At 30.8% G+C, this 42,777-nt stretch carries 36 protein-coding genes and 4 pseudogenes; 15 read left to right on the top strand and 25 right to left on the bottom strand.

Annotation, left to right across the window (positions count from 1 at the left end; all coding sequences use genetic code 11):
• Positions 1-227 precede the first annotated feature (227 nt).
• From J5E45_RS14040 to hxlA, 7 genes and pseudogenes are all read right to left on the bottom strand, one after another.
• The gene (locus J5E45_RS14040) at positions 228-830 is read right to left on the bottom strand and encodes a recombinase family protein (RefSeq protein WP_107548799.1); all 603 of its coding nucleotides are present in this window, start codon (positions 828-830) and stop codon (positions 228-230) included.
• A gap of 183 nt (positions 831-1,013) precedes the next feature.
• Positions 1,014-1,523, bottom strand: coding sequence for a GNAT family N-acetyltransferase (locus J5E45_RS14035; protein WP_069792838.1), 510 nt, complete (start codon positions 1,521-1,523; stop codon positions 1,014-1,016).
• Positions 1,524-2,008: 485 nt separating this feature from the next.
• Positions 2,009-2,533 (bottom strand): hypothetical protein, encoded by a 525-nt coding sequence (locus tag J5E45_RS14030; protein ID WP_031867996.1) that lies wholly within the window; start codon positions 2,531-2,533, stop codon positions 2,009-2,011.
• Between the two features lie 129 nt (positions 2,534-2,662).
• Positions 2,663-3,086 (bottom strand): annotated as a pseudogene (locus J5E45_RS14025) (Rossmann-fold NAD(P)-binding domain-containing protein); the annotation flags it as partial.
• 378 nt (positions 3,087-3,464) lie between these two features.
• Positions 3,465-3,580: pseudogene (locus tag J5E45_RS14020) on the bottom strand (DUF536 domain-containing protein); the annotation flags it as partial.
• A gap of 438 nt (positions 3,581-4,018) precedes the next feature.
• The gene (gene hxlB / locus J5E45_RS14015; RefSeq protein WP_069792839.1) at positions 4,019-4,567 is read right to left on the bottom strand and encodes a 6-phospho-3-hexuloisomerase; all 549 of its coding nucleotides are present in this window, start codon (positions 4,565-4,567) and stop codon (positions 4,019-4,021) included.
• A 2-nt stretch (positions 4,568-4,569) separates the two neighbouring features.
• Entirely contained in the window at positions 4,570-5,202 is a 633-nt protein-coding gene (hxlA, locus tag J5E45_RS14010) for a 3-hexulose-6-phosphate synthase (protein ID WP_002508648.1), read from the bottom strand.
• A 90-nt stretch (positions 5,203-5,292) separates the two neighbouring features.
• Here hxlA and J5E45_RS14005 point away from each other — a divergent pair, with 90 nt between their 5' ends.
• Positions 5,293-5,637 (top strand): winged helix-turn-helix transcriptional regulator, encoded by a 345-nt coding sequence (locus J5E45_RS14005; RefSeq protein WP_002508649.1) that lies wholly within the window; start codon positions 5,293-5,295, stop codon positions 5,635-5,637.
• A gap of 406 nt (positions 5,638-6,043) precedes the next feature.
• Here the strand turns inward: J5E45_RS14005 and pdxR are convergent, their stop codons facing one another.
• On the bottom strand, positions 6,044-7,456 hold the full coding sequence (pdxR, locus tag J5E45_RS14000) for a MocR-like pyridoxine biosynthesis transcription factor PdxR (RefSeq protein WP_153672681.1): 1,413 nt from the start codon (positions 7,454-7,456) through the stop codon (positions 6,044-6,046).
• Between the two features lie 124 nt (positions 7,457-7,580).
• Here pdxR and J5E45_RS13995 point away from each other — a divergent pair, with 124 nt between their 5' ends.
• Together J5E45_RS13995 and J5E45_RS13990 are read left to right on the top strand one after the other, a co-directional pair.
• The gene (locus J5E45_RS13995) at positions 7,581-8,492 is read left to right on the top strand and encodes a DMT family transporter (protein WP_153672680.1); all 912 of its coding nucleotides are present in this window, start codon (positions 7,581-7,583) and stop codon (positions 8,490-8,492) included.
• Between the two features lie 577 nt (positions 8,493-9,069).
• Positions 9,070-10,218, top strand: a complete 1,149-nt coding sequence (locus J5E45_RS13990) for an alcohol dehydrogenase catalytic domain-containing protein (RefSeq protein ID WP_011303359.1) — start codon at positions 9,070-9,072, stop codon at positions 10,216-10,218.
• Positions 10,219-10,359: 141 nt separating this feature from the next.
• Here J5E45_RS13990 and J5E45_RS13985 read toward each other — a convergent pair whose 3' ends face one another.
• From J5E45_RS13985 to J5E45_RS13975, 3 genes and pseudogenes are all read right to left on the bottom strand, one after another.
• Positions 10,360-12,621 (bottom strand): ATP-binding cassette domain-containing protein, encoded by a 2,262-nt coding sequence (locus J5E45_RS13985; protein WP_172972990.1) that lies wholly within the window; start codon positions 12,619-12,621, stop codon positions 10,360-10,362.
• 258 nt (positions 12,622-12,879) lie between these two features.
• A complete protein-coding gene (locus J5E45_RS13980) occupies positions 12,880-13,398 on the bottom strand; it encodes a type 1 glutamine amidotransferase domain-containing protein (RefSeq protein ID WP_107510966.1) in 519 nt (172 codons plus the stop codon).
• A 155-nt stretch (positions 13,399-13,553) separates the two neighbouring features.
• Positions 13,554-13,877, bottom strand: a pseudogene (locus tag J5E45_RS13975) (orotidine 5'-phosphate decarboxylase / HUMPS family protein); the annotation flags it as partial.
• A gap of 11 nt (positions 13,878-13,888) precedes the next feature.
• Between J5E45_RS13975 and J5E45_RS13970 the strand changes: the two are divergent.
• Positions 13,889-14,086 (top strand): annotated as a pseudogene (locus J5E45_RS13970) (winged helix-turn-helix transcriptional regulator); the annotation flags it as partial.
• A gap of 219 nt (positions 14,087-14,305) precedes the next feature.
• Here the strand turns inward: J5E45_RS13970 and J5E45_RS13965 are convergent.
• Entirely contained in the window at positions 14,306-14,746 is a 441-nt protein-coding gene (locus J5E45_RS13965; protein ID WP_208182372.1) for a MarR family winged helix-turn-helix transcriptional regulator, read from the bottom strand.
• Between the two features lie 26 nt (positions 14,747-14,772).
• Positions 14,773-17,622 (bottom strand): YhgE/Pip domain-containing protein, encoded by a 2,850-nt coding sequence (locus tag J5E45_RS13960; RefSeq protein WP_069792841.1) that lies wholly within the window; start codon positions 17,620-17,622, stop codon positions 14,773-14,775.
• Positions 17,623-17,838: 216 nt separating this feature from the next.
• Here J5E45_RS13960 and J5E45_RS13955 point away from each other — a divergent pair, with 216 nt between their 5' ends.
• Entirely contained in the window at positions 17,839-19,935 is a 2,097-nt protein-coding gene (locus J5E45_RS13955; protein WP_069792842.1) for an amidase domain-containing protein, read from the top strand.
• A 159-nt stretch (positions 19,936-20,094) separates the two neighbouring features.
• Here the strand turns inward: J5E45_RS13955 and J5E45_RS13950 are convergent, their stop codons facing one another.
• The 6 genes from J5E45_RS13950 to J5E45_RS13925 all read right to left on the bottom strand — a co-directional run bounded on the left by J5E45_RS13950 (position 20,095) and on the right by J5E45_RS13925 (position 24,419).
• Complete coding sequence (locus J5E45_RS13950; RefSeq protein WP_225518617.1) at positions 20,095-21,951, bottom strand: GA module-containing protein; 1,857 nt, start codon at positions 21,949-21,951, stop codon at positions 20,095-20,097.
• A 347-nt stretch (positions 21,952-22,298) separates the two neighbouring features.
• Positions 22,299-22,526: a hypothetical protein gene (locus J5E45_RS13945; protein WP_069792844.1), complete on the bottom strand. Its 228-nt coding sequence runs from the start codon at positions 22,524-22,526 to the stop codon at positions 22,299-22,301.
• Between the two features lie 45 nt (positions 22,527-22,571).
• The gene (locus J5E45_RS13940; RefSeq protein ID WP_001105987.1) at positions 22,572-23,246 is read right to left on the bottom strand and encodes an IS6-like element IS257 family transposase; all 675 of its coding nucleotides are present in this window, start codon (positions 23,244-23,246) and stop codon (positions 22,572-22,574) included.
• A 197-nt stretch (positions 23,247-23,443) separates the two neighbouring features.
• A complete protein-coding gene (locus J5E45_RS13935; protein ID WP_002510758.1) occupies positions 23,444-23,539 on the bottom strand; it encodes a type I toxin-antitoxin system Fst family toxin in 96 nt (31 codons plus the stop codon).
• A gap of 229 nt (positions 23,540-23,768) precedes the next feature.
• Entirely contained in the window at positions 23,769-23,927 is a 159-nt protein-coding gene (locus tag J5E45_RS13930; protein WP_153672652.1) for a hypothetical protein, read from the bottom strand.
• A 60-nt stretch (positions 23,928-23,987) separates the two neighbouring features.
• The gene (locus tag J5E45_RS13925; RefSeq protein WP_107600786.1) at positions 23,988-24,419 is read right to left on the bottom strand and encodes a plasmid mobilization protein; all 432 of its coding nucleotides are present in this window, start codon (positions 24,417-24,419) and stop codon (positions 23,988-23,990) included.
• 391 nt (positions 24,420-24,810) lie between these two features.
• Here J5E45_RS13925 and J5E45_RS13920 point away from each other — a divergent pair, with 391 nt between their 5' ends.
• From J5E45_RS13920 to J5E45_RS14420, 5 genes are all read left to right on the top strand, one after another.
• Positions 24,811-25,191 (top strand): plasmid mobilization protein, encoded by a 381-nt coding sequence (locus J5E45_RS13920; RefSeq protein WP_153672651.1) that lies wholly within the window; start codon positions 24,811-24,813, stop codon positions 25,189-25,191.
• Entirely contained in the window at positions 25,173-26,162 is a 990-nt protein-coding gene (locus J5E45_RS13915; protein WP_208182369.1) for a relaxase/mobilization nuclease domain-containing protein, read from the top strand. The genes J5E45_RS13920 and J5E45_RS13915 overlap by 19 nt, the downstream gene beginning before the upstream one ends.
• 28 nt (positions 26,163-26,190) lie before the next feature.
• Positions 26,191-26,643, top strand: a complete 453-nt coding sequence (locus J5E45_RS13910; protein WP_208182367.1) for a DUF334 domain-containing protein — start codon at positions 26,191-26,193, stop codon at positions 26,641-26,643.
• Between the two features lie 248 nt (positions 26,644-26,891).
• The gene (locus tag J5E45_RS14425; protein ID WP_237282934.1) at positions 26,892-26,996 is read left to right on the top strand and encodes a helix-turn-helix domain-containing protein; all 105 of its coding nucleotides are present in this window, start codon (positions 26,892-26,894) and stop codon (positions 26,994-26,996) included.
• A gap of 96 nt (positions 26,997-27,092) precedes the next feature.
• Complete coding sequence (locus tag J5E45_RS14420) at positions 27,093-27,338, top strand: hypothetical protein (protein WP_237282932.1); 246 nt, start codon at positions 27,093-27,095, stop codon at positions 27,336-27,338.
• 433 nt (positions 27,339-27,771) lie between these two features.
• Here the strand turns inward: J5E45_RS14420 and J5E45_RS13900 are convergent, their stop codons facing one another.
• Complete coding sequence (locus J5E45_RS13900; RefSeq protein ID WP_208182365.1) at positions 27,772-28,710, bottom strand: replication initiator protein A; 939 nt, start codon at positions 28,708-28,710, stop codon at positions 27,772-27,774.
• Positions 28,711-29,154: 444 nt separating this feature from the next.
• Here J5E45_RS13900 and J5E45_RS13895 point away from each other — a divergent pair, with 444 nt between their 5' ends.
• The 3 genes from J5E45_RS13895 (at position 29,155) to J5E45_RS13885 (ending at position 33,711) form a co-directional block, all read left to right on the top strand.
• A complete protein-coding gene (locus J5E45_RS13895; protein WP_208182363.1) occupies positions 29,155-29,925 on the top strand; it encodes a DUF536 domain-containing protein in 771 nt (256 codons plus the stop codon).
• A gap of 908 nt (positions 29,926-30,833) precedes the next feature.
• Positions 30,834-32,273 (top strand): sodium/glutamate symporter, encoded by a 1,440-nt coding sequence (locus J5E45_RS13890; RefSeq protein ID WP_208182361.1) that lies wholly within the window; start codon positions 30,834-30,836, stop codon positions 32,271-32,273.
• Positions 32,263-33,711: a M20 family metallopeptidase gene (locus tag J5E45_RS13885; RefSeq protein WP_208182360.1), complete on the top strand. Its 1,449-nt coding sequence runs from the start codon at positions 32,263-32,265 to the stop codon at positions 33,709-33,711. The genes J5E45_RS13890 and J5E45_RS13885 overlap by 11 nt, the downstream gene beginning before the upstream one ends.
• A 346-nt stretch (positions 33,712-34,057) precedes the next feature.
• Here the strand turns inward: J5E45_RS13885 and J5E45_RS13880 are convergent, their stop codons facing one another.
• Positions 34,058-34,711, bottom strand: a complete 654-nt coding sequence (locus J5E45_RS13880) for a ribulose-phosphate 3-epimerase (protein ID WP_259339161.1) — start codon at positions 34,709-34,711, stop codon at positions 34,058-34,060.
• Between the two features lie 26 nt (positions 34,712-34,737).
• Positions 34,738-36,114, bottom strand: coding sequence for a PTS transporter subunit IIC (locus J5E45_RS13875; protein WP_208182358.1), 1,377 nt, complete (start codon positions 36,112-36,114; stop codon positions 34,738-34,740).
• Between the two features lie 142 nt (positions 36,115-36,256).
• Between J5E45_RS13875 and J5E45_RS13870 the strand changes: the two genes are divergently transcribed.
• Positions 36,257-37,234, top strand: a complete 978-nt coding sequence (locus tag J5E45_RS13870; RefSeq protein WP_107386011.1) for a LacI family DNA-binding transcriptional regulator — start codon at positions 36,257-36,259, stop codon at positions 37,232-37,234.
• A gap of 24 nt (positions 37,235-37,258) precedes the next feature.
• Positions 37,259-38,179, top strand: a complete 921-nt coding sequence (locus tag J5E45_RS13865; RefSeq protein ID WP_107643728.1) for a ribokinase — start codon at positions 37,259-37,261, stop codon at positions 38,177-38,179.
• 360 nt (positions 38,180-38,539) lie between these two features.
• Here the strand turns inward: J5E45_RS13865 and J5E45_RS13860 are convergent, their stop codons facing one another.
• The 3 genes from J5E45_RS13860 to copB are packed head-to-tail and all read right to left on the bottom strand — an operon-like array spanning position 38,540 to position 42,598.
• A complete protein-coding gene (locus J5E45_RS13860) occupies positions 38,540-39,085 on the bottom strand; it encodes a YdhK family protein (RefSeq protein WP_002510756.1) in 546 nt (181 codons plus the stop codon).
• Between the two features lie 19 nt (positions 39,086-39,104).
• Positions 39,105-40,538, bottom strand: a complete 1,434-nt coding sequence (mco, locus tag J5E45_RS13855; protein WP_000277153.1) for a multi-copper oxidase Mco — start codon at positions 40,536-40,538, stop codon at positions 39,105-39,107.
• A gap of 14 nt (positions 40,539-40,552) precedes the next feature.
• Positions 40,553-42,598, bottom strand: coding sequence for a copper-translocating P-type ATPase CopB (copB, locus tag J5E45_RS13850; RefSeq protein WP_208182356.1), 2,046 nt, complete (start codon positions 42,596-42,598; stop codon positions 40,553-40,555).
• Positions 42,599-42,777 lie beyond the last annotated feature (179 nt).

Here is a 42,777-nt window from a genome sequence, read left to right as displayed (position 1 = left end):
CAATGTACTTTAATATAGGACATTGCTTTTCTCATTTACTAGGTAAAATCATTCTCATATATCAAGTAAAGTAACACGTGGGTTCTGGAGGAAAATTATTAAGTGATCAAGAATAGTGTTTACGTTCTATCATTTAATATTAAAAAATAAATAAATAATACATTTCATAGATTTATCATTTCAAATATCTTATATAGAGTTAAAAAGGAACAAGCATAATTACACTATTATGCTTGTTCCTTTTTAATTCTATAAACAGTCTGTCTTGTAATATCTACTTCTTTCGCAATCTTACTAATAGAAATTCCTTGATCTAACATTTCTATAACTCGGTAATAGACCAAACGTTTTTGAGGATCTTTTGCATTTGGTGCATAAAGTACAGGTCTACCTTTATAGATGCCTTTTTCTTTCGCCACTTTAATACCCTGTGCTTGCCTACGCTTACTTTCATTTCTTTCTTGTTCTGAAATCATTGCTAAAATTTGAATAATTAAATCTTTCATGAACTTATCTAACAATGGATTTCCAATTGCTTCATTCATCATAGGCAAGCTTGTAATCATCAATTGGACTTCTTTTTCTTTTAAATAGTTAACAGTTTGAATAATCTCATCATAATTCCGGCCTAGACGATCAATAGACTCTACAATTAAACGATCTCCTATACGTACAAAACTTAGCGTTTCTTGAAAAGTAGGCCTATTTTCTATAGATTTACCTGATTGTTTTTCAGTAAATATTTTTTCAGCACCAAAGGACTGAAGATTTTCAATTTGTCTGTCTAAATTTTGATCAATAGTTGAAACTCTTGCATAACCAACAATCATTTTTACCCTCCTATTTTCATACACCCTAATCATACAAATAGAAACAGCATTTTACAAGCACTTTTCATTGTTCGGTTAGGGTAGACCTTAAACATACATAATTACACTTTCTTAATCAATTGAGAAAGTGTAATTTATAAACTAACGTTTTAAAATTTGGTATGAGTTATTGTATTTTAGTTATTAAGTTAGATTTTTAAAAAAGAAGACGTCTCCTTCATCTGTAAAATTATCAAAATTAACATCTCTTTTAAACTCTAATCTGTGAGCTAAATTTATAGAAGCTGAGTTATCTTTATCAGTTCTTATTACAAAAGGTAAAGTATTGTCTATTTCATAATGTAACCAATTTATAATTTTCATAATAGCTTCAATTGCATAGCCCTTTCCTGTTGCTTTGGGGTCCAATCTATAATACAAATTAAAGTATTCTTTATTCGCAAACTCCATTTTTTCTGCCCCGCCACTACCTATTACAGCATCACTTTCTTTTTCAATAAATATGAAATATCCATGATTATTATTGTCCCAATAATTTGCCCATGCATTCAACATTTTTTTAGTATCCTCTATTGTTTTATGCTTTCTCTTAGGAGTATATTGAGTTGCTAATTTATTAGAGTGAATCCTATATAATTCTTCAGAAAACGATAATTTCGGCTTACTCATAATTAATCTTTTACTTTCAAGCATTTCTCTGCACACACCCTTTATATCTACATTAATTAATAGCTATAAGTATAACAAAAAACACATACATATTATGTATGTGCTTTAATCGTTTCAAAATCAAAATGGATATCAATAACGAACGATTTTTCTAACTAGAATTTTAATTATAGACATAAATTTACACTCTTTGTAATTCTAGGCTAGTTATTTTTTATGAAAAACTTTAATGTACTTTTGTATATTTCGTTTTAGTTATTTTATGAATTAATCATGAAAATGTAGATTAGTATTCTTATAAAATAATTAACTCATAATCAATATTTAAAACAAGCTGAACTCTATTTTTTCTTTGTTAGTGTTAACTGAACAAGCAAGGTATCAACTAATGAGATGATATAAAAAATACGATTATTATAAGAAGCATTATCATATTTTATGATTAAAAAGCATTTTGTTAAAGAAAGGCCTTACTATTAACTATCTTATTTTTCATTCATTTTATTACTTTAAATAAACTGTAATTCATAAATGTTCTTATCTTCGTAGTTATTGAATGCATCTATATGCCCTTTTAAAAATATTTCTTGTTTTTTTCTACTCACATTATGATAATAGGATAACTTAATATTCATATTGGATTCGTAACCGTTATTTTTTATAGTATCTTCTAATTCATCAAATACTGTCTTATTTATAGGTAACATATAACCTTCTTTACTAGGTAACATATTAACATACTTTTTTTGAATAACTTTATCTTCACCTAATAAAACTTCAATGGTGATTTTTTTTGCTGCACCGCCTCCTAAATTATATAATTTCAAATAATCTTCATTTTCTTCCACATTGGAAGTGGTGTTTTTTAAAATTAATTTTTGGTCTTTATCTCTAATTAATAAAATCTGATTAAATCCTAATGCAGGAATAAAACTTATTTTCATTTGGTAAAGTTGAACTGATACTGATACAAAATAAAATAACGCCATAATAAATGTTCCAAGCGATCCTATCGCTGATATAATATTAATCATATTTAGCTCCTTTTCTTTTTTAGGAAATAGTAGTAGGAAATTAAACATAGCATAAAACAATTTATATTCAACAATCTATGAATATAAATTTCATATTAACTATATAAAAACGAGCATTGGATACCAATTTTTTAGTATTGGATAAGAACTTCCCTTAGCACTTATAATTAGTCCAGCTCTCAACGTAGTTACGGGCACACCATATGTTCCTAAAATGTCTTTACACTCTAAGCGACTTCTTAAACATGGTGGTAATTCATTCGTATTTGGAATTAGGTCACTCATAAACATGATATGTTTAACTTTATTAAAACCTTGATGCTTTAGCAAAATTATCTGCTAATATTTCATCCATATCTTCAAAACTTGCTTGTGTTAACTTAGCTGAAGGTATGATCGAATGAACAAGATATATAGCGATATCTACGTTTTTCATTACTTCTGTTATCTCATTTAAATCAAATAAATCTGAAGATTTCCATGTAACATTTTGCTCATTAGGCTTATTTTCTATATATCCTGAAGCACCTGTTAATAGAATTTTTTCGTAAATTTAGCCTCCAATTTTAAAATGAGCAGGCACATGCTTGCGTCAGCTCATCTTTTTCATAATAAGCTAAATTGCTCATTACAATTAAATTAATTTGATATAAGTGTGGCAAGAGTTCTACGTCTCTTAATAAATAATACCCAATTTTATTGATAAACGAACTTAAATTTAAAATTAAATTGATGAGTATCAGAAGTACGATTCACATAAAAAGGTACGACAAATTTATGAGCTTGTCGCACCTTTTTAATTACAATTAGTTACTAACAAACAAATCCAAAAGCCTTTTTCAGTTGTGTTTATTCACCTTTTTTCTTCCTGATGTTGATTAATATTTACAGCGTCTGTAGTATATGATGCTTCTTACACATCCACTTTTTATCTATCATTAGTAGGTGTATCAAAGGTATAATTAAGCAGCCTCTCTTCCTCTAATTGATTTTTGAATCTTTTTTATTACTCTCTAACGCCAAAACTTGCTGATTCTTAAGCAATCTTTGATCTTTCCTGCAACTCTTTTCTATTCTGGCTCATATATGCGTTTTAAGAAACAAATGTAATTGAATAGGTTAAAAATTATATATTTTTAAAGTTTCCTTTAAACCAACTGTTAAAATGTATAATAAGGATATGGGATTACCATATGTAAATTTGTTTTTAGCACGACGTTTTTTAGGTGTGTAAGTGTGCCTTTAGATATAAAAATAAAAGTCAAACTAGAAAAAGTAGATTGACTTTTTCTTTTGATGCAGTATCGTCAATGTAAATCTAAAAATTCTGGCTATAAATCTACATCACTTTTCAAAAATGTAGTAGTGATATTCAATACTAATTAGTTTTTATAACTACTAGGAAATATCTCAAGGCGTTTCTTTAAATTAAAAATACCCCACAAATAAATGTGGAGTATTAAAGTGAATCATCTTTTGTAGGTTTTATTCCAGATTAGCATGATTTTGCTGCATTGTTTCTTCATCAACGTTTATCTCAGTCATTAAATCTAAAACAATACTATCTAAAAACACTTGTGATGCTTGTTCAAATAAGCTACCTAGAGGTTGTGCTGAACCTTCAGCATCATATTTCGTTCCCGCCGGTAATTCAATCACTGCATTTGCAAGTTCACCAATCTTTGACGTTGAATTTGTTGACAATAATACAACTTCTGCACCTACAGCTTTAGCTTTATCTGCTAATAATCTTAAATGCTCTGTCGAACCTGAGCCAGAAAGGATAACAAACAAATCTTTTTCGGTAATGGAAGGTGTAGTGGACTCACCAACTACATGTGCACCCTTCCCAAGCTGATTCAATCTCATCGCAAAACTATTTGCTACAAAACCCGAACGTCCTTTTCCAGATACAAAAACTTGCTCTGCTTTAATAATTTGCTTTAAAAACGTTTCGGCTTCACTGTCTTTCACATGTGATAATGTGTTGTCTATTTCATCTAGTATTAAACGATAATTTGTGATTTCTGTCATCATTATTTTCCTTCAATCGCAGCTCTACATTGTTTAGCAGCTTCTACAGGGTCATCAGCATTTGCAATGCCGCCACCAACAATAATTAAATCAGGATTTTCTGAAACAATATCTTTAATTGTATCTGGTTTAATACCACCTGCAACTGCTACTTTAGAATTACTAATTACAGATTTAACTTTACGTAAACTTTCTAAAGGAGATTGACCTTCAGCTTGTAAGTCATAACCAGTATGCACAGCGATATAGTCTGCGCCTAAATCGTCTAATTCTTTAGCACGTTTTTCTAAATCTTGGACTGCAATCATATCTACTAACAGTTCTTTACCACTTTTATGTGCTTCTTCAACTGCTGCTTTAATTGATGCATCTTCAGCAACACCTAAAATTGTTATTACGTCTGCACCAAATTTAACTGCTTGGCTTACTTCATAGTCTGCAGCATCCATAATTTTTAAGTCTGCAAGTACTTTTACGCCTTCTATATTATCATTTAAATGTTGAACCGCTGGTAAACCTTCATTAATAACGATTGGTGTACCAATTTCTACGATATCTACATAATCTTTAACTTTATTCGCAAGTTTTGTCGCTTCCTCTTTATTCAATAAATCAATTGCTAGTTGTAATTCCATATGTTATTACCTCCTATATATTATGTATTCATTATGGTATAATAAATTCGAAAATACAATACTGACAAATATGTCACTGAGGAGAAGAAATTGTTAATAGAATACAATAATAAATTATTTTACACTTCTAAAGATTTAGCTTTATCAGTAATTGGTGGTAGGTGGAAAATCCCTATTATTTACCATTTATTACAATCAGAAGTACTTAGGTTGAGTGAATTAGAAAAAAAATTACCAGATATTAATCAAAGAATGTTAATTAGACAATTAAGAGAGCTTGAAAAGGATATGATAATAAAAAGAACTATATATCCAGTAGTCCCTCCAAAAGTTGAATATCGATTAACTAGTGTTGGTTTGTCTCTCGACAATGTGGTCTATGGTATTTGTGAATGGGGAGATGAATATTTGAAATTAATTAACAATGAAAATTAGTTAATTTTTTTAAAAGAAGAAAAATTGAACCGAACTTTATATAATCTCTTTCAGGAATATTGATATGTTTTTATATGGACTAGTAGATCGATATAAATAGAGAACGACTCAAAGACATAGAAATACGCTCTAAACATACAAAATATTTTTTCTGATATTAATAGTGTATATAGGGTCATTAGATTATATATTTAAAAAGGCGAAGTATAATTATACTTCGCTTTAAGTTAATCTTTATAATAAAATTAATATTAAAAATAATGGAATATTAGTATAAATACTAACCTTGCTATCGAAACTATTGTTGATATCACAGTATGAGTAACAAAAGTCTCTTTTAGCATCATTCTTATATACAATACTTTGTATATACTTACCTTTAGAGTCATTAATGAAAAAGAAAATCTTAATAATAATTACTTGTATCTTTTTCAAACCATGCTTTTTCAAGCAGTTTAACTGCTGCTTTTATTTGTTCTATGGATAGTACTGCAAAGCCAAGTAGGACGGTTTGGCCATCATTTTCCCCGTATTCAGAAACAGAATTTACTTTTACACCAAATTTTGCTGCTTGATTAATAGCCTCTTGTTCTGTCATACCATTATTTAAACGTAGGGTTAAATGCAAACCAGAGTCTTCGCCTATAACTTCAACACTTTCTGGGAAATGTTTTGAAATAGCTGTAATTAAAACATCTCTTTTTTTTCGATAAACTACTTTCATTTTTTGAATATGTTTTTCCCAATATCCTCTATTTAAAAATTCTTTTAAGATATTTTGGTCTATGCGAGAGACTGTTTGAGCATAAAAGAAAAAGTCTTCTTGGTAGATATTGATTAGAGAAATTGGTAAAACCATATAACTAATACGCAGAGAAGGTAATAGTAATTTGGAGAAAGTACCCATATAAATTACATTTTCTCCGGTATCTAACCCTTGAAGCGCAGGTACTGGTTTACCACTATATCGAAATTCACTATCATAATCATCTTCAATAATATAACGGTCTTTTTGTTCTTTTGCCCATTTCAATATTTGTAAGCGTTTTGAAACCGGCATAATCATACCACTAGGAAACTGATGGGACGGCGTCACAATCGCTACATTTGCATCAGATTTAATTAAATGAGAAACAAGCATACCTTCTGAATCGATTGGAATGAATTCTACTTGATTTGCTTCTTTTTCAAATAACATCATTTTCCTATGATATCCAGGGTCTTCAACAGCAAATTTGCTCTTTGGTAATAATAGAAAAAGTATCTTCATTAAAGTTTGTGTGCCAGATCCGATAACAATTTGACTTGGATAACATTTTACTCCTCTTGCTTCGTATATATAATCCGCAATCGCTCTTCGTAAATATACCTCTCCTTGAGGATGGCCTAACTGTAATATTTGTTTGTTATCATTTTGAAATATTTCATTTACCAACTTTCTATAAAGGTTAAAAGGAAAAGATTCTGGATCAACACCAGTGTATGCAAAATCATAGGTATAACCATCGTTGTTATCTAATTTTTCCTCTACATACTGGGGATTTTGATAATTTATATTAAAATCCTCTTCTTCAATATCGCAAACATAATATCCTTTTCTAGGAAGCGTTTTTAAGTAGCCTTCAGCAACTAATTGCCCATAGGCAGATTCAACAGTATTTTGACTAACGCAAAGATGCTGAGAAAGTTTTCGTTTTGAAGGCAACTTCATTTCAGGTAATAATCTTTTTTTCTTTATCTCTTGTTTAATATACGAATATAACTGGATATAAATCGGATCTTTGCCTTGAATATCAAAATTCGGTGTTAACTGTAACATTAAATCTGGTCCCCTCTACTAATAAAATACTGGCACTTATAAAAGAGTCAGATATTCACTATAATACCTTAAGAGTACAATTTTTACATCATAGCAATAAAAATACTAACAATGGAGGGTTAAAATGAATCAGCAAAATCAACATATAGGATATATTATGATTATTAGTGGAGCAACTCTTTGGGGCCTATCGGGTCCGATGATACAGTGGCTTTTCCAACATTCCAGCATTTCATCCATAGATTTTCTTGTTTTTCGCTTACTATTAGCTGGAATTTTTCTTCTCTTGTATCTTTCTTTTTCAAAAAAACAAATCTTTGAAATTTGGAAGTACCCAGGTCACAGATTTCAACTCATATTATTTGGCGCTATTGGTATGCTCGGTGCTCAATACTTTTTTATCGAGACAATCAATGTAAGCAATGCTGTCACGGCTATGTTGTTTCAGTTTTTTGCTCCAATCCTTATTACAATTTATGTATCCATACAAATCAAGCAGCTACCAACTGCCAGACAATTTATCTCTATAGTTATAGCTTTAATTGGTCTCTATTTTTTAATCACAAATGGTTCGTATCAAAACATTCTTCTAACCAAACAGGGTATTATTTTTGGACTTCTTACAATGCTAGGTTTTACATTTTACACTATACAACCGGTTTCTTTAATCAAAAAATGGGGCGTCATTCTTGTAGTTGGGTGGGGGATGTTAATCGCAGGTGTATTTTCCTTTTTATTAAATTTAAATTTAAGTATTCAAAGTTTTATTGAAAGCTTAACAATCACAACAACTGTTATGTTATTAGGTGTGATTATAAGTGGAACTCTTTCATTTCTTCTTTATATCGGAAGTTTAAAGTATTTATCCCCATCTGAAACAAGCATTTTATCCAGTATAGAACCTCTTGTTGCAATCATCATTTCAATTACTTGGTTAAATGAATCCTTTGGATACTATCAACTAGTAGGCGGACTATTTATTATTATAGCTGTCGTAGCTTTAACTACACCGAAAAAAAGTAAGTATGAAAATTAAACAAATTTTTCAAAATTTTTAAGCTATAAAGTAGTATAAAAAAGATACTTCTTTATAAAGAGTGTCTTAACCATTTCAAAACATGCTCGTTAACGAATATATCTTGATCTATACATTTTTTATCTCTCTTTTCTTAAGAGGTACTTTATATTTTCGAGAATCTTGCCATAGTTTGTAAGTAACTTAATTTCCCAAAAAGTAGCAATAACATAATGTGCATTTAAATTATCAGCTTTTAAAAGCAATAAACATTAAAATCCTTCGCTTTTCAGATTTTTATTTCGGTTTAAGAAAACACACAAATTCTTCTTTAAAATCAGCAATTACTTATAAATGGTTCAAAACTGTATAGTTACTTTTAGGTAAATCTTTAATTTTATTCTAGTATAGTATATTGCTTACGTGTATTAAACTTATCTATAATTACTTTTTAATTAATTTTGGCTAAATAAATACGATGTTTGGCATTTTGCTACATATGAACTAACAATTTTCTGAAAAGAGTAATAAATCAATTTATTCCTCTGAGTTTACATTATAATACCAAGGGTAAAATCTTTAGAGGAGGATGGTACAAATGAAAGCAGTTACTTATCAAGGTCATAAAAATATGGAAGTGCGTGAAGTACATGATCCAATAATAGAAGAATCAACGGATGCAATTATAAAAATAACAGCTTCAGGTATATGTGGTTCTGATTTACATCTTTACCATCAAGGTGATTTATTTATGGATCCTGATTTTGTTATTGGACATGAGCCAATGGGAATTGTAGAAGAAGTAGGAAAAGAGGTTAAAACCTTAAAAAAGGGAGATAGAGTAGTTATACCTTTTAACATAGGTTGTGGCGATTGTTTCTATTGTAATAATGAAATGGAGTCTCAGTGTGATAATTCTAATCCATCACCGGCAAGTTGGAAAATGAATAATGGTGGACTCTTCGGTTTTGGTGGCATGCACGGAAACCACTGGGGAGGTCAAGCAGAGTATTTGAGAGTCCCATTTGCCGATTTCTCCTCTTTCAAAGTTCCAGATAGTGATTTGAAAGACGAACAAGTATTATTTTTATCTGATGTGGTCCCAACAGCTTATTGGAGTGTTGAACATGCAGGCGTAAAATCTGGAGATACCGTTATTGTTCTCGGTTGTGGCCCAATCGGTTTAATGGCACAAAAATTTGCTAAATTAAAAGGCGCTGAACGTGTTATTGCCATTGACAATGTAGAACATAGATTAAACCATGCCAAAAAATCCAATGGCGCTGAAGTATATAATTTTTCTAAAGAAGATAATATAGGAAAATTACTTCATGAAAGCACACGCGGTGGTGCAGATGTCGTTATAGATTGTGTTGGAATGGATGGCCAAGTTGCTCAAGATGATTTAGAGATAAGTTCAAATTCAGCGCAACGAGGTAACATTAGTCCCATTATTACAGCAGCTGAATCAGTAAGAAAATTTGGAACGATTCAATTAACTGGTATTTACGGTACACCTGCAGACAATTTTCCAATAGATTTAATTTTCAATAGAGATGTCCAAGTAAAAAGTGGACAAGCGCCAGTTATTCATCAAATGCCAAAATTATATGAAATGATTAAAAATGAGGTTTTTGATCCAACAGAAATTATAACTCATACCATGCCTTTAGAAGATGCAAAACAAGCGTATGATATTTTCGATCAGAAAAAAGATAATAATATTAAAGTAATTCTAAAACCATAATAATAAATATATAAAGAAGTCTATATACTGGTTATAATCTGTATATAGACTTCTTTATTAATTTCATGTGATAATTTTCAGAACCGCTAAGTTTCAAAATTTCTAAATCTAACCAATGCTCTATGAAAATATGAAACAATTTTAATCATTTGCTATATAAAGTTTCAAATGCTTAGATGTTAATGTTTTATTCTCTTTAACAAAGTTTATAGGATAGCCACTAAATTGTACTTTACCTCCATCTAGACCAGGACCTGGTCCTACATCTATAATCCAATCAGCATCACACATAATTGATAAATTGTGTTCAATTAAAATAACAGTGTTATTTTGTTCAATAAGATCATTAAAACAGTTTATCAATATAGGAATATCAGCTTCATGTAAACCTGTCGTAGGTTCATCAAATATAAAAATACTATCTGTAACAGCATCATTTAAATATTGGCCTAATTTAACGCGTTGAATTTCACCACCTGATAATGTAGATAGAGGTTGGCCAAGGGTTACGTAATTTAATCCAGTTTTACTTATAGCTTGTAACTTAGACTGAATTTCATTTTCTTTATCAAAAAATCTTATACCTTCGTCAACAGTCAATTCAAGGAAATCAGCAATGGAATAGCCATCTATAGTTGCATTCAACACTTCTGGCTTATAACGTTTACCGTGACACACTTCACATGTTTGTGAAAATTCACCCATAAATGCAAGTTCTGTTTCAATATAACCTTTACCACCACAATTGGGACAAGCTCCTTTCGAATTATAACTAAACATAGATTTATTTAATCCAGTTTCTTTGCTGAAAAAATTTCTGACTCTATCAAAAACACCTAAATAAGTTAGTAAATTAGACCGATCGGAACCTTGTATCGCTTTTTGATCCATAAATACTGCATTATCATTTTTTGCAAAACCTGCCTTAACAAGTGAACTTTTCCCAGAACCTGCTACTCCAGTTAATACTGTCAAAACATGCTTGGGTATATCAACTGTCACATTATTCAAATTGTTTTGGGTCACTGGTCCAAGATGATAAAAACTCTTTGCTTCACGTATCTCATTTTTTAAGTGATGTTTGATACGTAGTGCTTCCCCAGTAGATGTATCTGAAGACAATAATTCTTTGTATGTTCCCTTAAACGTTATCTCTCCACCTTGCGCCCCTGAACTTGGCCCCATATCAATAATATAATCTGCTTCTTTAATTACATCAGGATCATGTTCTACAATTAATACTGTATTACCTTTATGTTTTAAAGATTTCAAAATTTCATTTATTTTTGCAATATCCTCTGGATGTAAACCAACACTTGGTTCATCAATGATATAAACCAAATCAGATAGCGAACTATTTAAATGTCGTATTAATTTAAGCCGTTGTGCTTCTCCACCTGATAAAGAAGTGGTTACACGGTCAAGAGTTAAATAACTTAATCCTATATAATCAAGTGCTTCTAATTGTTTTCGGAGTGGTTCAATAATAAACTGGGCTGTTGAATTATTTAATTTATTAAGAAATGCTAAATTTTCTTTTACAGTCATTTGTGTGAAATCTGAAATATTTTTCCCCATAATTTTACAACTCAAAATTTTCGAATTTAAACGTTGACCGTTACAAGTTGGACAAATTTTATTTTCCACAACATTTTTAAGATGTTTAGCATAACGTTTTTTGTTAAATTCTTTATCTCCCAAGAATATTCTTCTAAACCTAGGTATAAGTCCCACATATTTTGCTGATTTCCGCCATTCTTCAGGTGGTTTTTTTAATTTTATTGGCTCCTGATACAAAAACAAATCTAATTCTTCTTTTGTATATGCTTTTAATTTTTTATCATTATCAAACAGACCACTATCACGATAAGCTTTCCCTCTTTCTTTATCAGGTCCAAAAGATGGAAAATTAATAGCACCTTCATTTAAAGATTTGTTCCAATCTAAGAGCTCATTTAAATTAATGTCTTCAATGTAACCTAATCCTTCACATGTTTCACACATACCATTGGGACTGTTAAATGAAAAGGCATCTGAATAACCGACAAAAGGTTCACCTATCCTTGACCATAATAATCTAACAGAGGCGTATATATCAGATACTGTACCTACAGTAGATCGAGAATTACCATTAAATCTTTTTTGACTAATCGTCATTGCTACAGGAAGATTTTTAATTGCTTTTACTTTTGGTTTAGGTTGCTTATTTAAATGAAATTGAATGTAGCTAGAATAACTTTCATTTAAAAGTTGTTCAGATTCAGCAGCTATTGTTCTGAAAACCAGTGATGATTTACCTGAACCAGAACGACCTGTAAATACTGTAACTAAATGTTTAGGTATAGTTATATTTATATTTTTCAAATTATTTTGTGAAGCTCCTATAATGGTAATATCATTCATAAATTAAATTGCCCTCCATTGTAATTTTTAACAATTAATAGTATAGATGAAGTTAAAAGATTAGTAGAATTTCGAAATAGGTTACATTACAAAAACAGTATGTAGAATATCTAATATTTTATCGTAGATTATAAGTTATCTTAATGAAGTTAAGTTCATTTTATTTTTATAAAAACCTAACAATAAGAGACTAACAGCAAAGTTTATAAACTTTGCTGTTAGTCTCTTAGATAATAAATACTGATTGATATTATAAAATTATGCTTTTAATTTTTTAATAATTTCTCTATTGAAATCATCTAAGTCATCTGGGACACGACTCGTTACAATATTGTCATCTATTACAACTGATTCATCAACAACGTGTGCACCAGCATTAGATAAATCTTTACGTACATTGATAACGCCAGTTATTGTGCGGCCCTTTAAATCATCAGTATCAACTAGTAGAAGTGGACCATGACAAATCGCAAATGTAGGCACATCATTTTGAGTAAAATACTTAGTAAATGTACCATAGCGACCTTCTTCATCACCACGTAAATGATCGGGTGAGAATCCGCCAGGAATTAATAATGCATCATAATTTTCTGGTTTCGCATCTGCAATGCTAACATCTACAGTTACTTTCTCCCCATGTTTGCCAACAAGTTCATGTTTTGCTGTATCTCCAATAACTTCAGTCTCAAATCCAGCATTTTCTAATGCTTCTTTTGGACTAGTCAATTCTATATCTTCAAATTCATCTGCTAAAATGATTGCTACTTTTTTAGTCATAATACAACCTACCTTTCAATTATATTTTAAAACCTAAGTACTATATACACTAGAAAAAGGAAGTTTAAACATAAAATGTTTTCTAATTTTTTCACCAACTACATGTGCATTTTTATCTATTTAGTTTAATCTTATTTAATATTAATTGTAACTGATTATGCATTTGTATGGGCATCTACAATATCACGACATTGTTTAGCAGCTTCTACAGGGTCATCAGCATTTGCAATGCCGCCACCAACAATAATTAAATCAGGATTTTCTGCAATAATATCTTTAATTGTATCTGGTTTAATACCACCTGCAACTGCTACTTTAGAATTACTAATTACAGATTTAACTTTACGTAAACTTTCTAAAGGAGATTGACCTTCAGCTTGTAAGTCATAACCAGTATGAACAGCGATATAATGTGCGTCTAAATCAACTAAATCTTTCGCACGTTTTTCTAAATCTTGTACTGCAATCATAGCTACTAATTTAGAAAAGTAATCGTTTAAGATTAAGTAAATTACAAAATACACTACCTTATATCAATCAACGTATGTTAATAAGAAAACTTCGAGAATTAGAGCAAGACAAAATCATTGAAAGAACTGTCTAACCAGTAGTTCCCCCTAAAGTAGGTGGTAAATTGAATGAAATAGAATTAAATCTTGATAAACTAGTTTCTTCAATTTGTAGTTAGAGCATTGACTTTCTAGATACAATTAAAAGTAATAATCATAGGTATTAACATAAGTAATCGTTATTAGAAATTATTATGCCTTTTTATTAAATTTAGTTACTAAAGAAGCGACTTCAAATATTAAGTGAAATCATACTCATATACCAAGTAAAGTGACAAATAAACATTGAAATTTCATTTTTCAAATATCTAAATTAATTTACTCTAGTAGTACTTTTTTTAAAATGTGTTTTCAAAATTCATGAGCTGATACATAAATTTTTCAAAATCTTCTCTAACAAAACAGCTTAATAAAAGTAATTTTATTTCTTTTGTTAAGTTGTTTTTTATTTCTTTTAATAAGCGTTCTCCATTATGCGTCAAACTAACTAATTTAATACGTTTATCATTAGAATAAACTCGTTGCACATAACCTTTGTATTCTAACTTCTTAACACGTTTTGATATAGCTGTCTTATAAATACATTGCTTATTTGCTAAGTCGTTAATCGATATTTTTTCATTATGGTGAATAAAATGCATTGTTTCTATTTGTTCATAAGATAAGTAGCGACCTGGTTCCAATTCTTTAACCATGTTAGTAATTGATTTATTAATATTCGCTGTAGCATCATAGAATTGGTTAATCATTATTTCTAAGTTTCCCTCTTTATGCTCCATATTAACCTTCCTTACTAAACTATCATTTATTCCATTACATCACTTTCTTCAGCTTTTTCAGTTGCTTTTCTCATCAGTGGATCAGTAATTGGTTTAAAGATAACACCAATTAATAAAAATCCTATACCAAATAATGAAAGGATCACTAATTTTTTAGTTAAAATTTCAGGTACAGGTCCTCCAACTGCTTCTCTTAAAGCATCTATTGAATAAGAGAAAGGTAAATAAGGGTGAATGACTTGGAAGAACTCTGGTGTAACTTGGATAGGGAAGGTTCCTCCACCACCTGCTATTTGTAGTACAAGGAAGATGATTGCAATTGCTTTCCCTGGATTTCCTAACAATGACACTAAAGTATATACAATTGAAATAAATACAAGTGATGAGAATACTGCTATAGCAATAAACCATACAACAGATTCAACTTGCGCTTTCAGTATCACTATATCTCCAATCGATACGATGAGTGCTTGGATAATACCCAACGTGTAAAACAACCCACTCTTTCCTAGATAAATTTCTCTTGTCGTTAGATGTGGCTCTAATGATTTATGTTTATTATCTGTCGTTAATAAACTTACTAGTAATAAAGCTCCTACCCATATTGCTAATGCTGTGTAAAATGGTGTGCTTGCTGAACCGTAGTCTTTAACAGGAAATATGTCTTTTTGATCTATATTAATTGGATTTGCGATTACATTAGCTTGTTTTTTCAAATCATTTTTCAATAAGTCTACCATTTTATCCACTGCATCGTCGTCTTCAATCTCGTCAAATAGTTTGTTCGCTTTAGCCAGATCTTTTTCAACATCTGGTAATTGATTACGTGCAAAATCTGCCAAATTGTGCAAGCTTTCTTTTGCACGTGGTTGATTTGTATCTAAAATATCTACCAAATTATCATACCGATTAAACAGTGTAGGTATTGTATTGTTCACAGTTGCTGTTGTATCAGATAACTGTTGTTCTAAACCTGGCAAGTCATTTTCAATAAATGATGCTGCGTTAGACACACTTTGTTTAAATTGTGGATAATAATTTTGAGCAATGGACATTGCATCCATATATCTTTGCTCAATGACTGGTAGTGCACTTTGAATCGTCTCAATTCTATCCTTACCAGTAGTTAAAATACTTTCTCCTGAATTTATAACTTGATCAATTGTGTTTAATTTCGATTGAACAGTTGATAGTTTTATATCGCCGTCATCTAATAATGACATCACATCATTAGATACATCTAATAATTTTTGGTTTAGTTCTGACTTAATATAGTTTCTTAAATCATCTAAGCTACTATTCACGCGTGGAATTTCTTTAAGTAATTCTACTGCTTCTTCTTTACCAGAACTTCCATTAGAAAGTGCTTCACTAAGTTGATTTTGTGTCTTAATTAAATTATTAATTCTATTATTTGCTGATTCTAATTCCTTAATCTCATCAGAAAGATCTACCTTTTCTCTATCTTCAAGCTCTGATAATATATCTATAAACTTTTGATTGGACTTACTTGTTACTTCAAGTCTAGATTTAATATTATCTAAAGTTTCTTTGAAATCTTTTGGCTTATCTGTAGATATAATACCGTAAGTGACATTTTTTAGCGCATTAATATCTTCTTGACTACTTTCCGCTTGTTTGTCGGTATAATTGGATAAAGATAATAATGATTTTGATAGTGAAGATTCCATTGCGCTTACATCTTCACTACTTATTGCTGTTCCATTTTGATTATTCCCAGCATTGTCGCTATTACCATTACTTATTTGCGAAGTTTTAATATTTGAATAACTATCTGACCCTTTAGAACTTTGCTGCTCAGTTTCAACATTTTCTTGTAATCGATTATTAGCATTTTGATTTGCTTCTTGTGCATTATCAACGACTTCTTGATAGCCTTCGACACGCTGTTGCACTGCAGGTAAATATCCTTGCGCTTCATTCAGGCCTTGTAACCCTGCGTCAACCCCTGCACTTGCAAGGTCTACACCACGATTAATTTTTGGAAAAGCTTCTGGTACATCATTAGATGCAACATTCAAGGCATTTTCAATATTTGGCATGTAGTCATTTAATGCCAATATCAATTTAGCTCGCTCATTTAATGTCGGAATGGCCGCATTAACTTGGTTTAATTTATCTGCAGCATCTATAACTTCACTTTTATGATTTCCTAACCCTCTAAATTCATCAGCATAATTGTCAATTTCATCCTGATTTTCATCTAAATATATTATTTTATCAGCAAAATCATTAATTTTGGGTATAGAATCATTAGCTTTAGATACTGCATCTTCAATTTTATTTATGGTTGGAATTTCTTCCTCAAGTTTCACGCCAAGTCGATTTGCTTCATCTAATAATGCTTTTGTTACTGTCTCATTAAATTGTTCATTTGCTTTTTGAACAATGGCACTAGTCCCTGCATTTGTCATTTTAGGCGCAATCGCATTAAGTTTTTGATTCACTTTGTATTCTACGTCTGCTTGCTGTGGTTTTTTTCGAAGTGTGCCGGTAATTTGGTGCGTAAACTTCTCTGGTATGTAAATGGCCGCGTAATAATCGCCCATCTTCAAATCATGATTGGCTTTTTTTCGACTTACAAATTGCCAATCAAAGTTATCATCTTTCTTTAGTTTATTGGTAATTTTATTGCCCACGTTCACATTTTTATCTTTAACTTTATCTCCCTTATCCTCATTTACAACAGCTACTTTAATATTTTTAGTATTACCGTATGGATCCCATGTCGCTTCTAAGTTAAACCAAGCATAAAAAGAAGGAAGAAGTGCTAAACCTCCTAAAATCACTAAAACAGCAGGCGTCTTAACAATCTTTTTCAAATCCATTATAAATAATTTTATTGCGTTCTTCATTTATACACCTCTAAAACTGTATCTATTGATTTTTTCACATAATTTAAAATTACTATTTGTTAATTTCATATAAGTTGATATACTGAAACCATTAGCAAAGACTATCCGTTTTATGGTTGATAAGTATCAACTAAGTCCAAGTCTGTCTATAGTGTACCAAGACAAACCATAGTTTGTACATAGCAAAGTAATCTATTTTAGAAAAGAGGTATTTTCATGAAGCAACAAAAATTATTAGTCTTTTTACTTTCAACATCTTTACTTATTCCATCATTTTCTATCAACGATGTTAGTGCCGAATCTTTAGAAAAAAGTGCCACAAATTCTGAATCAAATGACGTGTATAAGGAAAAAGATGAGGAGCAAGCTAAGCAATCACATTCATCAAAAAATGGAAATGATGAAAAGGAAAATAGTGACCGTAAGAGTAAGTTAAATAGTACAAAAGATGAAAGGACTACAGAAGATATTAATAATAAAAGACACAAAACTTCTGATAATGAATCATCCAACGAAAAAATACCGAGTTCATTTGAAAATTCATTTAATGATTCATCGTCTTATGATAGTTTGAATGTTTTCAAGCCAGAACCTTTTAAGAGTGACAAGGATGGGCTATCTGAATTATTAAATCAACTGTTTTCTAATAATAAAGTGAAACAAACTTCTACTATAGAGAATAACAATGTACAAAACGAGAAGAATGAGAGTAAAAATGATGATACATCTATAGATCAAATAAATCCAAAAACGACAAATTCGGATGATAGTGACGAATCAAATACTAACAATTTAGAAAAAAATAGTGATAAGGGTTCACTCCAAGATGACATTGATGATGTACAGTCATCTGAGAAGTCAGAGAACGATGATATAGATAATAAATCTGAATCAAACAAACTTCCAGTTGATAAAAATCAAAAAAAAGATGATGGTGAGTCAAAACAATCCTCCCAACAAGATCAATCTTATGAAGAAGCAAATAATGATGCTGATGATTTAGACAACAAAGATAATGACACACTTGCTACTGAAAACGATAATGCCAACAGTGATAACGAAAATGCTGATAAATCAGATACAAAATCTGACGATAAAGTATTAGATGCAATTTTAGACGAGTATAGTGAAGATGCTAAAAATAACAAAAAACAATATGATGCTAAAAAAGATGATTTATCAAATGGAAATAGTAAAAGTAAGGAAAATAATTCTGAGAAACAGGCATCGAATACAAATGCTAACCCTCAATTACCTTCTGAATCACAATTAGCTAAAAAAGAAAAGCCCGCTCAATCATTTGAAAACGACATAAACCAATCAAACATCAGATCTACTGCAACTTTCCAACAATTGCCAAATTTATCGGATGATAATAACAATTCTAACGATATAACAATTACTGAAAGTAAAAATACACGAGATTTTATTAAAACAGTTGCACAAGACGCTCACGACATAGGTCAAGATGAAGATATTTATGCATCTGTTATGATTGCCCAAGCCATATTAGAATCTGACTCAGGCACTAGCGATCTTGCTAGTTCACCACATTTCAATTTATTTGGAATAAAAGGAGCTTATGAAGGTCAGTCGGCTACATTTAATACACTCGAAGATAATGGCAATCATACGTTCCAAATTCCAGCAAACTTCCGTAGCTATCCAAGCAAAAAAGAATCATTGGAAGATTATGCCAATTTAATCAAACAGGGCATCGATGGTAATCAGGACATTTATAAACCAACATGGAAAAGTGAAGCTTATAGTTACCGTTCAGCAACAATGCATTTGGCTACCACATACGCGACTGATTCACAATACGCGGACAAATTAAATAGTATTATCAACCACTATGACTTAACACAGTTTGATAATAAAAAAATGCCTGATTTAGATAACTACAAAGCGAACAACGATGATTATGATTCAGCTTTCAAACCATTTTCAGAAACAACAAATGACTCTCCTTATCCTCATGGGCAATGTACATGGTATGTTTATAATCGCATGGCACAGTTCGACAAATATGTGAGTGGTGATTTAGGCGACGCACGAAACTGGAATAATCGAGCAGAAAGAAAAGATTATGCTGTTTCTTCAACACCAAAATCTCACACTGCCGTTGTATTTGAGGCAGGTCAACAAGGAGCAGACCAGATCTACGGTCATGTAGCTTTTGTAGAAAAAGTTAACGATGATGGTTCTATCGTTATATCAGAATCAAACATTAAAGGACTTGGTATCGTTTCTTATAGAACAATTGATGCAGATGCTGCAACTGAATTGAGTTACATTACAGGTAATAACTAGTAAATTTAAATATTCCCTTTATTTATTAAAGTGTTTAATTTAACTTTTAATCATTCAAAATACAAATGCTCCATTCAAAGTGAACACTAGTAAGTGGAACTTTGAATGGAGCATTTTAAATATACTATATGAATTAACTCGTACTAAATACGTTATAATTTAATATTTACAATTTTTCGATTTATTTCGTTTGGTGAACCATATTAATCCACCACCTATAATGAAAAGTAGAATCCCTAATGGAATCGTTGATTTTTTTACTACTGTTCCTGTATCAGGTAAAGAAAAATCACCATTATTGTCAAATAAACCACTTAAAAAGCTACCCGAGGAATCACCTAGAGATAAAGCACGCCCAGGCGAAGGATTAGATATATCCTTAATTCCATCTAATATACTATTTCTATTGAATAAATCGTCAAATAGACTTGGTGTACCAAGTAATTTTGAATTTCCACTTAATTTTCGCATCTGTTCATCTCTGTCTAACAAACTCCCATCAAATTTATTTGATAAACTTGGCGTATATTTTAATGGTTCAAACAAACCATGCATATCATCTTTAAATTTACTTATATCTTTATCAGCCTTTAATAAATCATTCAACTCATTATTAATTCCCGATTTCATTAGATTTAATAAGTTATGCTTAGAATCTTCTTTTTTGGCAATAACGTCAGCAAGCGCTTTAGCTTTAGCATCATTTAATTTCGTAGCTAGCATTGTTTCTAAAGCTTTACGTTTATCATGAGATTGGTCCAATATATTTTCTAAAATATCATCGCTTGTAACATTGTCCCCAAAATGATGTTTGATTAAAGCTACAATTTGTTCGTTACTCGGATTTTTACGCATTATTTCACCAACGATTTTTGATGTATCTATATGATCAAATTTAGTTAATAGTATCGTTTTAATAAGTTCTTGCTTATCAGATGTTTTATCAAACATAGATTTTAAAATATCATCACTCGTAGTAGTAGATAAGTTATCTAACTCACTAACAACTTGACTCGCGATTTGTTGATCTGTTTTACCTTTTGTATCTATACGTTCTAAAATAGATTGTGCACTCTTTTCATCAAAAGTACCACTAACAATATCTTTTACAGCTTGTTCTTTATTATTTACAGATTGTAAATGATTTAATACAACGTCATTTTGTTTCTTTAGACTTTGTTGCGTTTTTTCTATTTCTTTTTTCAATTTTTCTTTGTTTTTAGCAGATATTGAGTCTCGTTCAGAAAGCTTTGAATCCAATATCTTTAAATTATTTTCTTTATTTTCGACATAATAATCTAAATTATCTTTTACTTTTGAATGGTTTGTCGTAACTTTATCGATGTCTTTTTTAATTTCGTCTGATTGTTGCATTTGATTACTCTCAGTATTAGATGTATCTTTAAATGCTAAACCGTCTTGGTTGTTTTCTTTAACAGCGCTTTTGTCATTTTCTGAAGTTGTATTTTTATTTTCTTCACTATCATTCATATCTGCTATATCTTTACTTTCTTCATTTAGTTTGCCCATATCAACTAAATGAGATATATCTTGCTTTGTATCTCTTTGATTTAAATTAGCATCAAACGTATTATCTTGCAGGCCTTCTTGATCGAACAAGTCAATACTATCTTGTTCTTTAATATGGTTAGACTTTTCTTTAACAGAAGAAGCTATATATTTTTTACTATCTAACTCACTTTTCACACTTTTCTTATCTTCAGATACTTCCTTTTTGTCATTTTCAATTAAACGACTCTGCACTTTATTCTGTTCAATGGTTTTATTATCAACTTTTTTTGCTTTCTTCAATATTGCTTCAACTTCTTCTATGCTTTTAGCTTTTGTAATTTCTTTAATAGAAGCATCTTTCTGACTACCTTTGATGTTTTTTAATTTATCAATTTTCTCTTTACCTTCTTGAATGCGTTTTTCTAGCGTATTTTCACTATTCGAATGTGTCTCAATATTTAAATCAGCCTTATCTTTTGCTTCTACTGATGGTATCGAAGTCATACTATACCCCATCAAAGAAGTGATAATAATGAGGGCCATAGTAGAAAATTTAAATTGATGATTTAATCTGGTTTTATTACTTAAATTATTATACCTTAACTTTTTCATTAAATTCACCTTTCTTCTAATTATTCATCCTCATTATATAGGTTATATAACTTTATTCAAATAGCAATATTGCTATACTATATCATTAAAAAATAAATTTTATGTCCAAATTTATTGATAAATTAACTTACATTTAAAAATGAAAATGATTATCAGAAGTTCCGATGATACAAATATAAATGCTACAAGTTATTCAACTTGTAGCATTTATTTAATGAATATGATCTTTTAAACTATTATTAGCCACCAAAAAAACGGCTCCAGAAGCCTTTTTTAGATTTCGTTTCTTCACCCTTTTCGTCTATATCAGTATCGTTGTCATTTGGATTAGATGGAACATCTTTTTTTTGTGCTTCTTCTTGCATAATTTTATCGCTTTTACTTTCAGATATATCCTTGTGTGGAACCTCTGTTTCTTTTTCCTGATATTGATTAATATTTACAGAATCATTAGGGTTCTGTTGCAAAGTAAAAAATATAGCTAACCACTAATTTATCATGTCAGTGTTCGCTTAACTTGCTAGCATGATGCTAATTTCGTGGCATGGCGAAAATCCGTAGATCTGAAGAGACCTGCGGTTCTTTTTATATAGAGCGTAAATACATTCAATACCTTTTAAAGTATTCTTTGCTGTATTGATACTTTGATACCTTGTCTTTCTTACTTTAATATGACGGTGATCTTGCTCAATGAGGTTATTCAGATATTTCGATGTACAATGACAGTCAGGTTTAAGTTTAAAAGCTTTAATTACTTTAGCCATTGCTACCTTCGTTGAAGGTGCCTGATCTGTAATTACCTTTTGAGGTTTACCAAATTGTTTAATGAGACGTTTGATAAACGCATATGCTGAATGATTATCTCGTTGCTTACGCAACCAAATATCTAATGTATGTCCCTCTGCATCAATGGCACGATATAAATAACTCCATTTTCCTTTTATTTTGATGTACGTCTCATCAATACGCCATTTGTAATAAGCTTTTTTATGCTTTTTCTTCCAAATTTGATATAAAATTGGGGCATATTCTTGAACCCAACGGTAGACCGTTGAATGATGAACGTTTACACCACGTTCCCTTAATATTTCAGATATATCACGATAACTCAATGCATATCTTAGATAGTAGCCAACGGCTACAGTGATAACATCCTTGTTAAATTGTTTATATCTGAAATAGTTCATACAGAAGACTCCTTTTTGTTAAAATTATACTATAAATTCAACTTTGCAACAGAACCTTTAATAGTATATCAATTTAATGATTTTGCATTCCTAACCACTATGATGTTATAATGCAATTAACAAAGATGTCGTGCATGTATGCACCAAATCCCCTAACTATGCCAGTAGTTAGGGGATTTTTTGGTGTGACTAGTCGCCTATTTATCATTGCGTTTGCGTAGCCAGTTCGCAAATAAAGCAACGATGCAACCACTTGCTGCTGTGGTCATGATGTTTACAAAGATGTCGGTCATTGCGTATGCACCTCCTCTCTACGTCAAATTGACGCCAGAGATAGGCGACTCCACTATTATACCATCTGTTAATCTACAAGCATATGCACTTCCGATAAGTTGAAATATGTTAAATAGAAATTAAGATACTTAATACCAGTACCTATTACAGTATACTATCGTTAATTTGGTGTTTACAGAAATACCATGTTACTATCACCATCTTCAACACCTATATATTTCATAATATTTATTCAATACATTCTAAAATATGAATATAATTTTTGATAGCTTTTTCAGCTATATTTTGCATTGATTTGCCACTTGAGACAGACTCAATTTTAAGTAATTTATGTAATTCTTTGTTCACTTTAATCATTTTATATTCTGTTTTAATTTCTTTTTCCATTTTGAATAAACTCCTTAAAGTCAATTATATTAATCAATTGCATTGTTAATAATACCTTATTTAACTGTTAAATTCTTTAATAGCATCCCTAATCTCTTCTTTTAATTTTTCATCATTCTTATAACCATTTAAATTGATATATTCCGCATCGTTTTGCACGTACTGTAAAAAGTCTTTAAATGTATTTACATAACCCGCATATCGATAATATTGTTCTTCTAAGTTCTCAAAATCTTCTTTTGAAACTTCATATTGACCATAACCTGCCATAAGTTTCATTTTAAGATCTTCGTTTTCTTTTTCAAGTGCATCAATGCGCTCATCGGCAGGATATACAACCGTCGGTTTAATCCGATTACCTAACGCAGTAAGTCGTGTATATGCCGTTGGATTTAAATTTCTTATTTCTGCAAGTTGCTTTACTTTTTCATACTCGTCTTCAGTTAAATTGATATTGATTGTTTTAGCTTTTTTATGATTTTGATCTGTCATTGGTATCCCCCCATAACTAAGTAAACACTCAAAAAATAGATGCTATTTTAATTGAGTGATTGCTTAGTTATTATTTTAACATATGAGGGGATATTTGATGAATAATTACTAAATATAAATACCGTTTATATAATTAGTAATTACTCATATTTAATGCGCACATTTTTGCGCATTGGACTAAGCAAATACTCATGAGTATTTGCTATTTTTTCACAGAAAAAATCACAGGGGGCTTGGGGGATTCATCCACCAACAAGCAGGGTATCTAGGCACAAAGTGGCTAGCATTCCCATTGCTTGCCAAACCTCTGAAACGATGTGAGAAAGATTGTATTATGTTATAATACAATCAACGGAACAACGTGTCTTTCGTTAGAAAGCGAGGTGGGATTATGAGCGAACGTAAAACAATGATTGAAGGTAACGAAGCTGTCGGGAAAAACCCAATCCCCGACCGCAAGGCACCGAAACAAATTAGTTTTCGTGTGAGCGAATCCGAATATTCAAAGTTACAGACTTCGGCTGAAACTTTGAATATGAGTGTGCCTTTGTTTGTTAAAAACAAAGCACAAGGGGCTCGATTAGTGGCGCCCAAATTAGACAAAGTCACGCGCCAATCGATGGCCAAAGATATGGGTAAGTTGGGTAGCAACTTAAACCAAATCGCGAAAGCTTTAAATACGTATGGCGAACGCGCAAATATGGAACAAATGCAACAAGATATCGCCATCATGCGTGAGGAGTTGAATCATATATGGCAACAACTAAAATAAGTCCTACGAAATCGACATCACGGGCCATTAACTATGCAGAAAAACGCGCTGAAGAAAAAAGTGGTTTAAATTGCGACATCGATTATGCGAAAAGTGCGTTTAAAGCTTCTCGCGAAGTTTACGGTAAAACAGACGGCAACCAAGGTCATGTGATTATCCAGTCATTTAAACCAGGAGAAGTAAACCCTGAACAGTGTAATGCACTCGGTTTAGAACTAGCCGAAAAAATAGCGCCTGATCATCAAGTGGCGATTTATACGCATGGTGATACTGATCATGTACATAATCATATCGTGATTAATGCCATCAACTTAGAAACAGGAAAAAAATTCAACAACAACAAACAGGCACTCAAAAACGTCAGACAGGCAAATGATGAAGTTTGCCGTAACCACGATTTATCCATTCCTAACGACCAAGCAGAGATACGCTACACACAAGCTGAACAAAATCTCATAGATAAAGGGAAACAATCATGGAAAAACGACATTCGAATCGCCATTGATGAAACACAAGCGACAGATATGGAAAGTTTTCAAGAACAATTACGTCCGAAAGGCATCATTATTGAACGTGTGACGGATAAGACGATCACATATAGACATATAGAAGCAGATAAAAAAGTACGTGGCAGCAAATTAGGGGATATTTATGACAAAGGAGGCATTACACATGGCTTTGAAGCCGAGAAACAACGTAGAAGAAGAAAATACGAATCAAAATCAACAACTCCTGAACGAACTCCAAAAGATCAATCAACGCATAGACAGCCTAGAACAACGCTTAACTGGTCAGCTTTCGACCAATCAACCCAAGCCCTCTTCAATGAACGCAAACGCCGTGAACGAGCTGAAAGAACAGAACGCGAAGCTCGGGAACAGGATGATCGAGCTCGAGCAGCGAGAGCAAAACAGATCGAATCAGAACCAAAACTTAGTAAACGAACTAAAGGCTTCGACCTCGAACTTTAAAAACTACTTAGATAAAACAGAAACCAAAGTGATTAAAATTTCCAATCAAATGTTATCAAAAATTGATACCAAACATATAACTGAGGATGTCACAAAAGCATTCAGACAAGAAAAAGATGAGATGTATGAAGATCTCAAAGGTATTCGAATGGCCAACCGAGAACAACATGAAGTATTGAATAATAGTTTAAAAGAAAATCAAAAGTTGAATAGCACGTTTAAAACGAGTATCAAAAGCATGACGCATGGTATTGGGGCTTTATACTTCGTTATTTTATTAATGGCTTTAGCCTCAATTGTCACAGGTCAAATGGGACATATTTTAGGTATTGATAGCATGTATAGTGCCTTGCATCATACAATTACACATGCGCAATCCGCATGGGGCTATTTATGGTATATAGCTTATATCGTCCCTTATCTACTCTTTATTTTAATTTTATGGGCTTGCTTAAGTCTATTAAGATTGTTTGAAAAGTAGAATATAACGTAAAGTATTTATAAGTAGCTATCTATTATGTTATTTTATAAGTAACAAGTGAAGTATGGTTCGCCATATGCAAAACCCCCACTACTTTCCAGAGTAAAGTGGGGGTTTTATTTATAACCTTAATTACAAATATATTTAAATTATCCTAATGCTACTTTACGGTTACATACTGCAACTATAAGATTCTTACAAAATACTTAAAAGAATTTTAAAATATTTTAACAAGGAGTGTAATAACAATGGATTTTCATAAAATACTAAAAAAGAAAAGAATAGAAGCCCATTTATCTCAAGAAGAATTAGCAGAACAATTAAACATAAGCCGACAATCAATTTCGAAATAGGAAAATGAAAAAGGATATCCAAATATTGAAACACTCCTAAAAATAAGCGAAATATTCAATGTCACAGTAGATGAGCTTTTAAAAGGAGATGATTACTTGAAAAATAAAATAATTCAAGACAGTAAAAAGTTAAAATATCCAAAATGGAAATCTTTCTTTGATATTTTAACTTTCATAGGTTTGATATTCATAATTGCAAAAATAATTGTATTTATAATTACTAAAGTAACTGGCAACGAAATTGGTTTCTTATCAGGATCCATAATTTATTCATTCCTACCACTACTTTTAATGATTATTGGAGCTATTGGTACTGATATATTAAGTAAAAAATATAAGTAATGCTTTATTCCAATTGCTTTATTGACGTTGAGCCTCGGAACCCTTAACATTAATAAATTTTCTCGGCATAAATGTGTGTTCTTGTTATAATATAGGCAACACGTTGGGGGTGCTTATTAACAGTAGTTTTTTTATAATCTACTTCACAAAAGTAGATAAAAAGCCAATCCATTTTATCTGGATTGGCTTTTTATTTGTCTTTATTTGAATTTTAAGGGGGTATTTTAAAGAATTAGGGATAACTCAAATAGGTTTTAACCTAAATGCCTACATAAGCTCTTAAAATGCAAATATGAGCCAAATAAATATATTTTAATTCCACGAACTAAAATTTGATCAAAACCAGTGACTAATTTTTAGACACTGCCCATTTACATTCAAAGTTCCAAATTGCAGTAACTGAATATTTCGAGGTTTCTTTGATTACTTTAAATTATTGATTAAAGATATTATGTTGTTTCATGTTTTGACGTCGCATATAAAGTGCATGAGTTTCTTCAAGTTCAGCTTTAATGGATTGCATTAAATACCCTTGCATTGCTTCGACGGTTTCATTTTTTTGTAGCAGCATCGCTTTAAAACGTTTCAACACACTTACAATTTCAAACTCAACATCTTCTAAACGGTAATAGGTATCATGCGCATTATTAAATGATTTCTTCCCTTTGAGTAAGACACTTTTAATAATTCGTATTTCTCTAATTTCAAATTTACTTAAATAGTTTTGAAGTTGTTGCGGCAATTCTTCGAGTACTTGGAACTTAAGCGCATCATTATTAAATTCGGTTTGTTGATGATTTGTATGATATGAATGATTATTGTTTATTGGAGTATTCGATATATCATTCATATCATGCGTATCATTATTCTCAGTTTCTATATAATCAGTATTATTTAATTCAGTATCATTAGACTGTGAATTTGGAAGTTCTTGACCACTTAAATTCACAGTTCCAGAACTTCCAAATTCATTGTTCTGGAACTGTGAATTTGGAAGTTCCTTGGTACGACTGGCTTCAACATCATAATTGGGTTTTAATAAATACAATCTATTGGGTTTATTAAGGCCAACACGTTCTTGAGTTAGTAAATTAAAATTTACTAACTCTTTTTTCAATTTTATAATTTTTTGTTCTGCATAACCTAAGTATTCGCACAAATGCTTATTACTGAAAATAAAGTAAATGTTATTATTTTTATCTACCCATTCATTTTGGATGGATAATTCAAAACGATCTTTTAATAACGCGTACATAATTTTGGCTTCTGCTGACATTTTCTTGAAATATGTATCTTCAAATAAATATTTAGGCAGTTGATAAAACCTTTCAGTTTTTACTTGTGATAAATTGTATTTCTCAAAATTGGGCATAATAAAAACCTCATTTCCACTTTTTTGGATTGAGGTAATAAAACAATTTTTACGTAAGTTATATGTTTTGTGCTTGCACTTAGATGATTAGATATATATAATACAAGTATCAAAAAATATATAAACAAACGAATGCGAATCGTTTTATTACCGAGAGTCGATGCTATTGGCGTAGCATCGACTCTTTTAATATTCATTAAAGTAATATTAACACTTTTAAGGTCGTATATAAAGCGTTTTAAGTGTAGTTAAAAGTAAATTATAACCTCAAAATGATAGAATTTATTAATTAGGTGACTAATTAGGCACTGAAAATATCTTATAGGCACCTAATTAGGCGCTTAGGTAGTAAAATAGGTAGTAAATTTAGGCGGTAAAAGATGAAAAAATATTTGTTAGGTGGTAAAATTTAGGTACTAAATTAGGTACCTAAGGGTGGATGTTATGAAAACTATTAAAATGGTTGCTGATGAATTGGATGTAACTAAACAAACTATTGTTAATAATGCTAAAAGCTTAAATATATCTTTTGAAAAAGAAAATGGAATTAATTATATTAATGATAATGATTGTTTGAAAATTATAGAAAAAATCACTAAGAAAGAAAGTACAACGCAAAATAAAGAATCAGTAAAAAAAGAAATGTTTGATGAAAATAATGCAGAAGTTGAAAAGCATATATATAATAATTCAAATAGTTCTGAGACATTAAAAACAAAAGCAAATGAATTAGAAAAGCAAATAGAAATCTTTGAAACTAGAGCTAAAAATGATGAAAAATATATTGAGAATCTAACTAAACAACTAGATCAACAAAATAGCAATGTTAATACATTAAATAAACTGTTGGAGAATCAACAAATATTAGCTTTAGAAAGTAATAAAAAGATTCAAAAACTAGAAAACCAATTAGAAGAAGAAAGACAGCTTAATTATTCTTTTGATACAGCGACTAATGATAGACAAAACGTTAATCCGCAAGAAGCAACTTTTACTGAAGAATCTCAAAATATCAACCAGCAACAAAAGAAAAGCCAACCAACAAAAGCAGAAGTAAATCATAAGGATATAACTGAAAAGAAAAAGGATGACAGTACAAACGAAGAAGTATTAGCGAAAGATGATAAACCACCTGAAGGAATAGAGAGTGGGCCTGATGATAGGGAAGCAGAACCACCTAAAAAGGGGTTTTGGAGTCGTTTGTTTGGTAGTTAATATAATTAATTAGGCACTAAAAGGTTATCACCTTTTAGTGCCTTTTATATAGTGAAAACTTCTGATAATCATCGATTATGTAAATGAAACAATATTACCTTTATAAATTATTGTTTCAAATTTTTAGGGGGTGTTACTTTATAATAAATAAGCGATTGGATGAAAGCTCTTTCAATAATAATATATTATTAATCATTGATTAAATATTGATATAAAAATAATAGTATTTATACTAACTTCAAATTGGTTCGTCTTTCTTAAGAGACCTTCTTTAATTAATTTTCCATTGAAATCATTATAGCTTTTTCATTATTAGCTAAAATATTATTTGAAAATATTTCATTACCTATCATTTTATGAATATTTTTTTGTAATACCACTAAATTTTGTGCACTTAAACTCAAATGACTACACTTACTTTATATTATTTTCGATTATCAAAATGGATGAATTGCTGATTTAGGGCAAGAGCTAATTAGTAAGAGAAGGAGAAGATTTATTAAAGTGTAATTTGTTGATTATAAGTTCTACTATGTAAAATCTACTGCCCTTCAAAACAAAATAAGATTTGTTTTGAAGGGCAGTAGATTTTACATATGGCAAACCATTTTTTACTTGATAATTAGACTATTGTATAAAAGATAATTTGTTTGAAAGCCAATAGATTAAGTTAGTAGGAGCGTTTACTATTGAATTTAGGACATAATATATTAAAAATAATTCGAAAATTTTACCCTCATTATCAACTATTGTCTGTATTTAGGGTTTTATCTTCATTTCGATATTAGATATATTTGCTTAGAACAATATAAATGTCAAAAAAATATTTTGACTTCTCTTCAGGCATAATATAGGATGTATTAATACATTTTAGTAAGCGCTTACACAATTTTTATAGGGGGAATTGTATGGATTTACTTGTTAGTTTTTCGATGTTAAGTTTCTTTCTTATAATTGGGATGATTTTAAGAGCAAAGATTAAATTTTTGCAAAAAATTTTTTTGCCAGCTTCAGTTATTGGCGGATTTATCGGGTTGATTTTGGGTCCTATAGTTTTAAACAACTATGCAATTTTGCCATTGCCTAAAGAATGGATAAATACATATGCATTATTACCGGGAATTTTAATAGTTCCAGTAGTAGCAACAGTTCCATTAAGTATGAAATTTAAGTCTTGGAAACGAAAAAAGGGCGCTACTATTAATAAAAATAATAGCAAACCAAGTGGTCATGTATTGCGAAATATAGCTGTTATGACTGGCGTCTTATTTATTATAAGCCAAGGCCAAAATTTTCTTGGTGTATTTATGAATTGGCTATATAAAATTACAGGATTTACTACTGATACTTATCCAACATTTGGTATAGAAGTAGGCGGTGGTTTTTCAGGGGGTCATGGAACAGCTGGGGTTTTGGGAAGTTTACTTCAATCAATGAATCAGCCTTATTGGGAAACAGCCCAAGGTATTACAGTAACAACAGCTACGTTTGGTATGATAGGCGGCATTTTAATAGGTGTATTTATTATAAACATGGGTGCTAGAAAAAAATACACAAAATTTCTAGATTCACCTGGAGACTTTCCAGAAGAAATGAAAAAAGGATACCAAAGTGACGTTGAAAAACAAGATTTATTTGGAAAAGAAACTACATTAAGTAGTTCAATTGATACGTTAGCATTTCATTTAGCATTTGTTTTAGGTGGTAGTGGGTTAGCGTATGGTTTGCTACAAATAATTAAATATTACAATGTACCTATTATTAGTGATGTCCCAATATGGGCATATGCAATTATTGTAATGTACTTGGTTTGGTGGATTGTTTGTGGATTAGGGTTAAGTTGGATTATCGATGACAAAATTACTTCTAAAATTTCTAGTATGTTTACCGACTTTGCGGTGGTAGCTGCAATTGCAAGTATGCCTGTTCAGGCAGTACTAAGTTATTTCACTCCAATACTAATAATGATGATTATTATAGGAGCCTTTACAGTATTTGGCACATATTGGTTGAGCAAAAAATTCTTCCAAGATTATTGGATTGAAAAGTCTGTTGCTATTCTTGGAACGAGTTCAGGGGTTTTCATTACAGGACTATTACTTTTGAAAATGACGGATCCAGAGTTCAAGTCTCCAGTGTTAAACGAATTTTCTATAGGATACTCTATTAATTCAGTAGTGGCCTTTATTGTTTACCCATTTTTATTTGGTTTACTAGTAAATAGTGGATTATTCCAAGGCATATTAATACCAACAATATTAATTATTATCGGTGCTCTTTTAATATTTATAGGCAAACCAAAAAAATTAAATAATATAAAAAGTAGAGGTGCTTTATATGACTACTAAACAACAAACATTTGTATATAACATTTTAAAAAACAAGGAAAATTATTTAAATAAGGTAAGCGAGTATATTTGGTATCATCCAGAAACAAGATTTGAAGAATATAAATCTTCGAAAAAGTTAATTGATACATTAACCGAAGAAGGATTTAAGGTGAAAAAAAACATAGCAAACATTGAAACAGCGTTTGAAGGAAAGTATGGAGAAGGCAAACCTGTTATAGGATTTTTAGGAGAATTCGATGCACTTTCTGGATTAAGCCAGAAACCTTTAACAAGTAAAAAAGAGGGGCTAGAGGAAAATAATGATAATGGACATGGTTGCGGCCATAATTTATTGGGAGTAGGATCATTAGGAGCAGCAATTGCAACAAAAGAATACTTAAAAGAAAATAATTTACCAGGTACGGTTATTTATTATGGATGTCCAGGTGAAGAAGGTGGTTCTGGAAAAACATTTATGTCTAGAGAAGGCGTATTTGATGATGTTGATTATGCTTTTTGTTGGCATCCATCCCCAGTGAACGCAGTTATGAGTAACAAAACATTAGCAAATTATCAAGTTTACTTCAAATTTCATGGTGTTAGTTCCCATGCAGCTAATTCTCCTGAGCTAGGCAGAAGCGCTTTAGACGCTGTGGAATTAATGAATGTTGGTGTTAATTATATACGAGAGCATATGAGTGATAATTCACGTATTCATTACGCAGTTACTAATACAGGGGGTATATCACCAAACGTTGTTCAATCAGAAGCAGAAGTATTATATTTGATACGTTCTGAAAGTTTAAAAGAAACAAAAGAACTATTTGAACGCGTTAAAAAAGTTGCACATGGCGCTGCTTTGATGACTGAAACAGAACATGAAGTGATAATTGATAAAGCATGTTCTGATTATTCACCAAATAGAGAGTTGGAGCAAGTCATGTACGAATTTCTAAAAAAAGAACAAAAAAACATACAATTTACAGATAAAGAGACGAATTTTGCTAAAAAGATATGGGGTTCGTTATCTGATGGTGAAAAAGATAATGCGCTGAAGTCACTGGGTAGCTTTGGGGTAATAAATGATAAAGAAAAATTAAATAACAAGTATTTAAGTGATATCGTAAATGATTATACACTAACTGAACAGCCTATGTTAGGTTCAAGTGATGTTGCAGATGTCAGTTGGGTTGCGCCGACAGCACAAGTAACTTGTAGTACAAGTGCTATTGGGACTCAATTACACACTTGGCAAATGGTGTCTCAAGGTTTATCAGATTATGCGTTTAAAGGTATGCATCGAGCAGCTAGAGTTATGGCAAATTCAGCTATATACGTTTTGAAAAATCCAGAAACACTCGAAAAAATTAAAGAAGAACACAAAATGAAATTAGAAGACCATCCTTATGAAAACCCAATCCCTAAAAGAGTTAAGCCTTCTAAACTCAATGGATAAGTTTCAAAAACCAAAATGAAAAAGAGAAATATTTAAAATATTAAAACAATGTAACCAATTAATATTGCTTAAATAAAATTATCTTTATTAGTTTTTTATTGAGACAGAACATAATTTAAAAACTATAAAAAGACTCTTTCATTTAAGAAGGAGTCTTTTAGAGATAGGAGACTTTAGTATTATATCATCTACGATGTATGAGTTACAGATAACTTCTGATAACCATCGATTATGTTAATTAGTATAAATCAAAAATGATGAATATTTTATAAAAATCATAAAAATCGCTTATCTTTTAAATTCTAGTATATAAACGTTTATCGGGTTGAATCTGTTATTTAATATTTTATCTTAAGCTATTTATAATAGTTTTATAATCTTTCTTTTTATTAAACAGCGAAGATGTACCTAGTACGAATCCTTGCACCCCCATAGTCGATAATTTATCAATACGTTCTGGAGATATAGCTCCATCCACGAAAACAGCATAATTAAATTGTGATTTAAAACTATCTTCTAGTAACTCTTCTATTTTATAATCGACATAATCCAGATATTTTTGTCCTGCAAACCCAGGATTTACAGTCATAACCATTATATAGTCTATAATATGCAATAATGGCTTAATAGTCTCTACAGAAGTTCCAGGATTAATTGCAATTCCTGCCTTAATATTTTTTTGCTTAATAGTTTGTAAGGTCTTTGCAGGATGTATATCTGATTCTGGGTGTATATAAATAATATCCACTCCCATTTTTGCAAATAAATCTATGTGTTTTTCTGGATTATCAATCATTAAATGTACATCAACTAACTTTTTAGTATTTTTTCTAATAACCTCTAAGTCTTGCAACCCCATCCCAAAATTTGGGACAAATTGGCCATCCATAATATCAATATGGTAGCCACTTACATTTGCTTCTTCTAATTTTTTTACTTCATTAGCTAGGTCAGTAAAATTAGCACACATCATAGAAGGTAATAATATTTTGTCCATAATTAACCACCTTTCTCATTTTTAATAGTTTAAAATTTTTGTCTGTTACCCATTGATTTGAAATACCACAAGAAAAATATAATATAAAGAATCACTGCAATTATAGCGAATATTATTAATCTAATATCAAAAGAGTTCCATGCATTCCCTACTAATACGCCCAGCATTTTTTCAATAGGATCTGAGTCTACTGAAGAAAACATTTGATTTTTTGAAAGACCAGAAGGAAATTCTCCTATTTCCTTTGAAGTATTAGTAAGAAAACTAGAAATCATCGTAGCTGCCCATAAAAATAATGGTAGTAGTATAGTACCAATAATAGTCATTCTTATTACTTTACCACCAGTAATTAACAATAATGCTGGAACCAAGACAGTTAATAGTATGCCACCTAAAGGTAGAACATTGTTGCCTGGCAATAACATGGCCATAAATAATAAAATTGGAGCTAATATATTTACAACAGCCCATAATTCAGCACTTGAAGCAAGTATAGGCCAATCAATACCTATGAATAACTTACGACCTCTGAATCTAGAACTCATAATTGTACTAATTCTATTAGAAAGTGGCTCAATAGCTGGTCCAAACCAACCACCGATATAAGCGAATAATTCTAAAACTACGCCAGTTGTGAAACCGAGAGTAAGTACTTCTTTTAAAGATTGTTGGCCTAAAATCCCAATAAAACAACCTAAATATACTCCAATTGCAAATTTACTACCCCAGAAACCTATTTTTTTATTTAAAATTTCAGCATTAAAGTCAAATTTATCTACAAATGGTAAAAATTTAGTAATAAATTTATCGATGATATAAACAAACGGTGCAATTAAAAGACTAGGATGTGCTGTTGTAGTAACATTATTTTTATCATAATTTAAAACTTGATTTATAGAAGGTTTAAGAGCATCTGAATTTTTTAACATCAAAGAGTAAATCATAATAACAAATAAAGTTGTAATAATCATATTGTGAGCATAATATTCAACTAATAAGCCAATTATTGAGATATTCCAAATGTTAAATAAGTCAACGTTTAGAGTTTTAGTTTTATTCATAAACAGCATAAGTAAATTAACAATGATACAGACAAAAGCAAAAAACAAAGTATAAATAGAACCCCATGTAATAACTGCCATTGGCGCCCATCCTAAGTCTGTTATGTGTAAATTTACACCTGTAGATTTTACAAAGTCATTTAATGCAGGGCCCAAAGCATCAGTTAAAAGAGAAATAGCGGCTGTCATACCAGTTAAAGCTATAGCCATACGGATACCACTTTCTAAAGCTTTTGAAAATTTCACTTTAAAACCTAATGAAAGTAAAGTAATAATAACAAACATTATAGCGGGCCCGCCTAAGCCGATAAACCATTGAAATAGATTATTTAATTGTGAAAACATTTTAACCCTCCCCTATTTGTAATCGGTTACAAAACAAGGTTATCTTTATGATAAAATACTAATACTATATTTTCAATGTTATTTGACAATAAAAATTTAAAGTTATATAATTTTTGTAATCGGTTACAAAGGGTGTTTTAAAATGGTTACAATTAAAGAAGTAGCGAAAATGGCTGATGTGTCAACAGCTACTGTTTCTAGAATTATTAATAATAAAGCAGGAGCCAATATTGATACTGAAAAAAGAGTAAGAGAAGCAATAAAAAAATTAGAATACGAACCAAATAACATTGCCAGGTCTTTATCAAATAGATCTTCAAATTTAATAGCTTTGATTATTCCTAATTTAAATAATCCATACTTTGCAGATTTAGTGAATATTATTGAAACCTCAGCATATAATTATGGGTATAAATTATATCTTTGCAATAGTAATGATAGCGAAGAAAATATATCATACTTTTTAAAAAATATTGTAGATAACTATATACAAAATGTAATTATCAATTCATTGGCTATTACAAAAAAAGATATAGAGTATCTGGAAAAACATAATGTTAATGTTATTACAATTGATAGAACTAATTTAGATAATCAACCGAATTCTATTTCAGTAGATCACTTTGAAGGAAGTTTTCTTGCCACTAAACATTTAGTGAATAATTGTGGATGTGAACATATTTTATTTATTTCAGGTGAAATGAATGAGCAGTCTTCTATCAATCGTTTTAGAGGGTATCAAAAAGCGATTCAAAAATTCACTAAAACTCATACCATTAATTTACTGGAAGGAGATTTCACTTATAAAAGTGGATATGAATTAGCACTAAAAAAGTTGAAAACGGAGAATAATATTCAAGGAATAGTTTGTGCTAACGACGCAATGGCTATCGGAGTGATAAATGCATGCTATGAATTAGGTATATCAATACCTAATAGTATACAAATAATTGGATATGATAACTGTGTTTTATCGCAGTATTCCACACCGAGTCTTACTACAGTCAACCAATTAGATCCAAAAATTGGTCAGATGATTATGGAATCTATAAAAGAAAATAAAGCGATACAGTTTGAATATATTCCTGAACTTATTATTAGAAAAACAACTAAAATATGATTTTATTATTGGGGGACTGAGAAGTTGAACAAAGAGATTATAACGATGGGAAGTATTAATCAAGATATTTTTATTAATGCAAAAGAATATCCTAATTATGGAGACACTGTGTGGGTTGATTCCGTTAACACACAACCTGGTGGCAAGGGGGCTAACCAAGCAATAGCTTTATCAAGAATTGGTAGTCAAGTAAGATTTATTGGAGCTGTTGGGAATGATGAACAAGGTAAAAACATGTTAAAAAATTTAACAGACCAAAAGATTGATACTACTAATATTCAAATTAAAGAAAATGTAAATACCGGAACTTTTGTTGTTATTCTTGATGAACAAGGTGAAAATACAATGTTAGGCACTGTAGGCGCTAATAATAAAATAAAATTAGATCCTATTACGGCAATTTTTAATTCAGTCAATGCTAATTACTTCCTATTACAACTAGAAACCAATGAAGATGCTATTATGCATGCGTTAAAAATTGCAAAAGAAAAAAATATAAATATTATTTTAGATCCTGCTCCTGCAGATGGTTATAAAGAAGTATACTTATCTTATGCTAATATCATAACTCCTAATCAACAGGAAGCAGAAAAGATATCTGGAATAAAAATAACAGATAAAGAAACAGCCCTAACAGCTGCCACAATCATTAATAGAAAAGGGGTTAATACAGTTATTCTTAAATTGGGGAAATTAGGTTCTTTGATTTATACAAATGAACAATCTACTTTTATATCATCATACAAAGTAAAAGCTATAAATACAGTTGGAGCAGGAGACGTTTTTGCTGCAGCTTTAACTGTATACTTAAATGAAGGAAATCAATTAGTAGAGTCAGTTAAATTTGCAACAGCTGCTGCAGCTATTAAAGTCAGTAAGCGAGAAACACAAAATGCTCTACCAACTAAAAAAGAAATTAAGGATTTTATAAACAATTATTCTTAAATATAGCAAATACTCTTTTCATTTCATAAATCTTCGTTTTTGACACAAAACCTCTTAATATAAAATTGAGAGTGTGACTTTACCTGCTAATTTAGAATAACTTTTCTTGATAAATGATAAAGCTCAATACATTCACTATTCCATTTTTTATATTTTTCGAAATTCCATTGATAAATTATAAAAGATCCCCTCATTTTCATTAAAATCATTTAATTTTTCTAAACAAATGGCCACTCTCATTATTGTGGATATGAGAGTGGCCATAAATTTTATTTGTTTACTTGTCTATTTAACAAAGGGGATTCTCATTGCATTTGTGAATAACTAACTAAATACTTTAAAGCTTTAAAATGATAGACATTAACGAGATTTTAGTTCGTCAGTTGTCATCCATTTATGATTTTTAACCATCTCATCGTTTTCTGTTGATTTATAATCCACCATATAAACGGTTGTTTTTTCTACATCATCAATTTGAGCTTCTGCACCTTTCATACCAGGCATATGGTCAGCTTCTAATTTAACTGTATCACCTTTCTTGAATCCATTTTCAGGGGCATCTGCAACTTCCTCATTAACGACCCATTTGTGATTATTAACTTTTTCATCACCATTTGTAGGTGTGTAACTCACGACATAAGCATACGTTTTATAAGCACCTTTCACAGTACCTTTGGCATTTTTCATACCAGGCATATGATCAGCTGTAATTGTTATTTTATCGTCCTTTTTATATTTACTGTCATCTGTACTTTTCATATTATCTGGGGCTTTACTTTCACTCTTATGATTCATATGTTTTTCTTGTTTTTGATCTTTAGAATTTTCTTCTTCTTCGTTACCAGTTGAACAAGCTGATAATACTAATCCTGAAGCTACTATAATTGAGCTCAATTTTTTCATCATATTGAATTCTCCTTATAAATTATTTTGTTACTTTTATTTGTCCCATCATTCCATTATCTTCATGCTCAAGTATGTGACAATGGAACATGTATGTCCCAGTATTTTTAAAAACCACTTCTATTTTGGCTTTTTGTCCAGGTTCCAGAGATATAACGTCTTTTTTGCCTCTCATATCTTCTGAAGGTTTCTTCCCATCCACTGATAAAACTTTAAATTGCGTTCCGTGGATATGGAACGGGTGCTTCATACCACCCATTTTATCTTTGACGTTTTCAATTTCCCAAGTTTCTTTCCGGTTTACCTTTTGTGTGAAATCTATTCTGTTAGGATCGAATTTTTTGCCATTAATAGTAACATTATCGTCCATACCTTCTAATTTGATTTTTTTATCTACTTTTGGAGTAGTGTCTTTGTTAGTACTTTTTTCTTTGTTAATAATTGGTAAAATTACTGTTTCATCATTATCAACAAGATTGACTTTTTCTTCTTTCATTTTAGATAAATCTATTACTATTTCTTTTCTTGCTGAAGGAGCTAAATTAATTTCTTTTAACTTTTTAGTCTTTTCTAAATGGCCGCCTTCTGAAGCAATATATTCAAAACTTTGATTATTACTTAGCTTAAGATTTAAATCCCGAGCATTGGAGCCATTTAAAAGTCTCAAACGTATTTTTCCTTCTTTTGTTGTTAATTTAGGATCTACTTTCCCATTCACAAGGACTGTATCACCTTGAGTACCATCTTCATCTTTCGTTTTTGTATAATTTAATTTTTTAGATACAAATGTTTTATCTTGGATTATTATAGGCAAATCATTTTTCCCATAATTGCTAGGATAATTATTCTTTTTGTCATCCTCTATATATAATAATCCTGATAAACCATTATAAACTTGTTTAGCTGTATTTGGGGAGGGGTGGGGATGATACCATAATGTAGCAGCCTCTTGTTTAACCTCAAATTTTATTGTTTTTTCTTTTCCTGGTTTTATAACTTGAGAAGGGCCTCCATCCACTTTTCCATCTATTTCTAACCCATGCCAATGAAATGTTGTATTTTCATCTAAGTTGTTGACTAACTTAATTTTAACCTTATCTCCTTTTTTTAATTTTAAAGTTGGCCCAAGTAAATTTCCATTGTATCCTAAAGTGTTAGAGAAATTACCTTTGTAAAATTCTGTCTTTCCTTTCTGCGCTTTTAATGTATAACTTTTATAACCATTGTTATCTTTTTTAGGATCTAAAACTTTGGGAAATGTTATTTCATTTTTTCCTTGTGAAGAATTCAAATTTTTTCTTTCGTCATGACTTTTCATATCCATCATATCATTTCGCTTTTGATCATTTTCTTTCATGTCCATCATGTTGTGCTTACCTTCTGCAAAAGTATCATTAGGAACCATAAACATTATAGAAAATAACGTAATTAAAATTGTGAACATTTTTTTATACATTATATTTACCTCTTTTATTTTAATTTTAATGTAAATGCATTAATTGCTACGATGATCGTACTTAAAGACATAAGTATTGCACCCACAGCAGGTGATAATATTAAACCAATAGAAGCTAATATACCAGCTGCAAGAGGAACTGCAATCACGTTATATCCTGCGCCCCACCATAAATTTTGAACCATTTTTTTCATCGTATTTTTTGAAAGGGACAAAAAATTGATAATATCAGAAGGATTACTTTTAACGAGTATGACATCCCCCGATTCAACAGCTACATCTGTCCCTGCGCCAATTGCCATACCAATATCTGCTCTAATAAGGCTTGGCGCATCATTGATACCATCACCAACCATCATGATTTTGCTACCATTGCTTTGATAATCTTGGATAATACTTTCTTTATCTTCGGGCATCAATTGCGCGTGGACATCACTAATACCTAATTCTTCAGCCACTGTTTGTGCCACTTCTTTATTATCGCCTGTAAGCATGACTGGCGTAATGTTTCTCGATAATAAATCCGAAACCATTTGTTTTGAACTTTCTTTAATTTTATCGCCTTGTGCGATAATACCAATAACTTGTCGGTCATGAATTAGATAACTAATAGAATTCCCTTGTTGAGCGAGATTCGTAAATTGTTCTTTATTATAATCAAAATTGCTTTTATCGAGATAAGAAACATTCACTATTTTGAGTTTTTTATTATCAACTGTGCCTTCTAAGCCTACACCTGGAATATTATTAACTTCTTGAGGAGTAGCATATGAAATATTTTTGCCTTTAGCAAAATCAACAATACCAGTGGCAAGTGGATGATTAGAATTACTTTCTAATGAAGCAAATAGACTCAATATTTCTTCATTATTTAACTCGTCTGTAAAACTTTCATAGTGATTCACTGAAAAGTTACCTTCAGTTAGTGTCCCAGTTTTATCCATCATGATGTAATCAATGTGTTGTGCGATTTCTACAGATTCTCTGTTTTTAATGATTAAACCATTATGTGCACCTATAGAGGTAGAACGTGCTGTAACTAAAGGTATTGCCAAGCCTAATGCATGTGGACAAGCAATGACTAATACGGTTACTAGCCGTTCAAGTGCGAAATCGACGTTGTTTTGAATAAGCATCCATACAATAAATGAAATCAGGCCAATACCTACTGCAAAGTAAAACAAATAACCTGCGACTTTATCAGAGAGGAGTTCAGCTTTTGACTTATCGTTTTGAGCTTGGTTAACAAGACCCATAACTTGAGATAGGTAGCCATTTTCACCCGTAGCAGTCACTTTAACTTGTACTGTACCTGAACCATTAATTGAACCTCCAATAACATCATCATTATGAGTTTTATGAACTTTTTTTGATTCGCCAGTAACTAATGATTCGTCAATTGATGTTTCTCCTTGAACAATGATTCCGTCTGTGGGTATACTTTCGCCTGCTCTGACTTCCACAATATCGTCAATATGAATATCTGATATTTTAACTTCTTCTCGTTGATTGTTATCAATCAGCTTCACTGCAGTATTAGGTAAAAGTTCTGCCATTTTCTTCAGTGCATTGCCTGCATTACCTACTGCATTCATTTCAATCCAATGACCTAATAACATGATTAAAATTAAAGTCGCTAATTCCCAGAAAAAGTCCATTGTATGTGTGGATGAACCACTGAAGTTATTCATATAAAAGGCGTATAAACTATAAATATAAGCTACTGAAATACCTAGAGCAACAAGCATCATCATTCCAGGTTTTTTAGTTGAAATTTCATCTTTAGCCCCTGATAAAAATGGCTTTCCTCCGTAAAAGAATAAAATTGTAGAAAGAATTAATACAATCCAATCTGACCCTGTAAATGAAATTTGAAACGGTAATTTAACTCCCATCATGGGCGATAAAATAATAATCGGTATCGCAAAAATTAAAGAAATAAAGAATTTATTTTTAAAATTCCCATGATGGTGATGTTTATGGTCACCATGACTAGGGTGATTCTCACGTTCTTGATGACTATGATGTTCATGATTTTGGGTTTTCTCATTATTCGACAAAATTAAACCTCCTAATTTTATATTTTTAAAGATAGTAATAAGACAATTTGAGTATAACATATACGGTATAGGGGTATATACCATTTGACTTTTTTATTTTGTAGTGTACAGAAAATAACCATTTTCTGTACACTCTCTTTTTATGCCGAAATAAGTGAGTAATACATATATTTTCGTGT

Origin of the sequence: Staphylococcus shinii (assembly GCF_017583065.1) — a bacterium.
In the GTDB taxonomy this organism is placed as follows: domain Bacteria; phylum Bacillota; class Bacilli; order Staphylococcales; family Staphylococcaceae; genus Staphylococcus; species Staphylococcus shinii.
This window is presented reverse-complemented; position numbering and strand designations above follow the sequence as displayed.

Bases quoted from the DNA above. Each gene is read 5' to 3' on its own strand.
- J5E45_RS14040 (WP_107548799.1), bottom strand. From the start codon at position 830: ATGATTGTTGGTTATGCAAGAGTTTCAACTATTGATCAAAATTTAGAC.
- J5E45_RS14035 (WP_069792838.1), bottom strand. From the start codon at position 1,523: ATGCTTGAAAGTAAAAGATTAATTATGAGTAAGCCGAAATTATCGTTT.
- J5E45_RS14030 (WP_031867996.1), bottom strand. From the start codon at position 2,533: ATGATTAATATTATATCAGCGATAGGATCGCTTGGAACATTTATTATG.
- hxlB (WP_069792839.1), bottom strand. From the start codon at position 4,567: ATGACAGAAATCACAAATTATCGTTTAATACTAGATGAAATAGACAAC.
- hxlA (WP_002508648.1), bottom strand. From the start codon at position 5,202: ATGGAATTACAACTAGCAATTGATTTATTGAATAAAGAGGAAGCGACA.
- pdxR (WP_153672681.1), bottom strand. From the start codon at position 7,456: ATGTTACAGTTAACACCGAATTTTGATATTCAAGGCAAAGATCCGATT.
- J5E45_RS13995 (WP_153672680.1), top strand. From the start codon at position 7,581: ATGAATCAGCAAAATCAACATATAGGATATATTATGATTATTAGTGGA.
- J5E45_RS13990 (WP_011303359.1), top strand. From the start codon at position 9,070: ATGAAAGCAGTTACTTATCAAGGTCATAAAAATATGGAAGTGCGTGAA.
- J5E45_RS13985 (WP_172972990.1), bottom strand. From the start codon at position 12,621: ATGAATGATATTACCATTATAGGAGCTTCACAAAATAATTTGAAAAAT.
- J5E45_RS13980 (WP_107510966.1), bottom strand. From the start codon at position 13,398: ATGACTAAAAAAGTAGCAATCATTTTAGCAGATGAATTTGAAGATATA.
- J5E45_RS13965 (WP_208182372.1), bottom strand. From the start codon at position 14,746: ATGGAGCATAAAGAGGGAAACTTAGAAATAATGATTAACCAATTCTAT.
- J5E45_RS13960 (WP_069792841.1), bottom strand. From the start codon at position 17,622: ATGAAGAACGCAATAAAATTATTTATAATGGATTTGAAAAAGATTGTT.
- J5E45_RS13955 (WP_069792842.1), top strand. From the start codon at position 17,839: ATGAAGCAACAAAAATTATTAGTCTTTTTACTTTCAACATCTTTACTT.
- J5E45_RS13950 (WP_225518617.1), bottom strand. From the start codon at position 21,951: ATGACTTCGATACCATCAGTAGAAGCAAAAGATAAGGCTGATTTAAAT.
- J5E45_RS13940 (WP_001105987.1), bottom strand. From the start codon at position 23,246: ATGAACTATTTCAGATATAAACAATTTAACAAGGATGTTATCACTGTA.
- J5E45_RS13935 (WP_002510758.1), bottom strand. From the start codon at position 23,539: ATGACCGACATCTTTGTAAACATCATGACCACAGCAGCAAGTGGTTGC.
- J5E45_RS13930 (WP_153672652.1), bottom strand. From the start codon at position 23,927: ATGGAAAAAGAAATTAAAACAGAATATAAAATGATTAAAGTGAACAAA.
- J5E45_RS13925 (WP_107600786.1), bottom strand. From the start codon at position 24,419: ATGACAGATCAAAATCATAAAAAAGCTAAAACAATCAATATCAATTTA.
- J5E45_RS13920 (WP_153672651.1), top strand. From the start codon at position 24,811: ATGAGCGAACGTAAAACAATGATTGAAGGTAACGAAGCTGTCGGGAAA.
- J5E45_RS13915 (WP_208182369.1), top strand. From the start codon at position 25,173: ATGGCAACAACTAAAATAAGTCCTACGAAATCGACATCACGGGCCATT.
- J5E45_RS14425 (WP_237282934.1), top strand. From the start codon at position 26,892: ATGGATTTTCATAAAATACTAAAAAAGAAAAGAATAGAAGCCCATTTA.
- J5E45_RS13900 (WP_208182365.1), bottom strand. From the start codon at position 28,710: ATGCCCAATTTTGAGAAATACAATTTATCACAAGTAAAAACTGAAAGG.
- J5E45_RS13895 (WP_208182363.1), top strand. From the start codon at position 29,155: ATGAAAACTATTAAAATGGTTGCTGATGAATTGGATGTAACTAAACAA.
- J5E45_RS13890 (WP_208182361.1), top strand. From the start codon at position 30,834: ATGGATTTACTTGTTAGTTTTTCGATGTTAAGTTTCTTTCTTATAATT.
- J5E45_RS13885 (WP_208182360.1), top strand. From the start codon at position 32,263: ATGACTACTAAACAACAAACATTTGTATATAACATTTTAAAAAACAAG.
- J5E45_RS13875 (WP_208182358.1), bottom strand. From the start codon at position 36,114: ATGTTTTCACAATTAAATAATCTATTTCAATGGTTTATCGGCTTAGGC.
- J5E45_RS13870 (WP_107386011.1), top strand. From the start codon at position 36,257: ATGGTTACAATTAAAGAAGTAGCGAAAATGGCTGATGTGTCAACAGCT.
- J5E45_RS13860 (WP_002510756.1), bottom strand. From the start codon at position 39,085: ATGATGAAAAAATTGAGCTCAATTATAGTAGCTTCAGGATTAGTATTA.
- mco (WP_000277153.1), bottom strand. From the start codon at position 40,538: ATGTATAAAAAAATGTTCACAATTTTAATTACGTTATTTTCTATAATG.